Annotated in this window: 45 protein-coding genes and 2 pseudogenes (1 of these 47 running past the window's edge); 32 read left to right on the top strand and 15 right to left on the bottom strand. The window is 70.1% G+C overall.

Annotated elements, in window-relative coordinates:
* The 3 genes in view from AB5J53_RS42505 to AB5J53_RS42515 are tightly spaced (at most 19 nt apart) and all read left to right on the top strand, a layout consistent with a single transcriptional unit that may run on beyond the window.
* Positions 1 to 445: the 3' portion of an alpha-L-fucosidase gene (locus AB5J53_RS42505; protein WP_369250919.1), read on the top strand. The gene continues 1,925 nt to the left of window position 1, outside the view; the window shows 445 of its 2,370 coding nt (coding positions 1,926-2,370); the start codon falls outside the window, past its left edge; the stop codon is at positions 443 to 445.
* Entirely contained in the window at positions 438 to 2,291 is a 1,854-nt protein-coding gene (locus tag AB5J53_RS42510) for a family 20 glycosylhydrolase (RefSeq protein WP_369250920.1), read from the top strand. Before AB5J53_RS42505 ends, AB5J53_RS42510 begins: the two co-directional genes overlap by 8 nt.
* A 19-nt stretch (positions 2,292 to 2,310) precedes the next feature.
* On the top strand, positions 2,311 to 3,882 hold the full coding sequence (locus AB5J53_RS42515) for an alpha-L-fucosidase (protein ID WP_369250921.1): 1,572 nt from the start codon (positions 2,311 to 2,313) through the stop codon (positions 3,880 to 3,882).
* A gap of 113 nt (positions 3,883 to 3,995) precedes the next feature.
* Here AB5J53_RS42515 and AB5J53_RS42520 read toward each other — a convergent pair whose 3' ends face one another.
* Entirely contained in the window at positions 3,996 to 5,039 is a 1,044-nt protein-coding gene (locus AB5J53_RS42520; protein ID WP_369250922.1) for a LacI family DNA-binding transcriptional regulator, read from the bottom strand.
* 220 nt (positions 5,040 to 5,259) lie between these two features.
* Between AB5J53_RS42520 and AB5J53_RS42525 the strand changes: the two genes are divergently transcribed.
* The 11 genes from AB5J53_RS42525 to AB5J53_RS42575 all read left to right on the top strand — a co-directional run bounded on the left by AB5J53_RS42525 (position 5,260) and on the right by AB5J53_RS42575 (position 18,936).
* The gene (locus AB5J53_RS42525) at positions 5,260 to 6,549 is read left to right on the top strand and encodes an ABC transporter substrate-binding protein (protein ID WP_369250923.1); all 1,290 of its coding nucleotides are present in this window, start codon (positions 5,260 to 5,262) and stop codon (positions 6,547 to 6,549) included.
* Between the two features lie 6 nt (positions 6,550 to 6,555).
* Positions 6,556 to 7,506: a carbohydrate ABC transporter permease gene (locus tag AB5J53_RS42530; RefSeq protein WP_369250924.1), complete on the top strand. Its 951-nt coding sequence runs from the start codon at positions 6,556 to 6,558 to the stop codon at positions 7,504 to 7,506.
* Positions 7,503 to 8,408 (top strand): carbohydrate ABC transporter permease, encoded by a 906-nt coding sequence (locus tag AB5J53_RS42535; RefSeq protein ID WP_369250925.1) that lies wholly within the window; start codon positions 7,503 to 7,505, stop codon positions 8,406 to 8,408. The genes AB5J53_RS42530 and AB5J53_RS42535 overlap by 4 nt, the downstream gene beginning before the upstream one ends.
* A 35-nt stretch (positions 8,409 to 8,443) precedes the next feature.
* A complete protein-coding gene (locus AB5J53_RS42540; protein WP_369250926.1) occupies positions 8,444 to 9,676 on the top strand; it encodes a glycosyl hydrolase in 1,233 nt (410 codons plus the stop codon).
* 55 nt (positions 9,677 to 9,731) lie between these two features.
* Positions 9,732 to 11,732 (top strand): endo-beta-N-acetylglucosaminidase, encoded by a 2,001-nt coding sequence (locus AB5J53_RS42545; RefSeq protein WP_369250927.1) that lies wholly within the window; start codon positions 9,732 to 9,734, stop codon positions 11,730 to 11,732.
* Positions 11,733 to 11,761: 29 nt separating this feature from the next.
* Positions 11,762 to 14,779, top strand: a complete 3,018-nt coding sequence (locus AB5J53_RS42550; protein WP_369250928.1) for an alpha-mannosidase — start codon at positions 11,762 to 11,764, stop codon at positions 14,777 to 14,779.
* A 606-nt stretch (positions 14,780 to 15,385) separates the two neighbouring features.
* Positions 15,386 to 16,393, top strand: coding sequence for a DUF1259 domain-containing protein (locus AB5J53_RS42555; RefSeq protein ID WP_369250929.1), 1,008 nt, complete (start codon positions 15,386 to 15,388; stop codon positions 16,391 to 16,393).
* Positions 16,393 to 17,598, top strand: coding sequence for a cytochrome P450 (locus AB5J53_RS42560; RefSeq protein ID WP_369250930.1), 1,206 nt, complete (start codon positions 16,393 to 16,395; stop codon positions 17,596 to 17,598). Before AB5J53_RS42555 ends, AB5J53_RS42560 begins: the two co-directional genes overlap by 1 nt.
* Before the next feature lie 202 nt (positions 17,599 to 17,800).
* Positions 17,801 to 17,929 carry a hypothetical protein gene (locus tag AB5J53_RS42565; protein WP_369250931.1) on the top strand — a complete coding sequence of 43 codons (129 nt, stop codon included), beginning with the start codon at positions 17,801 to 17,803 and terminating at the stop codon, positions 17,927 to 17,929.
* 41 nt (positions 17,930 to 17,970) lie between these two features.
* Entirely contained in the window at positions 17,971 to 18,465 is a 495-nt protein-coding gene (locus tag AB5J53_RS42570; protein ID WP_369250932.1) for a hypothetical protein, read from the top strand.
* 258 nt (positions 18,466 to 18,723) lie between these two features.
* The gene (locus AB5J53_RS42575) at positions 18,724 to 18,936 is read left to right on the top strand and encodes a HEAT repeat domain-containing protein (protein WP_369252825.1); all 213 of its coding nucleotides are present in this window, start codon (positions 18,724 to 18,726) and stop codon (positions 18,934 to 18,936) included.
* A 147-nt stretch (positions 18,937 to 19,083) separates the two neighbouring features.
* On the opposite strand, the gene AB5J53_RS42580 is transcribed toward AB5J53_RS42575, so the two are convergent.
* Positions 19,084 to 19,785 (bottom strand): FadR/GntR family transcriptional regulator, encoded by a 702-nt coding sequence (locus tag AB5J53_RS42580; RefSeq protein ID WP_369250933.1) that lies wholly within the window; start codon positions 19,783 to 19,785, stop codon positions 19,084 to 19,086.
* Positions 19,786 to 19,980: 195 nt separating this feature from the next.
* Between AB5J53_RS42580 and AB5J53_RS42585 the strand changes: the two genes are divergently transcribed.
* From AB5J53_RS42585 to AB5J53_RS42620, 8 genes are read left to right on the top strand one after another with little or no spacing between them, the layout of a single operon-like run.
* Positions 19,981 to 21,057 carry a sugar ABC transporter substrate-binding protein gene (locus AB5J53_RS42585; protein WP_369250934.1) on the top strand — a complete coding sequence of 359 codons (1,077 nt, stop codon included), beginning with the start codon at positions 19,981 to 19,983 and terminating at the stop codon, positions 21,055 to 21,057.
* Complete coding sequence (locus AB5J53_RS42590) at positions 21,054 to 22,547, top strand: sugar ABC transporter ATP-binding protein (protein ID WP_369250935.1); 1,494 nt, start codon at positions 21,054 to 21,056, stop codon at positions 22,545 to 22,547. The genes AB5J53_RS42585 and AB5J53_RS42590 overlap by 4 nt, the downstream gene beginning before the upstream one ends.
* Entirely contained in the window at positions 22,540 to 23,568 is a 1,029-nt protein-coding gene (locus tag AB5J53_RS42595; protein ID WP_369250936.1) for an ABC transporter permease, read from the top strand. The genes AB5J53_RS42590 and AB5J53_RS42595 overlap by 8 nt, the downstream gene beginning before the upstream one ends.
* A gap of 36 nt (positions 23,569 to 23,604) precedes the next feature.
* Positions 23,605 to 24,960, top strand: coding sequence for an L-fuconate dehydratase (locus AB5J53_RS42600; RefSeq protein ID WP_369250937.1), 1,356 nt, complete (start codon positions 23,605 to 23,607; stop codon positions 24,958 to 24,960).
* Positions 24,957 to 25,730: an SDR family NAD(P)-dependent oxidoreductase gene (locus AB5J53_RS42605; protein WP_369250938.1), complete on the top strand. Its 774-nt coding sequence runs from the start codon at positions 24,957 to 24,959 to the stop codon at positions 25,728 to 25,730. The genes AB5J53_RS42600 and AB5J53_RS42605 overlap by 4 nt, the downstream gene beginning before the upstream one ends.
* Positions 25,727 to 26,713, top strand: a complete 987-nt coding sequence (locus AB5J53_RS42610; protein ID WP_369250939.1) for an aldo/keto reductase — start codon at positions 25,727 to 25,729, stop codon at positions 26,711 to 26,713. Before AB5J53_RS42605 ends, AB5J53_RS42610 begins: the two co-directional genes overlap by 4 nt.
* A complete protein-coding gene (locus tag AB5J53_RS42615; protein WP_369250940.1) occupies positions 26,710 to 27,024 on the top strand; it encodes an L-rhamnose mutarotase in 315 nt (104 codons plus the stop codon). The genes AB5J53_RS42610 and AB5J53_RS42615 overlap by 4 nt, the downstream gene beginning before the upstream one ends.
* On the top strand, positions 27,021 to 27,860 hold the full coding sequence (locus tag AB5J53_RS42620; protein WP_369250941.1) for an amidohydrolase: 840 nt from the start codon (positions 27,021 to 27,023) through the stop codon (positions 27,858 to 27,860). Before AB5J53_RS42615 ends, AB5J53_RS42620 begins: the two co-directional genes overlap by 4 nt.
* 323 nt (positions 27,861 to 28,183) lie before the next feature.
* On the opposite strand, the gene AB5J53_RS42625 is transcribed toward AB5J53_RS42620, so the two are convergent.
* On the bottom strand, positions 28,184 to 29,614 hold the full coding sequence (locus AB5J53_RS42625; protein WP_369250942.1) for a lipase maturation factor family protein: 1,431 nt from the start codon (positions 29,612 to 29,614) through the stop codon (positions 28,184 to 28,186).
* Between the two features lie 116 nt (positions 29,615 to 29,730).
* Here AB5J53_RS42625 and AB5J53_RS42630 point away from each other — a divergent pair, with 116 nt between their 5' ends.
* The 3 genes from AB5J53_RS42630 (at position 29,731) to AB5J53_RS42640 (ending at position 34,224) form a co-directional block, all read left to right on the top strand.
* Positions 29,731 to 31,143 carry a DUF6777 domain-containing protein gene (locus AB5J53_RS42630; RefSeq protein ID WP_369250943.1) on the top strand — a complete coding sequence of 471 codons (1,413 nt, stop codon included), beginning with the start codon at positions 29,731 to 29,733 and terminating at the stop codon, positions 31,141 to 31,143.
* A 77-nt stretch (positions 31,144 to 31,220) separates the two neighbouring features.
* Complete coding sequence (locus tag AB5J53_RS42635; protein WP_369250944.1) at positions 31,221 to 33,296, top strand: SpoIIE family protein phosphatase; 2,076 nt, start codon at positions 31,221 to 31,223, stop codon at positions 33,294 to 33,296.
* 67 nt (positions 33,297 to 33,363) lie between these two features.
* Positions 33,364 to 34,224: an Fpg/Nei family DNA glycosylase gene (locus AB5J53_RS42640; protein WP_369250945.1), complete on the top strand. Its 861-nt coding sequence runs from the start codon at positions 33,364 to 33,366 to the stop codon at positions 34,222 to 34,224.
* Positions 34,225 to 34,443: 219 nt separating this feature from the next.
* On the opposite strand, the gene AB5J53_RS42645 is transcribed toward AB5J53_RS42640, so the two are convergent.
* From AB5J53_RS42645 to AB5J53_RS42655, 3 genes are all read right to left on the bottom strand, one after another.
* Entirely contained in the window at positions 34,444 to 35,094 is a 651-nt protein-coding gene (locus AB5J53_RS42645) for a zf-HC2 domain-containing protein (RefSeq protein WP_369252827.1), read from the bottom strand.
* 189 nt (positions 35,095 to 35,283) lie between these two features.
* The gene (locus AB5J53_RS42650; RefSeq protein ID WP_369250946.1) at positions 35,284 to 35,799 is read right to left on the bottom strand and encodes a hypothetical protein; all 516 of its coding nucleotides are present in this window, start codon (positions 35,797 to 35,799) and stop codon (positions 35,284 to 35,286) included.
* Positions 35,800 to 35,937: 138 nt separating this feature from the next.
* Positions 35,938 to 36,486: a sigma-70 family RNA polymerase sigma factor gene (locus tag AB5J53_RS42655; protein WP_369250947.1), complete on the bottom strand. Its 549-nt coding sequence runs from the start codon at positions 36,484 to 36,486 to the stop codon at positions 35,938 to 35,940.
* A 275-nt stretch (positions 36,487 to 36,761) separates the two neighbouring features.
* On the opposite strand from AB5J53_RS42655, the gene AB5J53_RS42660 reads away from it, so the two are divergent.
* Complete coding sequence (locus AB5J53_RS42660; RefSeq protein ID WP_369250948.1) at positions 36,762 to 37,934, top strand: CapA family protein; 1,173 nt, start codon at positions 36,762 to 36,764, stop codon at positions 37,932 to 37,934.
* Here AB5J53_RS42660 and AB5J53_RS42665 read toward each other — a convergent pair.
* Entirely contained in the window at positions 37,921 to 39,351 is a 1,431-nt protein-coding gene (locus AB5J53_RS42665) for an amino acid permease (protein ID WP_369250949.1), read from the bottom strand. The genes AB5J53_RS42660 and AB5J53_RS42665 overlap by 14 nt on opposite strands.
* Positions 39,352 to 39,456: 105 nt before the next feature.
* A complete protein-coding gene (locus AB5J53_RS42670; protein ID WP_369250950.1) occupies positions 39,457 to 39,921 on the bottom strand; it encodes a universal stress protein in 465 nt (154 codons plus the stop codon).
* Positions 39,922 to 40,022: 101 nt separating this feature from the next.
* Here AB5J53_RS42670 and lysX point away from each other — a divergent pair, with 101 nt between their 5' ends.
* Positions 40,023 to 43,301 carry a bifunctional lysylphosphatidylglycerol synthetase/lysine--tRNA ligase LysX gene (gene lysX, locus AB5J53_RS42675; RefSeq protein WP_369250951.1) on the top strand — a complete coding sequence of 1,093 codons (3,279 nt, stop codon included), beginning with the start codon at positions 40,023 to 40,025 and terminating at the stop codon, positions 43,299 to 43,301.
* A gap of 80 nt (positions 43,302 to 43,381) precedes the next feature.
* The gene (locus tag AB5J53_RS42680; protein ID WP_369250952.1) at positions 43,382 to 44,224 is read left to right on the top strand and encodes a polysaccharide deacetylase family protein; all 843 of its coding nucleotides are present in this window, start codon (positions 43,382 to 43,384) and stop codon (positions 44,222 to 44,224) included.
* Positions 44,225 to 44,431: 207 nt separating this feature from the next.
* On the opposite strand, the pseudogene AB5J53_RS42685 reads toward AB5J53_RS42680, so the two are convergent.
* The 4 genes and pseudogenes from AB5J53_RS42685 to AB5J53_RS42700 all read right to left on the bottom strand — a co-directional run.
* Positions 44,432 to 44,724, bottom strand: a pseudogene (locus AB5J53_RS42685) (glycosyltransferase); the annotation flags it as partial.
* A gap of 6 nt (positions 44,725 to 44,730) precedes the next feature.
* On the bottom strand, positions 44,731 to 46,902 hold the full coding sequence (helR, locus tag AB5J53_RS42690; protein ID WP_369250953.1) for an RNA polymerase recycling motor ATPase HelR: 2,172 nt from the start codon (positions 46,900 to 46,902) through the stop codon (positions 44,731 to 44,733).
* Between the two features lie 189 nt (positions 46,903 to 47,091).
* Positions 47,092 to 48,330, bottom strand: coding sequence for a glycosyltransferase (locus AB5J53_RS42695; protein WP_369250954.1), 1,239 nt, complete (start codon positions 48,328 to 48,330; stop codon positions 47,092 to 47,094).
* 395 nt (positions 48,331 to 48,725) lie between these two features.
* Positions 48,726 to 49,388, bottom strand: a complete 663-nt coding sequence (locus AB5J53_RS42700) for a class F sortase (RefSeq protein WP_369250955.1) — start codon at positions 49,386 to 49,388, stop codon at positions 48,726 to 48,728.
* A gap of 797 nt (positions 49,389 to 50,185) precedes the next feature.
* Between AB5J53_RS42700 and AB5J53_RS42705 the strand changes: the two are divergent.
* Positions 50,186 to 50,587 (top strand): annotated as a pseudogene (locus AB5J53_RS42705) (hypothetical protein); the annotation flags it as partial.
* 118 nt (positions 50,588 to 50,705) lie between these two features.
* Here AB5J53_RS42705 and AB5J53_RS42710 read toward each other — a convergent pair.
* The 3 genes from AB5J53_RS42710 to AB5J53_RS42720 form a co-directional block, all read right to left on the bottom strand.
* Complete coding sequence (locus AB5J53_RS42710; protein ID WP_369250956.1) at positions 50,706 to 51,254, bottom strand: hypothetical protein; 549 nt, start codon at positions 51,252 to 51,254, stop codon at positions 50,706 to 50,708.
* 226 nt (positions 51,255 to 51,480) lie between these two features.
* A complete protein-coding gene (locus AB5J53_RS42715; RefSeq protein WP_369250957.1) occupies positions 51,481 to 52,245 on the bottom strand; it encodes a hypothetical protein in 765 nt (254 codons plus the stop codon).
* A 15-nt stretch (positions 52,246 to 52,260) separates the two neighbouring features.
* Positions 52,261 to 52,848 carry a hypothetical protein gene (locus tag AB5J53_RS42720; RefSeq protein ID WP_369250958.1) on the bottom strand — a complete coding sequence of 196 codons (588 nt, stop codon included), beginning with the start codon at positions 52,846 to 52,848 and terminating at the stop codon, positions 52,261 to 52,263.
* Positions 52,849 to 53,118: 270 nt separating this feature from the next.
* On the opposite strand from AB5J53_RS42720, the gene AB5J53_RS42725 reads away from it, so the two are divergent.
* The 3 genes from AB5J53_RS42725 to AB5J53_RS42735 all read left to right on the top strand — a co-directional run bounded on the left by AB5J53_RS42725 (position 53,119) and on the right by AB5J53_RS42735 (position 57,543).
* Positions 53,119 to 54,063 carry an SCO0930 family lipoprotein gene (locus tag AB5J53_RS42725; protein WP_369250959.1) on the top strand — a complete coding sequence of 315 codons (945 nt, stop codon included), beginning with the start codon at positions 53,119 to 53,121 and terminating at the stop codon, positions 54,061 to 54,063.
* Between the two features lie 535 nt (positions 54,064 to 54,598).
* The gene (locus AB5J53_RS42730; RefSeq protein WP_369250960.1) at positions 54,599 to 55,411 is read left to right on the top strand and encodes an SAM-dependent methyltransferase; all 813 of its coding nucleotides are present in this window, start codon (positions 54,599 to 54,601) and stop codon (positions 55,409 to 55,411) included.
* A complete protein-coding gene (locus tag AB5J53_RS42735) occupies positions 55,408 to 57,543 on the top strand; it encodes a putative bifunctional diguanylate cyclase/phosphodiesterase (protein WP_369250961.1) in 2,136 nt (711 codons plus the stop codon). The genes AB5J53_RS42730 and AB5J53_RS42735 overlap by 4 nt, the downstream gene beginning before the upstream one ends.
* Positions 57,544 to 57,671 lie beyond the last annotated feature (128 nt).

Raw genomic sequence — 57,671 nt, forward strand, 5'->3', positions numbered from 1 at the left:
GACCGCCGAGGAGGTCGTCCGCAGCCTGGTCGACATCGTGTCGAAGAACGGCAACTTCCTGCTGGACATCGGTCCGCGCGCCGACGGCACCATTCCGGAGATCATGCAGACCCGGCTGCGGGAGACCGGCCGGTGGCTGAAGACCAACGGCGAGGCGATCTACGACACGACCTACTGGTCGCGCATGGCCCAGCTCGGCGAGGACCTGCGGTTCACCGTCCGGCAGAACAAGGCCTTCTACATCCACTCGCTGACCACGCCCGGCGCCAAGCTGACCGTCGAGGCGCCGGTGCCGATCCGCAGCGGGGACAAGGTCACGATGCTGGGCCACGACCGGCCGCTGACCTGGACGGTGAGCAACGGCTCGCTGGTGATCGACGTACCGGAGGCGGCCCGCAAGGCCGGCCAGTACGTGTGGGTGTTCAAGGTGGAGTGGAATGTCTGACATGCGTGGCAGATGGTCCCGGCTGGTGGGTGTCGCGGCGGCTCTGCTGCTGTTCGCTGCGCCGCTCCCGGCGGCGGCACAGGCTCGGACACCCGCGCCCAGCACGGTCCCGGCCCTGTCCAACTGGGAGGCGGAGCAGGGAAGTTACCTCTTCGGCCGAGACTCCCGTATCGTCGCGCGGGACAAGACCGCGCTGGAGGTCGCCGGCACCCTCGCCGACGATCTGCGTGCGGCCGGGCACGGCACGGTTCCCGTCGTGCGCGGGGGTGCCCGCACCGGCGACGTGGTGATCGACGTCGATCCGTCGGCGGCGAAACTGGGCGCCGAGGGATACGAACTGAGCGCGGGCCGACGTCTGTTGGTGACGGGCGCCACCGGCACCGGCGCCTTCTACGGCACCCGCACCCTCCTCCAATTCCTCGCCCAGAGCGACCGCGTGCCCGCCGGACACACGGTCGACGTGCCCCAGTACAAGGAGCGCGGTGTCGGCGTCTGCGCCTGCTACATCCACATCTCGACGGCCTGGCTGGAGAACCTCGTACGCGACATGGCGTACCACAAGCTCAACCAGCTGCTGCTCGAACTCAAGGTGAAGAGCGACGCCCACCCCGAGGCCAACACCTGGGGCTACTACACCAAGGACGAGATACGACGACTCGTCGCCCTGGGCGAGAAGTACCACGTCGAGATCATCCCGGAGATCAACTCACCAGGGCATATGGACCCTTGGATCGAGAACCGGCCGGATCTGCAGCTGACCGACTCCGACGGCAACAAGCAGCCCGCCCGCCTCGACATCACCGAGCCGGAGGCCTTCGCCTACTACACGAGCCTCATCGACGAGTACGCGCAGGTGTTCAAGGCCGACTCCTGGCACATGGGTGCCGATGAATACATGCTCGGCTCAGACTTCGCCAAGTACCCCCAGATCCTCCAGTACGCCCAGGCGAGGTACGGGGCGAATGCCACGCCCCAGGACGCGTTCATCGACTTCGTCAACCGCGTCCACGCCCACGCGCAGAGCAAGGGCGAGAAGCTGCGCATCTGGAACGACGGTCTGACCGGCGCCAACACCGTACCGGTCGCGGTCGGCACCACCGTCGAGCACTGGCTGAACGTGACCACGAAACCCAGCCGACTCATCGCCCAGGGTCACCCGTTGATGAACGCGGCCTACTCCCTCTACCTCGTACGTGGCGGCTTCCACTCGGACACGAAGGCCCTGTACGACCAGAGTTGGGACCCGCGCAGCTTCGAGGGCGAGAAGCTCGCCTCGCGCGACGGCGTCACCGGGGCGAAGATCAGTCTCTGGCCCGACAACGGGCGCGGCGAGACCGAGAACGAGGTCGAGACCGCCCTGACCCCAGCGCTGCGGCACATCGCCCAGGCGACCTGGGGGTCGCCGCACCCCGACCCCACCTACGCGGACTTCACCGCCCGGGGCGCGGCCGTGGGACACGCACCCGGCCGGCGAGACCTGACCCGGGTGCCGGTGGACGACGGGACGTACACCTTCAGCAGCGGGAGCGTGAGCACCCGCTTCCAGGTGCGGCGGACTCCGGACGGCTACGTGACCTTGAAGTCCGTCGCGAGCGGCCGCTGCCTTGAGACCCGCAGCGGCAAGCTCACGCTCAACGTTCCGCTGGAGCCCGGTAGTTCCGTGACCGAGGAGGTCTGCGCGGCCTCGGACACCCTGCAGCGCTGGGAGTTGCAGCGCGCGGAGCGTGGCTACCGGCTCGTCAACGCGATCACCCGGATGGCGGTGCACGCGGCCGACGACGGTCGTCTCGTCCAGTATCCGCCCGACCAGCAGCGGCCCACCCTGTGGAAGTTGACCCCATCCTGACCGGAGGAGATCCACCCGCATGGCCCTCTCCAGACGCCTCTTCGTCACGGCGGCCGCCACCGTCGCCGCGTCCGTCAGTACGTCCACCGCGCTCGCCGCGTCCGACGGCCGCCCGCCGGCGCCGGCCGCATCCGGCCTCGCGGAGGAACCGGACTACCGCATCCCCGTCAGCCCCGACGACACCCAGGAGGAACTGGTCCGCAAGGCCTCCCGAGTCCGCCCCACCGCACGGCAGATTGCCTGGCAGCGCCTGGAGCGCACCGCCTTCCTGCACTTCGGCGTGAACACCTTCACCGGTCTGGAGTGGGGGACCGGTGACGAGGATCCCGACGTCTTCCAGCCCGTCGGCCTCGACACCGACCAGTGGGCGCGCGCCTTGCGCGACGGCGGTTTCAAGCTGGCGATCCTCACCGTCAAGCACCACGACGGTTTCGTGCTCTACCCGTCCCGCTACACCAACCACTCGGTGGCGGCGAGCAGTTGGAGTGGCGGGCAGGGAGACGTCCTGCGCTCGTTCGCCGACTCGATGCGCCGCTACGGCATCAAGGTCGGCGTCTACATCTCACCGGCCGACGAGAACCAGTACCTGCACGGCGTGTACGCCAACGGGAGCGCGCGCTCCGAGCGGACCATCCCCACGCCCGTCGAGGGGGACAACCGCACGGACCAGCGGTCCTTCACGCTGCAGGCCACCGATTACGGCGCCCGCATGCTCAATCAGCTCCACGAGGTGCTCACCGAGTACGGGCCCATCGACGAGGTGTGGTTCGACGGAGCCCAGGGCCGGATTCCCCCCGACAAGGTGGAGAAGTACGACTGGGACAGCTGGTACGCGCTGGTGCGGGCCCTGGCCCCGGACGCCTCGATCGCCGTGTCGGGGCCCGATGTGCGCTGGGTCGGCAACGAGGGCGGCCTGGCCCGTGAGGACGAGTGGAGTGTCGTACCCGTCAAGGAGAAGGACTACGGGCGGACGGACTACGCACTGGCCTACGACGCGCCCGACGAGGGGAGCCGCGACGCGCTGGTCGCTGCCCGCCCGGTGGCCGACTATCTGCAGTGGTGGCCGGCCGAGTGCGATGTGTCCATCCGGGACGGCTGGTTCTACCACCCCGACCAACAGCCCAAGAATGTCGAGCAGTTGACCGACATCTACTTCCGGTCGGTCGGTCGCAACTCGGTGCTGCTGCTCAACATTCCTCCGGACACCCAGGGGTTGCTGCCCGCCGCCGATGTGGCGCGGCTGCGGGAGTTCCGCGAACGCGTCGACCGGGAGCTACCGGAGGATCTCGCACACGGCCGTCTGGTCAGGGCCTCCTCGACCGTCTTCACCGTCGACCTCGGCACCGAACGGGAGGTGGACCGGATACGGCTCGCGGAGGACATCCGGCACGGACAGCAGGTCGAGGGCTTCGTCGTCGAGGCCTATAGCCGCGGCGCCTGGACACGGGTGGCCGAGACCGGCACGGTCGGGGCGAGCCGGATCCTGCTGCTGCCGGCGCCTGTGCGGGCGAGGCGGTGGCGGCTTCGGGTGACGCAGACCCGAAGCACGGCGCGGATCGCGGAGTTCGGGCTCTACCGCTCGCGGGTCTGACGCCCCAGGAGGAAAAACCGGGGCGGGCGGCGCCGGTAGGAAATACCGGGGCGGGCGGCGCCGAGCGCCGCCGTGGGGGTGGACGTCGGTTACGACGTCCACCCCCACTCTCGTTACGCCCCGCAGGGCCCCGTGCTGTCCCGCTCGATCAACCGCGGCACCGGCACCTGCACCGTCCGCGCCGGGCCGCCGTCCAGCAGTGCGATCAGCTCCCGCGCCGCCGTGCGGCCGAACTCCACGGTGTCGCGGGAGAGTGCGGACAGCCAGGGCTTGACCATGCGGCACAGGGCGGAGTCCTCCCAGGCCACGACGGACACATCGCCCGGCACGGAGAAGCCCAGCTCCGTCGCGGCGGCGACCCCGGCGACGGCCATCACGTCGTTGTCGTAGACCAGCGCGGTCGGCGGTGTGCCGCTCTCCAGGACGCGGCGCGTGACGGCTGCGCCCTCGGCGTCCGAGTAGTCGGTCGGCACCGAGCGCACCTCGGCCAGACCACGCCGCTCGGCCTCCGCGCGCAGGGTGCGGATCCGGCGCTCGGTGTGGGCGAGGCCCGGCAGGCCCGCGATGTGCACGATCCGGCGGTGGCCGAGCGCGTACAGCTCGTCCACGACCGCGGCCATCGCGCCGGCGTCGTCCGCCCAGACGACGGACAGGCCGGGATGCCGGGCGTCCGGCGTGCCGCCGGTGACCACGGCCGGCAGACCCAGTTCGTCCAGGAGATCCGGACGCGGATCGTCGACGCGCGGGTCCACGACCATCACCCCGTCCACGCGGTGCTCGGCCCACCAACGACGGTAGACCGCGCACTCGGCGTCCACGTCCTCGACCACCTGGAAGAGCAGGCCGAGGTGACGCTCCGCCAGCACTTCCTGGATGCCGGAGATCAGCTGGAGGAAGAACGAGTCCACGCCGAGCGTGTCGGCGGGGCGCGCGACGACCAGGCCGACCGTGGCCGCTCCCTCGCCGGACAGCTGGCGGGCCGCCGTACTGGGCCGCCAGCCCAGCTGCTCGGCGACCCGGCGGACCCGGTCGCGGGTGACCTCGGAGACCCCGGGCCGGTCGTTGAGCGCGAAGGAGACCGCGCTCTCGGAGACCCCGGCGCGCCGCGCGATGTCCTTCATCGTCGGCCGGCGTGCGGGAGACCGCTTGGCTGGCACGTTGGCTCCCCAATTCTCCGAGCTGAGCACTAATGCGCTTGAGTGGTAGAACCCTAAAGCGCATTAGTCATCGTCTGCAAGTCCCTTGTGTGCGGCTCTGACCTGCACTAATGCTGTGCGGATTCATTTAGCTGGAACGAATCCATTGACTTTCCGCGAGCGCGGCGGGCAAGGTCGCTGGCGCCACCACCCGCCGACGCCGCAAGGGAGCCGTGTCACCGTGCCCATACCCCGCAGAGCACTTGTCGCCGCCGCCGTCGCCCTCGTCCTGCCGCTGAGCGCCTGCGGCTCCGGTGACGACGGCGGCGGCTCGACGGACGCCTCCGGCAAGGTCGAGGGCGACATCACCTTCCAGACCTGGAACCTGAGGGCCAACTTCAAGCCGTACTTCGAGGGCGTGATCGCCGACTTCGAGAAGAAGTACCCCGGCACCCATGTGAAGTGGATCGACCAGCCCGCCGAGGGCTACGCCGACAAGATCAGCGCGGACGCGGCGGGCGGCACCCTGCCCGACGTCGTCAACGTCTCCCCGGACCTGGTCGCGCCGCTGGCCAAGGCGGGCCTCGCGCTCGACCTCGACAAGTCCGCCGCGAAGTACAAGAAGGAGTATCTGGACGGCGCCTGGGCCAGCCACCAGATCCCGGGCATGACAGGGACGTACGCCTTCCCCTGGTACCTCAACACCGGCCCGCTCTTCTACAACAAGTCGCTCTTCAAGAAGGCCGGACTCGACGCCTCCAAGCCGCCGACGACGTACGACGAACTCTTCACCGACGCCCTGCAGCTGGCCGAGAAGAGCAAGGGCAAGGTCGCGACACTCGCCAACGTGCCGACCATCGAGGACTTCGGCCGTTACGGCGTCGAGCTGATGAACAAGGCAGGCGACGGCTTCGCCTTCAACGACGCCAAGGGGGTCGAACTCCTCACCAAGTACAAGGAGTTGTACGACGCCAAGGCACTCGACCCGCAGGCACTGACCGCGACTCCGGAGTCCTCGGGCAAGAAGTTCCTCACCGAGGCCGTCGCCATGAACCCGGGCAGCGCCCTGGACCTCGGCAACTTCAAGAAGCAGGCGCCGAACCTGTACAAGAACATCGGCATCACGGACCAGATCACCAGCACCGGCAAGGTGAACATGTACGTGATGGGCGTGATGGTCAACTCGCGCACCAAGCACACGCCGGCCGCGGTCGCCTTCGCGCACTACGTCACCGACGCGCAGAACCAGATGTCGTTCGCCAAGAAGGTGGCGATCTTCCCGAGCACCGCAGGATCGCTCGACGACCCGTACTTCACCAAGGAGGACGGGACGGACGAGACGCGGGTGCGGATCGCGGCCGCCAAGTCCCTGAAGAACGCGGTGAATTACACACCGGTCCTGTTCAGCGAGCAGATGAAGACCGCGCTGCGCAACGAGGTCGCCAAGGCGCTGCAGGGCAAGGAGAGCCCCAAGGCGGCACTTGACAACGCTGTCAAGGCCTGCGACCGGCTGCTCCAGCAGCAGGGCTGAACCGACATGGCGAGTTCCTCCACCGCTGCCGCGGTGAAACGTCCGCCGGGGGTGCGGCGTCCGTCGGGGGCGCCGGGGCCCCTGCGGGTGCGGCGCCATCTGCCCACCAGCCCCTGGCTGTTCGCCGCTCCCGGGCTGGTGATCACCGGCGTCTTCATCCTGTATCCGTTCGTCTCCACGCTGGTCAACGCCTTCACCGACCGCCGGACGCTCATCCCCGGCAAGTTCGTGGGCCTGGCCAACTTCCGGGAGCTGCTGCACGACGAGATGTTCTGGATCGGGCTGCGCAACAGCACGCTGTACGTCCTCGGGGTCGTCCCCGCGCTCGTCCTGCTGCCGCTGCTGCTCGCCCTGTTGGTACAGAAGAACATCCCCGGGATCACCTTCTTCCGGTCCGCCTTCTACACCCCGGTCGTCGCGTCGATCGTCGTGGTCGGACTGATCTGGGTGTGGCTGCTGGACGAACGCGGTCTGGTGAACTCGCTGTTGGAGACGATCGGCGTCGGCCGCGTCGGCTTCCTCAGCGACCAGTGGCTGCTCCTGCTGAGCGCCATGGCCGTCACGGTGTGGCGGGGCCTCGGCTACTACATGATCATTTATCTGGCCGCACTCGCGAACGTGCCGCGCGAGCTGCACGAGGCCGCGATGGTGGACGGCGCGGGCGCGGTGCGTCGCTTCTTCACGGTCACCGTGCCCGCCGTCCGCTCCACGATGGTCCTGGTCGGAGCGCTCTCCTCGGTCTCCGCCTTCAAGGTGTTCTCCGAGGTCTACCTGATGGCGGGCCCGGACGGCGGTCCGGCGGGCGAGGACACCACCCTCGTGATGCTCGTCCAGCGCACCGGCACGGGCCTCACCGGCCGTGTCGGCTACGCCTCCGCCATCTCGGTGGTCGTCTTCGTCGTCACCGTCGTCCTGATGCTGCTGGTGCTGCGCGCGGACCGGAAGGAGGAGGCATGAGCGTCATCGACAAGGTACGTCCCGCTCAGGCGCCGGCAGCTGTTCGCGAGCCCCGTGTCAGGGACGAGCACGGCCGCCGCATCCGTGTCTGGGAACTCGCCCTGCGCTACCTGCTGTTGCTCGCCGTCCTCGCGCTGACCGTCGGCCCGTTCCTGTGGCAGCTGTCGACCTCCCTCAAAGGACCGCACGAGGACATCTTCAGCTCCCCGCCCAAGTTCCTGCCGAGCGAGCCAACACTCCACAATTACAGGCGAGTTGCGGAAACGATCCCCGTCTGGGACTACGCCTTCAACTCGTTGAAGGTCGCCACCGCCAACGTCATGACGAACTGCGTCGGTTCGGCGCTCGCCGGCTACGCCCTGGCCCGGCTGCGCTACCGCGGCCGGCGCCTGGCGACGCTCGTCTTCATTCTGGCGATGCTCGTGCCCGCCGAGAGCATCATCATCGCCCAGTTCACGACCATGCGGGAACTCGGTCTGAACAACACGCTGATCGGTGTCGTGCTGCCCGCCTGCATCAGCGCCATGAACGTGCTGCTGATGCGCAACGCCTTCCTCAACCTCCCGTACGAGATCGAGGAGGCCGCCTTCGTCGACGGAGCGAACTCCTGGCAGCGGTTCCTGCGGATCGCGCTGCCGTCGGTGAAGGGCACGCTCGCCGTGGTCGCGATCTTCGCCTTCATGGGCGCCTGGGACGACTTCCTGTGGCCGCTGATCGTGCTCAGCGACCCGTCGAAGTTCACCCTGACCATCGGACTCAACTATCTTCACGGCACCTTCGCCAACGACGAACGGCTCGTCGCCGCGGGCACGATCATCGCCGTGGCGCCGCTGATCGCCCTCTTCGCCTGTCTCCAGCGGTACTTCTTCCGCGGCGTGGGTGAGGGCGCCGTCAAGGGCTGACCCCCCTCCGTACCTCAGATTCGCAAGGACCCCGCATGCCTTCTGCCGTGCGCTTCGGCGTCAACTACACCCCGAGCGAGGGGTGGTTCCACCACTGGCTCGACTTCGACCTCGACGCCGTACGCGCCGATCTCGACTCGATCGCCGCGCTCGGCCTGGACCACATACGGGTCTTCCCGCTGTGGCCCTACTTCCAGCCCAACCGCACTCTGATCCGCCCGCGAGCCGTCGAGCAACTCGTCGCGCTCGCCGACGCCGCCGCCGAACGCGGCCTCGACGTCAACGTGGACGGCCTTCAAGGGCACTTGTCGAGCTTCGACTTCCTGCCCGCGTGGACGCAGACCTGGCACCGGCGGAACATCTTCACCGATCCGGAGGTGGTCGAGGGGGAGGCCGCGTACCTGCGCACCCTCGCGGCGGCTCTCGCCGACCGGCCGAACTTCATCGGCATGACCATCGGGAACGAGGTCAATCAATTCGCCGCCGGGCCGCACCCCGACCCGGACCGCATCACGCCGGACCAGGCGGGGGCGTGGCTTCGGCGTCTGCTCGCCGCCTGCGAGGAGGGCGCCCCCGGCAAGCCGCATCTGCACGCCTCGTACGACGCCGCCTGGTACCAGGACGACCAGCCGTTCACGCCCGAGCACTCGGCCCGGCTCGGCGCGGTCACCGCCGTGCACTCGTGGGTGTTCAACGGGACGGCGCAACGGCACGGCCGGACAGGCGTCGCCACCGAGCACCACGCCGCCTACCTCATCGAGCTGTCCAAGGCCTGGGCGGACGACCCGCGCCGTCCGGTCTGGCTCCAGGAGGTCGGCGCCCCCGCCCCCCTGATCCCGGCCGAGCACGCGGCCGCCTTCACGGAGGCGACCGTCGCGAACGCCCTCGACTGCCCCGACGTGTGGGGCGTGACCTGGTGGTGCTCGCACGACGTCAGCCGTGACCTCGCGGACTTTCCCGAACTCGAGTACAGCCTGGGCCTGTTGACCACAAATCGGCAGACGAAGCCCGCCGGAGAGGCGATCGCCCGGATCCTCAAGGAGGGCCGCCCACACGTGCCCGCCGCGCGCACCACCGCGCTGGTCGTCGACACCGCACCGGGCCGCTCGGTCTGTGCCCCCGGCGGCCCGGTCTTCGAGGCCTTCGCCGGGCTGACCGCCGACGGAGCCCGTCCCACCACCGTTCTCGCGAGCCGCGCCGACGACAAGGAACACCTCGCGGCCCGGGGCATCACCGAGGTCGTCACCCCTGATCAGGTCACGCGGTGACCGCAGGCACCACCGAAAGCACCGTAGTCCGTCCCCCAACGATACGGAGCACACAGTGAACCTCAGCAGACGCACCGTCCTGCTCGCCGGAGCCGGCGTCGCCGCGGGACTCGTCCCCGGCCTGTCGGGCACGGCGGCCGCGGCCGCCCGCGACCTGCAGCCGTACGCCTCCTACTGGTACCCCGACTCGCTGCCCTCGGGCACCCCGGGCACCGGCATCACCTGGCGCAGCCTGAAGTCCTGGCGCGCCGAGAGCGACCCGGACCTCGCGTTCAACGCGGCGTCGGTACCCCTCGCCGCGCGCTTCACGCCGACCCCCGCGAACACGACGGCCCGCTCCGGCCAGGCCCGCATCCAGTCCCTGGTCTCCTTCGGCCCCACGTCGAGCAACCCCTCGCAGGGCGCGGCCACGGCCGACTACTACGCCCTCACTCACTGGGCGTACGTCGACGAACTCGTCTTCTGGGGCGGCTCGTCCGGCGAGGGCCTGGTCCTCGCGCCGAACGCACCCATCGTGGACGCGGCCCACCGGCACGGCGTACCCGTCCTCGGCAATGTCTTCCTGCCGCCCGTCGCCTACGGCGGACAGCTCCAGTGGACCCGCGACCTGGTGCAGAAGGACTCCACGGGGCACTATCCGCTCGCCGCGCAACTCGTCGCCGTCGCGGCCGCGTACGGCTTCGACGGCTGGTTCATCAACGCCGAGACCGGTGGCGGAAACACCGCGCTCGCGACCGACATGCTCGGCTTCCTCAAGGAACTCAAGGCGCTCGGCACGGCCAAGGGGCAGCGCGTCACCTGGTACGACTCGATGACCGTGAACGGATCGGTGAGCTGGCAGGGAGCGCTGAACAACCAGAACAAGAGCTTCTTCCAGGCCGCCGACTCCATGTTCATCGACTTCCGCTGGTCCCAGGGCACTCTGGCGTCCTCCGGGACGACGGCTCAGCAACTCGGGCGCAGCCGATACGAGTTGTGGGCGGGCGTTGATGTGGAGGCCAACGGCACCGGCGCCTCCGTCAATTGGGACGCCATCGTGCCGACCACGAAGGCCCACGTCACTTCCATCGGCTTCTACCGGCCCGAGTGGACCCGCAACCACCTCCCCGCGAGCCGCACGCCGGGCGACTTCCATGCCGCCGACGACACGTTCTGGACCGGTGCCTCGCTCGACCCCGCCAAGCCGGACACGACGGCCAGTTGGCGCGCGCCCGCCGTCTCCGTGGCCGACCGATCGACGGTCACCGCCGTTCCGTTCGCGACGGTCTTCAACACGGGCCACGGACTGAAGTGGTACGAGAACGGCAAGGTCACCTCGGACGCCGCCTGGAACCACCTCGGCCTCCAGGACCGGCTGCCGTCCCGCCGCTGGGTCGTACGGACCACCGGCGGGCGCCCCTCCGTCACCTTCGACTTCGCCGACGCCTGGCGCGGCGGCAGCAGCCTCCTGGTCGACGGCACTCTCGCCGCGCCGACCACGCTGGACCTGTACGCGACGCGGCTGCCGCTCGGGGCGGACACGGTGGTGGAGCTGACGCATCGTGTCGACACCGGCGATGTGCGGGTCGAGCTCGCCGTCGCCACCGCCGAGCCGGGAACGGCCGGTGGGGCACCCCCGTACACGTACTTCCCGGTGAGCGCGAGTGGCGGTTGGGGGACCTCGACCGTGCGGCTGACGGGTCTGTCGGGCACAGTGCGCGCGCTGGGCGTCCGGCTGACCGCCACCACCGGGCCCGTGCGCTGGCGCCTCGGCGGGCTCGCCGTCCGCGACGCGGTGGTGAACCCGGCCGCGCCCACCGACCTGCGCGTCACCGACGCCGACGGAGGCAACCTGCGCTTCGCCTGGCAGGGCGCCCCCGGCGCCGTACGCCACTACGAGCTGTACCGGACGCTCCCCGACGGCACGCGCCGCTTCCTCGGCGGCACCTGCCAGCGCGCGTTCTACGTCGGTTCTCTCGCCCCCGAGCAGGGTGAGTCGGCCGCGCGGTTCGAACTGCGCGCGGTGGGGGAGCTGTTCACCGTCTCGACCCCCGCCACGACCACGCACACCTGGTAGCCCGCACCCTCACCCCACGGAGCACTCTCATGCATGACGACCGCACCCTGGTCGAAGCCCGCCTCAAGCGCGTCCTCGACGAGCGCATACGCCCCGCCGTGTACCCCGAGTCCGTACCGCTGGACGTGGCGGTGTGGCACGCGCCCGGCGAGCCCGTGCCGGTCGCTGAAGGGCTCGCGGCCGCACCGGATCCGATCGAGGTGGGCGCGCGCTGGGGTGCTCCGTGGGGGACCAGCTGGTTCCGGGTGACCGGGACCGTACCGGAGGCCTGGGCGGGTAAGACCGTCGAGGCGCTGCTGGACCTCGGCTTCGACGAGAACATGCCGGGCTTTCAGTGCGAGGGGCTCGTCTACCGGCCCGACGGCACTCCGGTGAAGGGCCTCAACCCGCGCAACCAGTGGGTGCGGATCGGAGCCCCGGTGGAGGGCGGCGAGGAGGTCCGGCTGCACATCGAGGCGGCCTCCAACCCGGTCATCCTGGACTACCACCCCTTCCTGTCCACGCAGTTGGGCGACAAGGAGACCGCCGGCAGCGAGCCGCGGTACCAGCTGGAGCGCATGGATCTCGCCGTCTTCGACGAGACCGTATGGCAGCTCGTCATCGATCTGGAGGTCCTCGGTGAGCTGATGGCCGAGCTGCCGGTGGAGTCGGCGCGGCGCTGGGACATCCTGCGGGCCGTGGAGCGGGCCCTGGACGCGGTGGACCTCCAGGACGTGGGCGGCACGGCGGCCGCGGCACGCGCGCGGCTGACGGACGTCCTGTCCACGCCCGCCGTCCCCTCCGCCCATCGCATCAGCGCCGTCGGGCACGCGCACATCGACTCGGCCTGGCTGTGGCCGCTGCGCGAGACCGTCCGCAAGGTGGCCCGCACCACCTCCAACATGACCGCGCTCCTGGAGGACGAGCCCGACTTCGTCTTCGCCATGTCCCAGGCCCAGCAGTGGGCCTGGGTGAAGGAGCACCGGCCCGAGGTGTGGGCGCGGGTGAAGAAGGCGGTGGCCGACGGGCGGTTCGTGCCCGCCGGTGGCATGTGGGTCGAGTCGGACACGAACATGCCGGGCTCGGAGGCGATGGCCCGTCAGTTCGTGCACGGCAAGCGGTTCTTCCTCGACGAGTTCGGCATCGAGAACGACGAGGCCTGGCTGCCGGACACCTTCGGCTTCGCCGCCGGGCTGCCCCAGATCATCAAGGCGGCGGGCTCCAAATGGCTGCTGACCCAGAAGATCTCGTGGTCGCAGACCAACAAGTTCCCGCACCACACCTTCCAGTGGGAGGGCATCGACGGCACCCGCATCTTCACGCACTTCCCGCCCGTCGACACCTACAACTGCTCCATGAAGGGCAGCGAAATCGCCCACGCCGCAAGCAACTTCAAGGACAAGGGCGTCGCCCGTCACTCCCTCGCGCCCACCGGCTGGGGTGACGGAGGCGGCGGCACCACGCGCGAGATGGTCGCCAAGGCGGCCCGGCTCCGCGACCTCGAAGGCTCCGCGACCGTGGTGTGGGAAACCCCCGAGAGGTTCTTCGAGAAGGCGGAAGCCGAGTACCCCAACGCCCCCGTGTGGGTCGGCGAGTTGTACCTGGAGCTGCACCGCGCCACGCTCACCAGCCAGGCGAAGACCAAGCAGGGCAACCGCCGCAGCGAACACCTCCTGCGCGAGGCCGAACTGTGGGCGTCGACCGCGACCGTACGGACCGGATTCCCCTATCCGTACAAGGAGCTGGACCGCATCTGGAAGACGGTGCTGCTCCACCAGTTCCACGACATCCTGCCCGGGTCGTCCATCGCCTGGGTGCACCGGGAGGCGCGCAGGACGTACGAGAAGGTCGCCGAGGAACTGGGCGGCATCATCGACGCGGCCCAGCGTGCGCTGGCCGGCGAGGGCCCGACGGCACTGCTCTTCAACTCCGCGCCGCACAGCCGGGAGGGCGTGCCGGCCGGCGGTGCCGGTACGTCCCTCGTCGAGGGCGAGACCGCGCTCGCCCCGCGCGTGAACGGCGGCTACGTCCTCGACAACGGCCTGCTGCGCATCGAGATCGACGCGCGGGGGCTGGTCGTCTCGGCGTACGACCTCGGCGCCGACCGCGAGACGATCGCACCCGGGCAGGCCGCCAACCTGCTGCAGATCCACCCCGACTTCCCGAACATGTGGGACGCCTGGGACGTCGACGAGTTCTACCGCAACACGGTCGTCGACCTGGTCGACGCGGATGAGGTCGTGCCTGGTGAGGACGGCGTGTCGGTCCGGATCGTACGGTCCTTCGGCGCGTCGCGGGTCACCCAGGTGCTGTCGCTCGCGCCGGGCGAGCGACGGCTCGGCATCGACACCGAGGTCGACTGGCACGAGACCGAGAAGTTCCTGAAGCTCGCCTTCCCGCTGGACGTGCACGCCGACCGGTACGCGTCCGAGACCCAGTTCGGGCACTTCTACCGGCCGACCCACACCAACACGTCATGGGAGGCGGCCAAGTTCGAGGCGTGCAACCACCGCTTCGTGCACATCGAGGAGCCCGGCTGGGGCGTCGCCCTGGTCAACGACTCGACGTACGGCCATGACGTCACCCGGGCCGTACGCGACACCGACTCCGGTACGACCACCACCGTGCGCGTCTCGCTGCTGCGCGCCCCGCGCTTCCCCGACCCCGAGACCGACCAGGGCGTCCACCGCTTCCGGCATGCACTGGTACCGGGCGCGGCGATCGGCGACGCCGTGCGTGAGGGCTGGCGGATCAATCTGCCGGAGCGGCGAGTATCCGGCTCCCGGGACGTCGCCCCGCTGGTGACCGTCGACCAGGACGCGGTCGTCGTGACGGCGGTCAAACTCGCCGACGACGGCAGCGGTGACGTGGTCGTCCGCTTCCACGAATCCCACGGCGGCCGCACCCGGGCCACGCTCACCCCGGGCTTCGAGGTCGCGGCCGTCACGGTGACCGACCTGCTGGAGCGGCCGCTCGCCGAGGCGGCGGCGCCGGGGCGGGACGGCGACCGGATCACCGTGCCCCTGCGCCCGTTCGAGCTGATGACGCTCAGGCTGAAGCGCACCTGAGACGCGGCATGGGCTGCGCGCCCGCGGCGGCATGAGCTGCCGCGGGCCCCGCTACGGCGGGTGGGACTGCGAGCCCTGGGCTTGAGTGGCTGTGGGTCCTGCTGGGGCGGGTGGGACTGTGAGCCCTGGGCTTGAGTGGCTGTGGGTCCTGCTGGGGCGGGTGGGACTGTGAGCCCTGGGCTTGAGTGGCTGTGGGTCCTGCTGGGGCGGGTGGGACTGTGAGCCCTGGGCCTTGAGCGGCTGTGGGTCCGTTACGGCGGGAGCAACTGCGAGCCCCAGGGCCTGTCTTCGGGATCGTCCCGGGTCGCGGGCCCTGGCACGCACCCCCAGAGGGGGACCTCCGCCGCGTTGTCGGCGGTTGCCGACGCTCCGCGTGGATGCCCTCCTCCGCCTTGCAGCGGCACGCACCAGACCCCGCTCGGGTCGGTTCACGGTCGCCGCCGCTCGGCGCCGGCCCGATCCGGAAGACAGGCCCCAGCCCGCGCCCGCCCGCCCGGCTCACCAGACCGTCCCAGCGCCCCCTTAGCCCACCTGGCCGCACGCGCCCGTGCATATCACGGGTCCGCGGCGCCTGCCGTGCTTCCATCGCGCCAGGAGGCATATGACATGGCTGATGACCGACAGCAGCACCCACAGCGGGACACCCACCCCCGACGATTCACCACCTCCCGGCGCCGCATGCTGGCCACCGCCGCGCTGGCGCCCGTAATGACCGGGGCGGTGGCCGGGGCCGCGAACGCGGCGGGCCGCAAGCAGGTCAAGCCGGTGATGACGAAACTGGCCGACTGGACGGACGTGGGCGCGGCCCTGGGCCGCCCCGGCGACATGAAGCGGTACATGTACCACACGGGCCTGCCCCGCCGGGACCTCGAGGTGTACTCGCGCGGCATCAGGATCAAGCCCGCGCTCGCCCTCGGCACACACGTGGCCTTCGTCCGCTACGACGACGGCAACTCACTCCTCATGGGCGACGCGGTGGTCACCGAGCGGGAACTCCAGCCGTTCAGCGATGCCCTGCAGGAGCACGGCATCTGGCAGACGGCGATCCACAAGCACCTGCTCGCCCACAAGCCCGACATCTGGTGGGTCCACGTGCACGCCCACGGCCCCGACCCAACGGCCGTGGCCCACGGCCTGCGTGCGGCGTTCGACTGCACGGCCACCCCGCCGCCGGATACGAACACCGCTTCCGTGAAGGAAACCCTCGACCTGGACACCGCCGCCATCGACGCCGCGATCGGCGTGAAGGGCCTGGTCGACGACGGTGTTTACAAGAACACCTTCGTCCGCGCCGAGACCATCATCGACGACGGCATGGTCCTCCCTCCGGGCCTCGGCGCCACCACGGTGGTCAACTTCCAACCGCTCGGCCGCGGCCGAGCCGCGGTCAACGGCGACTTCGTCATGATCGCCAAGGAGGTCCAGGACGTCCTCACCGCCATCCGGCGCGCCGGAGCCGACCTCGTCGAGGTCCACCACCACAACCTCACCGACGAACCCAGACTCTTCTTTGTCCACTACTGGGCCGTGGGCGACGCGATCAAGCTCGCCAAGGGCCTGCGTCCCGCCGTGGACGCCACCAATGTCGTGCCGATGCCGGGAGCAGGTGGCTGATGACCATGAACGACGAGACCCTCACCTGCCCCTTCGACTTCAGCCGGGCCCTGGAATTCGACCCCGAGCTCGCGGCCCTCATGGAACGCGAGTCCCTCACCCGCATCCGCCTTCCGTACGGCGAGTCCGACGTCTGGCTGGTCACCGACTTCGAATCGGTCCAGCAGGTGACCTGCGACCGCCGCTTCAGCCGGGCCGAGATCATGGGCCACGACTACCCCCGGCTGACGCCGGAGCCCATCGTCTCCCGTGAGTCCATCAACGTCATGGACCCGCCGCACAGCAGCCGCGTACGGAGCCTGGTCTCCCAGGCGTTCACGCAACAGCGGGTCGACGGGATGCGGGAACGGATCGTCCTGCTCGCGGACTCTTTGCTGGACGACATGGAGAAGGAGGGGCCGCCGGCCGACCTGGTTCGGCACCTTTCCGACCCGTTCCCCCAGCACACCATCCTGGATCTGCTCGGGATCCCCCGGGCCGAGTGGCCCCGGATGCACGAGTACGTCCACCGGCTCCTCGTCACCGGCCGCGGCAACAAGGAGGCGGCGGCCAAAGCGAAGGCCGACCTGACGGCCTACTTCCTCGACATGGTCGAGCAGCGCCGCCGCACCCCCGGCGACGACATCATCAGCGTGATGATCGCCGCCCGGGACGGCGAGGACCAGCTCACCGACAGGGAAATGGCCGTCATGGCCCTCACCCTGGTCCTCAGCGGCCAGGACACGGCGACCTGCCAGATCAGCGACATCGCGTATCTGCTGCTCACCCGCCCCGAGCTGGTCGACTACCTCCGGAAGGGCCCCGAGACCCTGACGGAGGGCATCCACGAGCTGCTGCGGTACATCCCGTTCCGCAAGGGGGTCGGGATTCCCCGAGTGGCGCTGGAGGACGTCGACTTGAACGGCGTGCGGATCCGGGCGGGCGAGTTCGTCCACGTGTCGTATCTGACCGCGAACCGCGATCCCGCCCGTTATCCGAAGCCGCACGACATCGATTTCGAGCGGCCGCGCGCGCCTCATATGACGTTCGGCTGGGGCGGCCACCGCTGCATCGCGGTGCCCTTGGCCATGGCGGAACTCGAGGTGGCCGTCGGCCGGTTGCTGGAGCGCTTTCCCGGGCTGCGGTTGGCTGTGCCGCCGGAAGAGGTGCGGTGGGACACGGAGACCATCCGGCGGTTCCCGATCGAGTTGCCGGTGACTTGGTGAGAGGTAGGAAGGTGGTCCAGGTGGTGGGGGGAGAGGGTTAGGTGAGGGCGGTGGGGCGGCGTTTGGAATCGCGGGTGTGGATGGCTGGGGGCACACCGCGACTTCGAGGCAAGCGCCGCCCTCACCGCTGCTTCAGCAGGACTTGAACCAGTCGAGGTTCTCGACGCTCACAGCTCCCCCGGCTTCTTCTCGATCAGCGTCCGTGACGGTCGACTTCACGCAGACGGCGAGGCATCCGACCCCGTCGATGAAACTGCGGCGCGAGGAGATCCTGCGGGACTTCGCGGAGGCGGTGGAGGGGCTGTACGCGCAGGAGGCGGTAGGCGCTTAACGGTTCGCGGGGGTGGGGGCCGGCCGGGGAGGATGCGGACCGTGAACGGCATCGAGTTCTTCCACTACCCCTCGGACGAGCACCCGTCCTCCCACCTCTGGGGCCTCCGCGTCGACGGCACCGACCTGCGCGCGCACGCGGCCTGGGCGACGCGCGAGCGGTGGCGTCCGGAGCTGGAGGACCAGTTCGAGGACCAGGAGAGGGAGTCGGCGGAGCTCATCTGGCGCCAGCACGACGGCCTGGGGGTGGTGGACTTCGAGGACCGCCCCGACCACTTCCTGAGTCCGGCTGCCGTTCCCCTCCTGGGCTGCTCGTGCGGCATCTGGGGCTGCTGGCCCCTCATGGCGCGGATCGCCGTGGCGCCTACGACGGTCACCTGGTCGTCCTTCCGTCAGCCTCACCGCGCACAGTGGGGCGAGCTGCCGATCGGCCTCTTCGTCTTCGAGCGGAAGGCGTACGAGGAGGCGCTGAGGTCACCGGCGGTGCTGACGGAGGACCCGCTGGGGCCGCCGCCGGCTCGCCTTGGAGTCGTCTGATGGCGATGTTCGTGCACCTGGCGTCCATGGCCGACACGCCGCGCGTCCGGCGGGCCGGTATCCGCGCGGTGAGTTACGGGCAGGGAGGCGCGCGGGGCGTGTACGGCTTCCCGGTGCTGCGGTCGTACACCCTCACTCACCAGTGGCTGCGAACGCCTGTCGCACCCCCTGGACGGTCCCCCGCCTCCGCCCAGGGCGCTGCTCGCCCGGCTCGAGGCGGCCGGCGACCCCGGGGACCCGGCCGCACTGCGTGCGGCGCTGCACTGGTTCGGGAAGCGCAGAGGCGGCCCGCTCACCGAACTGGGCCGCCTGTCCGCCCACCCCGACCCCTCGGTGCGGGAGGAGCTGGTGTGGGCGCTCGCGGGCTGGTCCACCCCGGGGGTCGCCGAGTTGCTGGACCACCTCGCCGACGATCCGGACTTCGACGTGCGGGAGGCGGTGGAGGCGGGCGTGGAGAGCTGGGAGGAGTGAGGGTCCGCTCCGCAAAGTGATCCGAAGGAATCGCCTCAGGCCTTGAGCGGCTTCGGTCCTGCTGTGGCCGGAGTGCCTGCGGCCTCTGCGACTGGAGCTGAGTCCGCGACCACTCCGGTCCTATTGTGGCCGGAGTGCCTGCGCCCCCTACGCCTTGAGCTGGGTCCGCAGCCACTCCTCCACCTCACCCACATGCGAGGCCGCCGCCGCCCGCGCCGCCTCCGGGTCGTGGGCGACCAGTGCCCGGTGGATCGCCGCGTGCTCGCGTCGTGTGCGCTCGAAGGCGCCTTCCTCCTGGTAGCCGCGCCAGACGCGGGCGCGGAAGGTGCGCGAGGAGAGGCCCTCCAGGATGGCCGCCATGGTGTCGTTGCCCGCGGCGGCGGCGATCTCGCGGTGGAAGGCCAGGTCGTGCGCGAGGATCTGTTCCGGATCGTCCGTCGCGTTCATCGCTGTCAGATGCTTCTCCACCTCGGCGAGCTGGTCGGGCGTGATCCGCGCGGCGGCCAGCGCGGTCGCCGTCGACTCCAGGATCCGGCGCAGCTCCAGCAGTTCGACCAGGCGCTGGCCGCGCGAGAGATCGGCCACGACACCAAAGGTCTCAAGGAGGTCGCCGGCCTCCAGCTGTGTCACGTAGATGCCTGATCCGTGTCGAGCCTCCAGCACACCGAGGACTGTGAGCGCGCGGATGGCCTCGCGCATCGAACTGCGCGAGATGCCCAGCTGGGTCGCCAGATCACGCTCGGTCGGCAGCCGCTGCCCCGGCTCCAGGCGGCCCTCGCGGATCAACGCCTTGATCCGCTCGATGGCGCGCTGCGTCACGGTGCCCTTCTGCGGGGCCGGCTCGTCCACGCCACTTCCTCCTGTTTGTCGGGTGCGCCGCAGTCTAACGACCGGAGTGGTCGGACCACTATGGCTTGGAAGTAGGAAAATTTGGCGTCGGAGGGTGTTGTGAGGGGGAAGTGGTCTGATAAATATTCGTCCCGGTCGGTAGAGGGACCTCCGGCCACGCGTCCTGCTCGATCACGCTCAATGAGGAGCCGTCAGATGGCCGGCAGAACAGTGCGGAACAGGCGAATCTCGTCGCGAGCGGTGCGTGCGGCGGCTGCGGCCGCCTGCGCGACCCTCGTGCTCGCGGCATGCGGCAGCACCAAGGACACCGTGGCCTCGGGCGGCGGGGGAGGCGGCGGTACCGGCAAGGTCGGGGTGATCCTGCCCCTGCTGACCTCGCCGTTCTGGCAGTCGTACAACGACTACGTACCGAAGATGGCGAAGTCCGAGGGCGTGGACGCGCTCAAGACCGTCAACTCCAACAGTGACCCGTCGCAGCAGATCACCGACATCAACAACCAGCTCAACCAGGGCGTGAAGGGCCTCGTCGTGGCCCCCCTGGACAGCGCCGCGATCGCCGCGGGCCTCGACCAGGCCGAGCGCAAGGGCGTGCCCGTGGTCGCCGTCGACGTGGCGCCCGAGAAGGGCAAGGTCGCCATGGTCGTACGGGCCAACAACGTCGCGTACGGCGAGAAGGCCTGCGAGTACCTCGGCAAGCAGATCAGCTCCGGCAAGGTCGTGCAGATCATGGGCGACCTGGCCTCCGTCAACGGCCGTGAGCGCTCTGAGGCCTTCCGCTCCTGTGTGAAGAAGAACTACCCGAAGCTGAAGGTCCTGGAGATCCCCGCCAAGTGGGAGTCCGACACGGCGGCCTCCAAGCTGGACACCCTCCTGAACGCGAACCCCGACATCAAGGGCATCTACATGCAGGCGGGCGGCGTCTACCTCGCGCCCACCCTGCAGACCCTCAAGTCCAAGGGGATGCTCAAGAAGACCGGCCAGGCGGGCCACATCACGATCGTCTCGAACGACGGCATCCCGCAGGAGTTCGACGCCATCCGCAAGGGTGAGATCGACGCCACCGTCTCGCAGCCCGCCGACGCCTACGCCCGGTACGGCATGTACTACATCAAGGCCGCGATGCAGGGGAAGACGTTCAAGCCGGGCCCGACCGACCACGACTCCGAGATCGTCAAGCTGCCCAGCGGCATCCTGGAGGACCAGCTGCCCGCGCCGCTGGTGACGAAGGACAACGTGGACGACTCCAAGCTTTGGGGCAACACGGTCAAATGAGTACACCACTGGTGGAGGCGCGGGGGGTGGCCAAGCGGTACGGCCCCACCGTCGCCCTCCAAGACGGCCGACTCACCGTCCTGCCGGGCGAGTCGCACGCCCTCGTCGGCCGCAACGGCGCGGGCAAGTCCACCCTCGTCACCATCCTCACCGGCCTGCAGGCCCCCGACGAGGGCACGGTCCGCTTCGACGGCGAGCCCGCGCCCGCGCTCGCCGACCGCGACGCCTGGCGTCGCAAAGTTGCCTGCGTCTACCAGAAGCCCACCGTCGTACCGGAGTTGACGGTCGCCGAGAACCTCTTCATCAACCGGCAGCCGGTGGGCCGGGGCGGCTTCATCAGCTGGCGCCGGTTGAAGTCCCAGGCGGCCGAGGTCCTGGAGACCTGGGACGTGCGGGTGGACCCGGACGCGCGGACCGCCAACCTCAAGGTCGAGGATCGTCAAATGGTCGAGATCGCCCGGGCGTTGAGCTTCGGCGCCCGCTTCATCGTCCTCGACGAGCCGACCGCGCAGCTCGACAACCGTGAGATCGAGCGGCTCTTCACGCGGATGCGCGCACTCCAGGAGTCCGGCGTCACCTTCCTGTTCATCTCGCACCACCTCCAGGAGGTGTACGAGGTGTGCCAGACGGTGACGGTCCTGCGCGACGCTCGCTGGATCACCACCGCTCCGGTCGCCGAACTCCCGCGCCCGGCGCTGGTGGAGGCCATGGCGGGGGAGTCGATCGCCGAGCACACGGCCACGCGCGCGTCCGTGGCCGCGGACGCGCCGGTGATGCTCGACGTCGAGGGGCTGACCTCGGACGCGTACGACGGTATCGACCTCACCGTCCGCCGCGGCGAGGTCGTCGGTCTCGCCGGCTCCAGCGGCAGCGGCAAGATCGAGCTGGCCGAGTCGTTCGCGGGACTGCACACGCCGACCGGCGGCACCGCCCGACTCGACGGCGAGCGGCTCCCGTTCGGCGACGTACAGGCCGCGCTCAAAGCGGGCGTCGGCTGTGTCCCGCGCGACCGGCACGATCAGGGTCTCGTCGCCGCGATGAGCATCGGCGACAACACCACCATGAGCGTCCTGAACCGGCTCGGCAGCTACGGGTTCATCGGCACCGACCGCAAGCGCGGCTTCGCCACCGAGTTGATCGAACGCCTCGACATCCACACCGAGGGCCCCGAGCAGCCGGTCTCCGATCTGTCCGGAGGCAATGCGCAGAAGGTCGTCATGGCGCGCGCCCTCGCCTCGGACCCGCGCCTTCTCGTCCTCATCAACCCCACCGCGGGCGTCGACGTGAAGTCCAAGGAGTCCCTGCTCTCCCGCATGGACAGCGCCCGCGAGGACGGCACCGCCGTGCTCGTCGTCTCCGACGAACTCGACGACCTGCGCCGCTGCGACCGGGTTCTCGTCCTCTTCCACGGCCGCGTCGTCGCCGAGCACCCGGCGGGCTGGCACGACCACGAGCTGATCGCCTCCATCGAAGGAGTGGACCATGGCTGACACGAAGGCCCCGCCGGGTCAGGCCGCCCTGCGGCCGTCCAGGGGCGGCAGGACGAAGGCGGTACGCCTGCAGCAGGCGCGTGAACTCGCTCTGCTACCGGCGCTGGTATTGCTGATCGTGCTCGGCGCGGTGCTCAACGACTCGTTTTTCACCGAGGCCACGTTCATCTCCATCCTCGGCTCGTCCGCCGCCCTCGCGATGGTGGTTCTGGCCGAGTCATTGGTGCTCATCACCGGCAAGTTCGATCTCTCACTGGAGTCCGTGGTCGGCATCGCGCCGGCCGTCGGAGCGCTCCTCGTCCTGCCGACGTCCCAGTCCGGATGGGGCCTTGGACTTCCCGTCCCACTTGCGTTGCTGGCCATCCTCCTGGTGGGTGCCGGCATCGGTACCTTCAACGGCTTGCTCGTGGTGAAGCTCAAGTTGAACGCCTTCATCGTCACGCTTGCCATGCTGATCATCCTGCGCGGCCTCCTGGTCGGTGCCACCAAGGGCAAGACGCTCTTCGGCATGCCTGACGCGTTCTTCTCGCTCGCCACCACCACGTTCCTGCACGTTCCCATGTCGGCGTGGCTGGCCGCGGTGTCCTTCGCCGTCGCGGGATTCCTGCTCAAATACCACCGTGTGGGGCGATCCTTGTACGCCATCGGCGGCAACCTGGAGGCGGCACGCGCGGCAGGCATCCGGGTGGACCGGATTCGGCTGGGTGTCTACGTCGTCGCAGGCGTGCTCGCGTCGATCGGCGGCGTCATGTACACGGGTTACGTCGGTGCGATCGGTGCCAACCAGGGCGAGAACATGATCTTCACCGTGTTTGCCGCCGCTGTCATCGGAGGCATCAGCCTCGACGGAGGCCGAGGCACCATGTTCGGGGCTCTCACCGGAGTTCTGCTGCTCGCCGTGGTCAAGACCATGCTCACCATGGCCCAGGTGCCGTCGTTCTGGATCGACGCCATCTACGGCGGAATCATCCTGGTCGCCCTCCTGATCGCCCGCGTGACCACGGGCCGCGCCCAGGACTGACTGTCGTCGCCTCTGTTACCGACCGAAAGGCCTCCCGTGTCCCCAACTGCCGCTCGCATCACCGCGGTCGACACCTACGACATCCGTTTCCCCACCTCGCGCGAGCTCGACGGCTCCGACGCGATGAACCCGGACCCCGACTACTCGGCGGCGTACGTCGTGCTGCGCACCGACGCCGCCGACTTCCCCGAGGGGCACGGCTTCACCTTCACCATCGGGCGGGGCAATGATGTCCAGGTCGCCGCGATCGACGCGCTGCGGGGGCATGTGATCGGACGGTCCGTCGACGAGCTGTGCGCCGACCCCGGTTCCCTCGGCCGCGACCTGATCGGTGACAGCCAGCTGCGCTGGCTCGGACCCGAGAAGGGCGTGATGCACATGGCGATCGGCGCCGTAGTCAACGCCGTATGGGATCTGGCCGCCAAACGCGCGCACAAGCCGCTGTGGCAGCTGCTCGCCGACGCCGAGCCGGAATGGCTGGTACGCCAGGTCGACTTCCGCTACATCACGGACGCGCTGACGCCGCAAGAGGCGTTGGACCTGCTGCGGCGGGGCAAGCAGGGGGCCACCGAACGCGCCGCGACTCTGGGGGCACAGGGCTTCCCGGCGTACACCACCTCGCCCGGCTGGCTCGGCTACAGCGACGAGAAACTCACCCGGCTCGCCGCCGAGGCCGTCGCCGACGGCTTCACACAGATCAAGCTGAAGGTGGGCGCGGACCTGGCGGACGACGTACGCCGCTGCCGTGTCGCCCGCTCCGTGGTCGGCCCGGACATCCGCATCGCCATCGACGCCAACCAGCGCTGGAACGTCGACGAGGCGATCACCTGGACCAAGGCGCTCGCCGAGTTCCAGCCCTACTGGATCGAGGAGCCGACGAGCCCCGACGACGTCCTCGGCCACGCCACCGTCCGCAGGGCCGTCGCCCCGGTCAAGGTCGCCACCGGCGAGCACGTGCAGAACCGCATCATCTTCAAGCAGCTGCTCCAGGCCGGCGCCATCGACGTCCTGCAGATCGACGCGGCCCGCGTCGGCGGCGTCAACGAGAACCTCGCCATCCTGCTCCTCGCGGCCAAGTTCGGCGTGCCCGTCTGCCCGCACGCCGGAGGCGTCGGGCTGTGCGAACTCGTCCAGCACCTCTCGATGTTCGACTTCGTGGCGCTGTCCGGAACCACCGACGACCGGGTCATCGAATACGTCGACCACCTGCACGACCACTTCCGCGACCCGGTGGTGATCCGCGAGGGTCACTACATGGCACCCTCCACGCCGGGCTTCTCGTCGACCATGCGGCCCGAGTCCATCGCGGAGTTCACCTACCCCGGCGGTACCTTCTGGGCCGCCGATCTCGCCCAGCAGGCTCTCACCGACCAGAAGGGGGAAGCGGCATGACGGACGCTCAGGGCGCTCAGGACTTCGAGGGACTCAAGGCGCTGGTGACCGGCGGCGCCTCCGGCATCGGCCGGGCCACCGCCGACCTCCTCGCCGCGCGCGGCGCGCAGGTCGCCGTCCTCGACCTCGACCCTTCCTCGGTCGAGAAGCCGCTGCTCGGCTACCGTGCCGACGTCACCGACGACGCGTCCGTACGCTCGGCGGTGGCCGCGGCGGTCGCGGACCTCGGCGGCCTCGACGTACTGATCAACAACGCGGGCATCGGCGCCCAGGGCACCGTCGAGGACAACGACGACGAGCAGTGGCACCGGGTCCTGGACGTCAACGTCCTCGGCATGGTCCGTACGGCCCGCGCCGCCCTGCCCCGGCTGCGCGAGTCCGCGCACGCGGCCATCGTGAACACCTGCTCCATCGCCGCCACCGCGGGCCTGCCCCAGCGCGCCCTGTACTCGGCTTCCAAGGGCGCAGTCCTCTCGCTCACCCTGGCCATGGCCGCCGACCACGTCCGAGAGGGCATCCGCGTGAACTGCGTGAACCCCGGAACGGTCGACACGCCCTGGGTCGGCCGCCTGCTCGACGCGGCGCCCGACCCGGTCGCCGAACGCGCCGCGCTGGAGGCCCGCCAGCCCACCGGCCGCCTCGTCTCGGCAGCCGAAGTCGCGGGTGCCATCGCCTACTTGGCGAGCCCGCTGTCCGCAGCGACCACCGGCACCGCGCTCGCCGTCGACGGCGGCATGCAGGGTCTGCGCCTGCGCCCGGTGGGCCAGTGAGCACGCTCGGCAGCAGCGGCGTCGAGGTCAGCGAGCTGTCCTTCGGCGCCGCGGGCATCGGCAACCTGTTCACCGCGGTCACCGACGAGCAGGCGTACGAGGCGGTCGAGGCGGCCTGGGCGGGAGGCATCCGCTACTTCGACACCGCGCCGCACTACGGCATCGGGCTCTCCGAGCGGCGCCTCGGGGCGGCCCTGCGTGAGCGGCCCCGCGCCGAGTACACCGTCTCCACCAAGGTGGGCCGCCTCCTGGAGCCCACGGACGCGGGCGGCGACGATCTGGCCGACGGCTTCGCCGTGCCCGCCACGCACCGCCGCGTCTGGGACTTCAGCGCGGACGGCGTACGACGCAGCCTGGACGCCAGCCTCGAGAGGCTCGGCCTCGACCGGGTGGACGTCGTCTACCTGCACGACCCGGACGACCACGCCGAGCAGGCCTTCCGCGAGGGCTACCCCGCCCTGGAGAAGCTCCGCTCGGAAGGCGTGGTCGGCGCGATCGGCGCCGGCATGAACCAGGCCGAGATGCTCACCCGCTTCGTCCGCGAGACGGACGTCGACGTGGTGCTGTGCGCGGGCCGCTACACACTGCTCGACCACCGGGCGCTGACCGAGCTGTTGCCCGACGCCCAGGAGCGCGGTACGTCCGTCGTGATCGGCGGTGCCTTCAACTCCGGTCTGCTGGCCGACCCGCGGCCGGGAGCGACGTTCAACTACAGCGCCGCGCCAGCCGAGTTGCTCGAACGGGCCCTGCGCCTGAAGGCTGTCGCCGAGCGGCACGGCACCACGCTGCGCGCCGCCGCCCTGACCTTCCCGGCCGCCCACCCGGCCGTCGCGAGCGTGCTGGTCGGTGCCCGCTCGGCGGACGAAGTCCGCGACTGTGTACGGCAGTTCGCGAAGCCGGTGCCCTTGGAGTTCTGGGTGGAACTGCTCGCGGAAGGACTGCTGCCCGCCGCTGCCCCCGTACCCGTACAGGAGCCGTCATGAGAGTCGCGCTGCACACCAAGGTCCGCGCGGACCGTGTCGCCGAATACGAGGCCGCGCACCGCGAGGTCCCGGCCGAGCTGACCGCCGCGATCCGCGCGGCCGGAGCCACCTCCTGGACGATCTGGCGCAGCGGGACCGATCTCTTCCACGTCCTGGAGTGCGAGGACTACGGGCGGATGCTCGCCGAACTGGAGAAACTGCCGGTCAACATCGCCTGGCAGGCCCGCATGGCCGAACTCCTCGACGTCGTCCACGACTACTCCGACGAGGGCGCGGACGCCGGTCTGCCGGTCGTGTGGGAGCTGCCGTGAGCGTGGACGCGCACCACCATGTGTGGGACCTCTCCGTCCGCGACCAGGACTGGATCACGGGACCCGAACTCCAGCCCCTGCGACGGAACTTCACCCTCGCGGATCTCGAGCCGCGGGCGCGGGACGCCGGGTTCGACCGCACGGTCCTGGTGCAGACGATCACCGTCCCGCAGGAGACCCCCGAGTTCCTCGCCCTCGCGGCGGAGAGCGAGCTGGTGGCGGGGGTGGTGGGATGGAGCGACCTGACCCGCCCGGACGTGGCCGACGAGCTGGCACGGCTGCGGGAGCTGCCGGGCGGCGCGTACCTCAAGGGCATCCGACACCAGGTCCAGGGCGAGCCCGACCCCGAATGGCTGCTGCGCCCGGACGTACGCCGGGGGCTTGCCGCCGTGGCCGAAGCGGGGCTCGTCTACGACCTGGTCGTCGTACCGCACCAGCTCCCGGCCTGCGCCAAGGCCGCCGCCGCCCTGCCCGAACTCACCTTCGTCCTGGACCACTTGGGCAAGCCGCCGATCGCGTCGGGCGACCTCGAACCATGGGCGTCGGACATCCGAGCGCTCGCCGCACTTCCCAACACCGTGTGCAAACTCTCGGGCATGGTCACCGAGGCCGACCCCGCAGCCTGGACGACCGACACACTGCGCCCGTACGCCGACACGGTTCTGGAGGCCTTCGGCCCCGGCCGCCTGATGTTCGGCTCCGACTGGCCGGTCTGCACGCTGGCGGCGACGTACGGCAAAGTCGTCCGCACCGCCGGGGAGTTGACGGCCGGTCTCGGTGACGCCGAGAGGGAGGCCGTCTTCGCCGGCACCGCCACCCGCGTCTACGGCATCTGACCCTCGCCCCCTGCGGCCCCTGCCGTGCCGCACACGGCGAGGGCGGCGGCGCGCCGTGCGGCGACGTGTGCACCGGGTCACGTCGCACGCCTCCGGGCGCGGCTGCCGGCCCAGGCGCTCGACGACAGCGGACACGACCGCGGTGGACTGGACCGGGCCTGCGGAGTCCTCGGCGTCGCTCGGCCCGCACCCTGCTCCTGCCCTGGTACCTGTCCACCAGTCTCGACCCGGGCCGGCGGACCGGAGACGTTCCCGTCACTGCCGCCCTGGCCGGCCGGCTGGTCGACCCGCACCGGGCGGTACGTGGACCTCCGGGGAGCCGTCTAGTACGGAATACGACGCTCGGCCTCCGTCTCCAGCCGCGTCGGCGGCAGGAAGTCGCGTACGTATGTGCGGTGCCAGCACGCGCCCGTCTCCCGCAGTTCGCGCCAGGTCGTGTACCGGTAGCGGAAGAGGCGCGCGCGGATGTAGTGCGGCGGGGCGTCGGGAGGGAACGGGGAGCGGCGCAGCAGTCGCAGCGTGTCACGGTCGTTCTCCAGGAGCCGCTCCACCAGACCCGTGAACCACGAACCGGCGTACGCCGGGGAGAGTGCGATGAACCACATCAGCCAGTCGAGCCGCAGATGGTACGGGGCGAACTGGCGTGGCCAGTACCGTGGATCGCCCGGCTTGCCCTTGAACTCGTACTCCCGCCACTCCGATTCCTCGTAGGGCATGGCGTCCGCCGTGCCCTCGAGGATCACCTCGTAGCGCACCCGGCTGACACTGCCGAATGCCCCGTAGGTGTTGACCAGGTGGAGCGGGTCGAAGGAGCGGTTCATGACCTGGCGCCGGGAGAGCAGATTGCGCGCCGGGCGGTAGCTGAGGGCCAGCAGGCCCGCGGCCACGGCGAGGACCACGACCTCGTACCAGAGCGGTGGGCCGGCCACGTGCGGGGGAGTGGTGGGGAACTCGACCGCCGACAGGGCCACCACGATGGTGATCCAGTTCAGCCAGGAGAAGTTGCCGGACAGGACCAGCCACAGCTGAGTGAGGATCATCAGCGAGGCGGCGGCCGTCGCGATCGGCTGCGGGGTGAACAGCAGGATCGGGACCACGAGTTGGGTGACGTGGTTGGCGGCCACCTCGACCCGGTGGAACGGCTTCGGGAGATGGTGGAAGAACCAGCTCAGCGGGCCCGGCATCGGCTGTGTCTCGTGGTGGTAGTGCAGGCAGGTCAGCTTCCGCCAGCACGCGTCGCCCCGCATCTTGATCATCCCGGCGCCGAACTCGACGCGGAACAGCACCCAGCGCAGCAGGAAGAGGACGACGATCGGCGGGGCCACCTCGTCGTTGCCGAGGAAGACCGCGAGGAAGCCCACCTCCAGGAGCAGGGACTCCCAGCCGAACGAGTACCACGTCTGGCCGACGTTGACGATCGACAGATACAGCGCCCACGGAACGGTCCACAGCAACATCCCGCCCCAGAGCGGCAGTTGCGAGTCGAGGCCCGCGATCAGCGCCACGGACACCGCGCAGCCCGTCCAGGACCAGGCCGCGTAGAAGCGGTCCGAGTAGTGCCAGTGGAACACGCTCGGCGCGTCACGGAACGGCACGAGCGCCACGAAGCGGGGGACCGGCAGCATCCCGCGCTCCCCGGTCAGCGCGCGGAACTGCAGAGCCGCGCCCAGGAACGCGACGAGGTACACGACGGCCAGCGCCCGTTGGAAGACCAACCGGCTCAGCCAGTACTCGGGTGCGATGAACCACTCCACGGCGAGTGCTCCTCTCCCTCCCATTGTGACGCTGGGTGACCGCCTCCGCTTGCGTAAGCCAACTGGGCGACGCAGACAATGGTGGACGAATTGCCCGGGATGAACGGGAGAACGTGGTGCACAGACCCACCGGAACAGTGGTGCGCATACCCACCAGAACCTTCGTCACGGCCTGCGTGCTGTGGGCGGCGCTCCTCGTCGCCGGGTGCGGCGGCGACAACCAGAAGAGCCAGGTGGCGTCCGGCGGATCGGGCGGTGAGGTATTCCTCCAGCCCGTCGCGGCGCAGGGGCCCGATCCCTTCACCGACTCCACGGCGACCACGCCACACGTCACCCGAATGCCGCAACCGAAGTCCACTGGGAACGGCTCCGTCGCGCAGGGCGTGCGCTCCATCTCGGGCTCCACGCCGGGTCTCTACGGCGGTACCCGGAACGTCGGCAGCTGCGACGTCGAGAAGCAGATCGGGTTTCTGACCGCGGACCGGAGCAAGGCCCGTGCCTTCGCTGAGGCCTCGGGGATCTCCGAGGCAGCCGTCCCGGGCTTCCTGCGCGGTCTGACCTCGGTCGAGCTGCGCGCCGACACGCGGGTCACCGACCACGGCTTCAGCGACGGACGGGCGACCAGCTTCCAGTCGGTGCTCCAGGCGGGCACCGCCGTCCTCGTCGACAACCGGGGCGTGCCCCGCGTCCGCTGCGCCTGCGGCAACCCGCTGAACCAGCCCGCCGCCCTCCGGGGCAACCCGGTCACTCAGGGCCGGCCCTGGTCCGGATATCAGCCCGCCCAGGTCGTCGTGGTGACCCCGGCGCCCACCGTGATCAACAACATCACGATCATCAGCATCGTCGACAACACCTGGATCGAGCGCAGGATCGGTGACGACGGCCACCACGACCACGCCGTACCACCGTCCGACGACTGGACGCGGCCCCGGAACCCGGGCGAGGGGGAACCCAGCGCCTCCCCGACCAAGAAGAGCCCGCGGCCCCACGCATCGGAGCCCGACTGCGTCACGCCCGCGGAGACGGTGACCGTCACACCGGGAGCGACCGAGACAGCTCCCACAGGGACGTCGACCGTCACGCCGGGAGCGACCGAGACCGCGCCGGGCGGGACCGGCGACTCCGAGGCCCCGCTGTTCGACGCGGCGAGGCTCAGGCCCTCGGCCGACGCGTCGGGGGATCCGGCGGCAGAGCGCTCGCAGTGCCCCACGGACACCGCCACGGCGTCGCCGACGACGGCGCCCGAGAGCACACCGGCCCCCTCGGACGGGACCCCGTCGGGCAAGCCTCCCTCGGACGAGAGCACCGGTCCGGAGACGCGCTCTGCCGCACCTGACCGGTCCGCGTCCGAGGAGCCCGCGTCGCCCCTCGACCCGTCGAGCGAGTCGAGCGGTACAGGGAGCGAGGACATCGGTCCCGACACCGTCCCGGACAGCCCCGACGTGCCCGACGGCGGTGGTCTGATCCCGGACGAGTCGCCTGGCGTGGACAGCATCTTCGACGCCCCGACCGACGTCTTCGACAGCTGAGCGCCCGCTCGGAGGGGAGCCCGGAGACGAGCTCCCCAGAAGTCGAATAATCAGGCGAATCCTGGCAAGGTGGCCCCATGGTTGATCGGGGAGCGAGCGCCCTGGCACTCCCGGACGACTGGCCCGCCCACCCGGATCCGATCCTGGCGCTCAACCGCATGGGCAGTTTCGACTGGGACCTGGACTCCGGTCTGTTCCACATGGACGCCCAGGCCCACGAGATATTCGATGTGCGCCCCGACGAGTACGACGGCTACCCCGAGAGCCTGGCCGTGCGGGTGCCACGGGCAGAGGGCCACCGCCTCGACACCATCGTGTCCCAGGCCCTCAAGGACGGCAGCGAGAACTACGGCGCCTACTTCCGCGTCCGTCGCCGCGACGGTTCCATGCGCTGGACCCACACCCAGGGCTACATCCGCCGCGACGGGACCGGCAAACCGCACCGGATCATCGGCATCGTCCGCGACGCCACGGAGGAGCTGAGCGAGAGCGCGGCGCGCCGCGAACAGGCCGCCCAGGACGAGGCCCGGCGCCAGCAGACGAACGTCGTCCAGATCACCACGGCGGCGCTCGCGCACGCCCGCACCGTCCAGGACGTCATCGAGGTCCTGGAAGACACCCACGGCCTCACCCACCTCGGGGCGACGAGCCTGGTCATGGGCCTGGTGGAGGCCGGCCGCATCCGCCTGGTCGCCACGGGCCCCGAGGACAGCTACGTGCCCGGCACCCGGGTCACGCGCCTCGACGCGAAGTACCCGATGAACGAGGTCGTACGGAACCTCGCGCCGCACTTCATCGAGTCGCCGGAGGAGTTCGCGGCGTCGTATCCCCTGCTGTGGCCCAACATCACCGACCTGAACATCACCTCGGCCGCGTATCTGCCGCTCATCGTGCAGGCCAGACCCATCGGCGCGATAGGTCTGCTCTACAACGACCGGCGCGGCTTCTCGGCGGAGGAGCGCAACGTCCTCGTGGCGCTCGGCAGCAGCATCGCGCAGAGCCTCCAGCGCGCCATGTTCTACGAGCAGGAGAAGGACCTCGCCCAGGGCCTCCAGCAGGCCATGCTGCCGCGCTCCATCCCCAGCGTCCCCGGCGCCGACATCGCCGTCCGCTATCGCTCCGCCTCGCTCGGCCGCGACATCGGCGGCGACTGGTACGACGTGATACCACTGCCCGGCGGCCGGGTCGGCGCCGTCATCGGTGACGTCCAGGGTCACGACACGCACGCCGCGGCCGTCATGGGCCAGCTGCGCATCGTCCTGCGCGCCTACGCCGCCGAGGGCCACACCCCCGCCACCGTGATGGCCCGCGCCTCGGTCTTCCTCGACGAACTCGACACCGACCGCTTCGCGACCTGCCTGTACGCGGAGGCCGACCTGTCCACCGGAGTGGTCCAGCTGGTCCGCGCGGGCCATATCGACCCGCTGATCCGGCAGACCGACGGAACCTGTCGCCGACTCGCGGTCGAGGGAGGTCTGCCGCTCGGGCTGTCCGCGGAGTTCGGCCGCCTCGAATACCCGGTCGACACCGTCGAGCTGGACCCGGGCCAGACGCTGCTGCTGTACACCGACGGGCTCGTCGAACAGCCCGGTATCGACCTCGACGAGGGCATGCACACCCTCAAGGGGCTCATCCGCTCGGGCCCCGAGGACGTCCGCGACCTCGCCGCCGCGCTCATCGACGTGGCCGAGGAGCGCGGCGGCGACGACGACGTGGCGCTGCTGCTCCTGCGCCGCCAGGGTCTCACCACCCAGCAGGCCGGCGGACGTCTCCAACAGCACGTCGCCCCGGGCGACCCCGAGGCGCTCACCGAGGCCCGCCACATGATCCGCGCCGCGGTTCGTGCCTGGGGCGCCGGCGAGCGCGCCGACGAGGTCGAGCTCGTCGCCGACGAACTGATCACCAACGCCCTGATGCACACCGAGGGCTCCGCCATCGTCACCCTGCGGGTCCTCGCCGGCTCCGACCGCAGGCTGCGCGCCGAGGTCGAGGACTCCTCCAGCGCCCTGCCGCGCCGCCGCGAGGCAGGCGAGTCCGGCGTGTCGGGCCGCGGCCTCCTCCTCGTCGACCGGTTGACCGACGTCTGGGGCGTGGAGGCCCGCGGCGGCGGCAAGTGCGTGTGGTGCGAGTTCATCGTCCCGGCACGGGTCTGACCAGCGGTGCACCGGAGGCTGTCGGGTTTCGGGTGGTGTTGTCGGTGCCGGGTGGCACCCTGGATCCATGCCGGAACTGCCCGAGGTCGAAGCGCTCAAGGACTTCCTGGCCGACCATCTCGTCGGACGCGAGGTCGTGCGCGTGCTGCCCGTCGCCATCAGTGTCCTGAAGACCTACGACCCGCCCGTCACCGCCTTCGAGGGGCGCGAGGTCACGGCCGTGCACCGGCACGGCAAGTTCCTCGACATCGAGGCGGAGGGCCTGCACTTCGTGACGCACCTGGCCCGCGCGGGCTGGCTGCAATGGAAGGACACGCTGCCGGACGGCCCGGCCCGCCCCGGCAAGGGCCCGCTCGCGCTGCGTGTCGCGCTGGAGACCGGAGAGGGCTTCGACCTCACCGAGGCGGGCACCCAGAAGCGGCTCGCCGTGTATGTCGCATGGGACCCGGCGGAGATCCCCGGCGTGGCCCGCCTCGGCCCCGACCCGCTCGCCGACGACTTCGACGAGGTGCGGTTCGCCAAGCTGCTGCAGGGCGAGCGGCGCCGGCTGAAGGGCGCGCTGCGCGACCAGAGCCTGATCGCGGGAGTGGGGAACGCGTACAGCGACGAGATCCTGCACGCCGCCAAGATGTCGCCTTTCAAGCTCGCCTCCTCGCTGACACCCGAGGAGACACGACGCCTGTACGAGGCGCTGCGCTCCACGCTCACCGAGGCGGTCGAGCGCTCCCACGGGCTGGCCGCCGGGCGCCTGAAGGCGGAGAAGAAGAGCGGATTGCGGGTGCACGGCAGGACGGGCGAGCCCTGCCCGGTGTGCGGCGACACCATCCGCGAGGTCTCCTTCAGCGACTCCGCGCTGCAGTACTGCCCGACCTGCCAGACGGGCGGCAAGCCGCTGGCGGACCGCCGGTTGTCCCGGCTGCTCAAGTAGGCGGTGCTCACAGAGTCGTGCTCACGGCCGTACTCAAGGAGCGAAAGAGCGGTTGATCAGCGGGACTTGAGCGCTCGGCGGGCCTCGACCGCTCGGCGGGACCGCGGTGCTCAGTGGGACCGCGGTGCTCAGTGGGACCGCGGTGCTCAGTGGGACCGCGGTGCTCAGTCGGACCGCGGTGCTCAGTCGGAACCACCGTGTTCGGCGGAGCCGCTGTGCTCAGTGGGACTTGAGCGTCACCAGGTGTTTGCCGTCCATCGTGCGCACCTCGAACCGGCTGATCTCCTCGGTCTGGAGCGCCGCGCCGCCCTCCATGCTGGTGGCCTCGCCGTTGTGCGGCGCCACCATCCAGCTCGTCACCGTCTGCTCCGAGCCGTCGTTGCCCACGGCGATGAGCTGACAGGGCCGAGGGCCCCCGGCGTCCTTGACCTCGACCTCGACCTGACTGCCCCAGACCCGGTCCTGGGTCGTGACCTGGGCCCACACCCCGGTCTCGGTGTCCGTCGCGGCGACCTGTGTCGACTGTGGATCGTGCGCGGTGACGATCGCGATCGCGGGCCCGCCCGCGGCGAAAACCACGGAGGCCGCCACCGCGTACAGCCAGCGCCTGCGCCCGGCTCGGTGCCGCGTCGCCACCTCATTGAGCAGTCGGTCGCGAAGCCGGGGCCCGGGGGCTGCGAACGGGTGTACGGAGCGCGGTGTGGCCCGTCGGTACAGCATCAACTGCCGCGCGGCGGGACGGAACTCACTCACGTGCGCCGTGCAGCTGGGGCACTCCATGAGGTGATCCTCGAAGCGGAAGGCGTCCGCCTCGTCCAGCACGCCGAGCGCGTAGGCGCCGACGTCACGATGCCGTTCCAGGGACCTCATACCGAATACCGAATCCTTGTGGCGATGGTGCGGGGTGGGGGTGGTGTTGCTGTTGCCCACCGGTACGCACCAGACCGTCGAATCACTCAAGACCCGTCCGGAATAGCGGCCAAGACATTCGGAGCGAGAGGGCCCGCGGATTGGTGCGAGCGCAAAAAAGTTGCTCGGAAGTGTGGTCGGACGTGGCGGTCAGAACAGGTGGATCGCCAGATGCCCCAGCGGCAGCCCCAGCCGCCAGGCCGGCGTCCACACCTTCGGACCGTCGTCCTCGCCCGGAACCGGGCCGCCGCCGGGCACCGCGTCCAGGTCGGGAGCGAGCAGCTCGGTCTCCTCCAGCCAGCGCCAGGCAGCCGACGCCAGCGCCAGGTCCGGAGCGGGAGCGCCGGATGCGGCAGCCTCGGCCACGAGCCGTGCCATGTGCTCCCGCACCCAGTCCTGCCACGGCTGGTCGTACGCCGTCAGCGAAAGCCACGTCTCCAGCTGAGTGACGACCCGGATCCCGGAGAGCTCACCGTCGCTGTCGGAGAGGAAGATGGTCAGCGCCAGCGCGTCGCGCCCGGCGCGGAACTCGAAGGACGTGGGCGGCATCAGGTCGCCGGTCCGCAGCAGTTCGTCGGCGATGTACTCGGCGTACAACCACGCCATGGGGACGGTGAGTTCGCCACCGCCGGTGCCGTCCGTGCTCTCTTGACCTCTGTGCAGCATCCCTTCCTGCCTTCCTCCGGTTGGCGTGCGCGTCGCCCGACCCCGGGCCCCCAGTCCGGAACACGGATGAGGCAAGCTGAGTGCTCAACCATGGTCCTCAGCAAGGCGCTTTACGGAGGTTTGACTCGGCCTTCGGTTTCACCGCAGGTCGGCCGCGTATCCCGGAAGAACCCGGCGCAGGGCGCGCAGCGCGTAGTACGCGCGAGACTTCACCGTACCGGGCGGAATTCCGAGCGCCGCGGCGGCCTCCGCCACACTCGCCCCTTGGAAGTACACCTGCACCAGGACTTCACGGTGCTCCGGAGTGAGTGTCTTCACAGCCTCCCGCACATCGAGCATCGCCGCGGACCGTTCGGCGTGATCGGCACAGACACGCGCACTCTCCAGCACCGCGTCGCCGACCTCCGCCGGGCGCGCCTGACGGGCCCGCCGCGCGTCGATCGCGAGCCGCCGCCCGACGGTGAGCAGCCAGGGGCGTACGGAGTCGAAGTCGTCGGCACGCAGCGCCTCGGGGTGCTGCCAGGCGCGTACGAACGTCTCCTGCACCAAGTCCTCGGCGCGCTGCCGATCGCCGTCGGACAGGCGCAGCAGCAGCGCGAAGAGGGGTCGGCCGTGCTCGCGCTGCAGCGCGGCCAGCTCGTGCTCGGCGGTCGTCCCGTGCGTGATGGTGGTGGTTCCGGCCGTCATGGCGTGTATGCCAGCGGGTGCCGCTCCGCGGGGACAGGGGCGGGGCGCGGGTCTGCGGTGGGCGGTCGAAGCCGTCGGTGAACGGTGCGATGAACGGTCCATCGGGGTGGGGTCCTCTGTCGCCGGGGCTCCGCCCCCGCACCCCCGTTCGCCCTGACGGCTCGTCCTCGAACGCCGGACGGGCTAAAGGTGTCGTTGCTCCTTGACTCTGGGCGCCCCTTGTATGTGGATTCCTACTCATTAATGGGAAAATTGGACCGTATTGGGGCCCGCTGATGACCACACGCAGGCGACAGACCACCACGGCCCTCGCGGCCGTACTCATCGCGGCCACCGCGGGCTGCCGGGCCCAGGGGCCGTCGGCGGCAGCGCCCAGCGGACCCGGTGGACAGCCCGCCGCCTCCGCCCCTTCCGCCGCACCCGGCTTCACCCTCGTCGCCTCGGGCGACGTGCTGCCGCACGGCACGATCATCGAGCGGGCGAAGACCTATGCGGGAGGCAACGGGTACGACTTCCGGCCGATGTTCGCGGCGGTCGAACCCGTCGTGGCCGGCGCCGACCTGGCGATCTGTCACATGGACACCGTGTACGGCGCGGACGGCGACTACACCGGGTACCCGAACTTCAGCTCCCCGCCGCAGGTGGCCGAGGGTCTCGCCGCGACGGGCTACGACGCCTGCTCCACCGCCTCGAACCACGCCCTGGACGACGGCGCCGCCGGCATTCAGCGCACCCTGGACACGCTGGACCGCGCGGGCGTACGGCACGCGGGGTCGGCGCGCACGGCGGACGAGGCGAACGGCGTCACCATGCTGCGCGCGGGCGCCGCCAAGGTCGCGCATCTCGCGTACACCAACGGCACCAACGGTTTTCCGCTTCCGCAGGAGCAGCCCTGGGCCGTCAACCTGATCGACCCTGACAGGATCGTCGCGGACGCCCGCGCCGCCCGGGCGGCGGGCGCCGACGTGGTCGTCGTCTCCCTGCACTGGGGCACCGAGTGGCAGGACGTGCCGGACGAGCAGCAGGTGCGGCTGAGCACGCAGCTGACCGCCTCCAAGACGAACGGGCGGCCCGACGTCGACCTGATCCTCGGCACCCACGCGCACGTCCCGCAGGCGTACGAGAAGGTGAACGGCACCTGGGTCGTCTATGGCCTTGGCGATCAGATCGCCGACGGGACGGTCGACCAGCAGGGCGTCCAGGACCCACGCGCCAACGAGAGCACCATCGGGCGGTTCACCTTCGCCCCGCCCGCCCACCGGGGCGGGCGCTGGGAGGTGACGAAGGCCGAGTTCCTCCCGCAGGCCTTCGACCTCGGCGCCGGTCGCGTGGTCAACCTCAACGCCGCCCTGGACCAGGGGGCCTCGGTCGGCGTCGTACGCGACTGGATCCGGGGCGTCGTCCTGAGCCGGGGCGCGGCCCAGGACGGGCTCCTCATGGGGAAGTAGCCGTGGTGTCCTTGGCCAGCTCCGAGCGCTTGTACGAGTACCCGAAGTAGATGACGCAACCGACCACGAACCACACCGCGAACCGCACCCACGTCTGCCACTGCAGGAACGTGATCAGCCAGATGGAGAAGACCACGCCCAGGGCGGGCACGAACGGCATCCACGGGGTGCGGAAGGTACGCGGAAGGTCCGGCTGCCGGTAGCGCAGCACGATCACCGCCGCGCACACCACCACGAACGCCAGCAGGATGCCGATGTTGGTGAGTTCGGCCGCCTGACCGATCGGGATGAACCCGGCGATGGCGGCCGACGCGAACCCGACGATCCACGTCACACGCGTCGGCACATGACGCGTCGGGTGCGTCTTCGCGAACCAGCTGGGGAGGAGCCCGTCCCGGCTCATGCTGAACCAGACACGGGTGACGCCCAGCATGAACGTGAACATGACCGTAAGGATGCCGATGATCGCTCCCACCGCGATGACATCCGCGAGACCGCTCAGGCCCACCGACTTGAACGCGGTGGAGAAGCCGCTCTCCTTGTCGATGTCCTTGTAGTTCTGCATGCCCGTCAGGACCAGACAGGCGGCCACGTACAGCACCATCGAGATCGCCAGGGAGTAGAGGATCGCCTTCGGCATGTGGCGCTGGGCGTCCTTCGACTCCTCGGCGGCCGTCGACATGGCGTCGTACCCGAAGACCGCGAAGAAGACGGTCGCCGCGCCGGTGAACGCGCCACTGATCCCGTACGGGAAGAACGGGTGGTAGTTGTCGGTGTTGATGTGGAAGACGCCCACGCCGATCACCATCAGCACCACCAGGACCTTCAGCACCACCACGACCGTCTCGAAGCGGGCCGCGTTCTTGATGCCCATGTTCAGCAGCCACGCGATGAGCACGCACAGGATCGCGGCGAACAGATCGACCCGGTGCCCGGAGCCGGTCCCGGGCGCGCCCAGCATCCAGTCGGGCAGGTTCGCGCCCATCTCCTCGACCAGGAAGCTGAAGTACCCGGAGATGCCGATCGCGACCACCGCCACGATCGCCGTGTACTCCAGGAGCAGGTCCCAGCCGATGAACCAGCCCGCGAACTCGCCGAGCACCGCGTAGCCGTACGTGTAGGCCGAGCCGGCTTTCGGGATGAGGCCCGCGAACTCCGCGTACGACAGCGCGGCCGCGGCGCTCGCGACGCCCGCGATGAGGAACGACACGACGACGGCGGGCCCGGCCGTGCCGTTCGCGACCGTGCCGGCGAGGGTGAAGATGCCCGCACCGATGATGCCGCCGACACCGATGGCGGTCAGCTGCCACAGACCGAGCGTCCGGTCGAGTTTCGGGCCCACCCCGATTTCGGTCTCTTCGATGTGTTCGATGGGTTTGCGGCGGAGAATGCCTTCACCCATTCGGAGCCCGGCCATGAGCCTCACCTCTTCGCAGACGGCAATCGGCTGACGGCGGATCATGATGGCCCAGCGGCGGCCGCGGCGAAAGATGCCACGCGAGCCGCGGGCGGCCCAAAAGACCTACGGCACGACCGTGACCGGCCAGCGCCCCGCCTTCACCAGCCGGATCGCCACCGACCCGATGATCCGGTGTCCCGCCTGCTCGGAGGCGCCGACCACCACGGCGTCCGCCTTGAGCTCGTCCGCGGCAGTCACCAGGCCGTTGTAGGGGTCGCCGCGGAAGGTGTGGAACTCCCAGCGCACGTCGAATATCCCCTTGACCCGCTCGGCCGCGTCCCGGATCTGCGCGACGAGGCCCTCGGCGATCTCGTCGGTCGTCTCGGCGACCGGCACCCCGAGCGCCGCCCCCGCCGCCATCACGGGCTGGACGTACACGACGGCGAGCAGCGCGTGCTGCCGTCGGGCCAGGCCACCGGCATATGACGCAGCGCGCAGCGAGGAGTCGGAGCCGTCCAACCCGACGACGATGACCTTGGGACCGTCCGTACCCCGCTCGAACCGATGCGAGTGCTGCTGTTCCGTCACGGCTGTGAGGCTACCGGAAACCGCAGGTCCCGCCCCCGTGGGGGGAGACGGTGATCTCGCTCGACGGGCGGGCACGCGCCGCGCTTCCTACAGTCGAAACCATGAGTGCCACCGTGGAGGCCCGCGCACCGAAGGACACCACAGGCCCGATACGGCCGTCCCGGAGCGGCGTCCTCAGCAAGGTGCCCGAGGGCTTCGCGGCGTTCTTCGGCGCGCTCGGAGTGCTCTGCGTCCTGCTGGCCTTCATCGAGCCCCTGCGACGGCTGCTGCGCCCCGTCGTGCGCTTCCTGGACCTGCTGACCGTCCCGGTCAGCGCCAACCTCGCGTACGCCGTGTTCCTCTTCCTGCTCGCCGGCGCGACCGCCGCCCGCAAGAAGGTCGCCTGGTGGCTGGTTGTCGTCTACCTCGGTCTCCTCATCCTCGGTGACGTCCTCGGCGTCGCGCTGGGTCTGTACGCCGAGTCGATCCCCTCCCTCGTCGTCTGCGCGCTCGCGCTGGTGCTGCTGATCGTGGCCCGCAAGGAGTTCTACGCGGCCCACCGGCGCGGCGCCGTGTGGCGGGCGCTGGCCGTGCTCCTGGCCGGTCTCGGCGTGTCGATCCTGGTCGGCTGGGGGCTGGTCGCGCTCTTCCCCGGCACGCTGCCGGAGGGCCAGCGGCTGCTCTGGGCGGCCAACCGGGTCTGCGGCGGTCTGGTCTCCGGGCGCTCCTTCGACGGGCGCCCGCCGCGCGCCCTGTCCTTCGTCCTCGGCCTGTTCGGCGCCCTCGCCCTGCTCAACGCCGCCGCCACGCTCTTCCGCTCCCAGCGCCTGGAGTCGGCCCTGCACGGCGACGAGGAGCCGCGCATCCGCGCCCTCCTCCGGGCGTACGGCGCCGAGGACTCCCTCGGCTACTTCGCGACCCGCCGAGACAAGGCCGTCGTCTTCTCGCGCAGCGGCAAGGCCGCCGTCACCTACCGCGTCGAGGCCGGTGTCTGCCTGGCCAGCGGGGACCCCGTCGGCGACCGAGAGGCCTGGCCGCACGCCATCGGCGTATGGCTGGACGTGGCCCGCCGCTACGCCTGGGCGCCCGCCGTGATGGGCGCCTCCGAGGACGGTGCGAAGGCGTTCGCGCGCGCCGGGCTCGGCGCGCTCCAGCTCGGTGACGAGGCGATCCTTTACGTCGCGGACTTCGACCTGGACGGCCGCGACATGCGTGTCACACGCCAGGCCGTCAACCGGGTGAAACGCACCGGCGCCACGTGCCGCGTACGCCGCCACTCCACCCTCACCGACCAGGAGATGGAGGAGATCGTCAACAGAGCCGACGCCTGGCGCGACACCGAGACCGAGCGCGGCTTCTCGATGGCCCTCGACCGGCTCGGCGACCCCTGGGACGGCGACTGTCTCCTCGTCGAGGCGATGGGAAGCGACGGCAAGCTGCTCGCACTGCTCTCCTTCGTGCCTTGGGGCCGCGACGGCATCTCGCTGGACCTGATGCGCCGCGACCGCAGCGCACCCAACGGGGTCATGGAGTTCATGGTCGCGGAGCTGTGCGCGGTCGCCGGGAAGTTCGGCGTGCGGCGCATCTCGCTCAACTTCGCGGTGTTCCGCTCGGTCTTCGAGGAGGGCGCCCGCATCGGCGCCGGGCCGGTGCTCAGGCTCTGGCGCCGACTGCTGCTGTTCTTCTCCCGGTGGTGGCAGCTGGAGGCGCTGTACCGGTCCAACGCCAAGTACCACCCCGAGTGGTACCCGCGCTTCATCTGTTACGGCGAGACCGGCTCCCTCGCCCGCATCGGCCTCGCGTCCGGCATCGCCGAGGGCTTCGTCTCCGTGCCCTCGCTGCGCAAGCTCTGGGGCAAGGGTCACGCGAAGAGCGGCCCCGAACCCGCCGGCACCGAAGGCCTGCCGTCGCTGTCGGACCTCGGCCTCGACGGAGGGGACGAGGCCGGTGTCGGCGCTCCCACCGCGGGCCTGCCCGAACAGGTCCGCATCCGGCACCGCAAACTCGACCGGCTGCGGGCCGACGGCACCGATCCCTACCCGGTGGGCATCCCCCCGCGCACCCACGCCCTCGCCGACGTCCGCGAGGGCGCGCGCGTGACCGTCGCGGGGCGCGTCATCCTCGTACGCGACTTCGGCGGCATCCTCTTCGCCGTGCTGCGCGACTGGTCCGGCGACCTCCAACTGGCCCTCACCTGCAGGGAGTCCGGGGCCGCGCTCGACCGGTTCCGGCAGGACGTCGACATCGGCGACCACATCAGCGCCGACGGTCTCGCGGGCGTCAGCGACAAGGGCGAGCGCACCGTCTTCGTCACCTCCTGGCAGCTCACCGGCAAGTGCCTGCGCCCGCTGCCCGACAAACACCGCGGCCTCGCCGACCCCGAGACGAAGGTGCGCCGCCGCTATCTCGACCTGGTGTCCAGCCCCGACGCCCGCCAGGTCGTACGCGCCCGCTCCACCGCCGTGCAGGCGCTGCGCCAGGGCCTCCTGGACCGCGGCTATCTGGAGGTCGAGACCCCGATGCTCCAGCAGATCCACGGCGGCGCCAACGCCCGGCCCTTCACCACCCACATCAACGCCTACGACCTGAACCTCTACCTGCGCATCGCACCCGAGCTCTACCTCAAGCGGCTGTGCGTCGGCGGCCTGGAGAAGGTCTTCGAGATGGGCCGCACCTTCCGCAACGAGGGCGTCTCCTACAAGCACAACCCCGAGTTCACGATGCTGGAGGCCTATCAGGCCTTCGCCGACTACGACGTGATGCTCGACCTCACCCGCGAACTGATCCAGGGCGCCGCGACCGCCGCCTTCGGAGCGCCGATCGCCCGCAAGGACCGCACCGAGTACGACATCTCGGGGCCCTGGCCCGTCAAAACGGTGTACGGCGCGATCTCGGAGGCCCTGGGGGAGGAGGTCGACGCCGACACCGAGCTGGAGACGCTGCTGCGGCTGTGCGACCGCGCAGGCGTGCCGTACACGGCGGACGACGGTCGCGGCGAGGTCGTACTGGAAATGTACGAACGACTGGTCGAGGAGAAGACCCAGCTGCCCACGTTCTACAAGGACTTCCCGACCGACGTCTCCCCACTGACCCGGCAGCACCGCACCGACCCGCGGCTCGCCGAGCGCTGGGACCTCGTCGCCTTCGGCACGGAACTGGGCACCGCCTACTCGGAGTTGACCGACCCGGTCGAGCAGCGCCGTCGGCTGACCGCGCAGTCGCTGCTCGCCGCCGGCGGAGATCCCGAGGCGATGGAGCTCGACGAGGACTTCCTCGACGCCCTGGAGTACGCGATGCCGCCCACCGGAGGCCTCGGCATCGGCGTCGACCGGCTGATCATGTTCCTCACCGGGTTGACGATCCGTGAGACATTGCCGTTCCCCCTGGTGCGCCGCCGCTGAAATGGTCCGAGCGGGTGCTTTCGTGGGTGCGCACCGTGTTGCTCAGCTTCGCCGCCGTTCCACGGGGTGACTGATGAGTCATGCAAAAGGATCAGCTGCTCACCCGGCGCCGGGCGTTGATCGCCGGCGCCGCCGTTCTGGGCGCGGCCGGGGCGGGCATGGCCCGCGTCCTGACCGATGAACCGGCAGCCAAGCCGGTGCGGAGTCTCCCTCCGGTCTCGGGCCCCGAGGCGCGCCGCGCCCTCAAGCCCTCCGCCTATCGCCTCGAGCCGATGGCCGGATACGGTCCCCCGCGCCACACGCCCGCACGGACCGTGGTCAGGCACCAGCCGTTCCTGCGCATGTCGGGGCGTGGCCACACCATGGTGCTGACCTTCGACGACGGCCCCGACCCGCGCTACACGCCTGCCATCCTGCGCACCCTGCGCAAATACGACGTGCGCGCGATGTTCTTCGTGTGCGGGGAGATGGCCGTCGACAACAAGGACCTGCTCGGCGAGATGGCCGACGACGGACACATCGTCGGCAACCACACCTGGACCCACCCCCTGCTGACGCAGCTCTCGCGCTCGGCGATCCACTCCGAGATCGAGCGCACCTGCGAGGTCATCGACGACGCCTACGGCGAGCCGCCCGTCTGGTTCCGCGCGCCGTATGGTGCCTGGAACCGGGCGACCTTCCAGATCGGCGCCGAACTGGGCATGGAACCGCTGGCCTGGACGGTCGACTCACTCGACTGGACGACCCCGGGCACCAAGACCATCGTCCACCGGGTCGAGAGCGGCGCCGCCCCGGGTGTCGTGGTCCTCTCGCACGACGCGGGCGGCGACCGCTCGCAGAGCGTCCGGGCGTTGCGCAACTATCTGCCGAAACTGCTGGATTCCGGCTACCACATCACCGTGCCGCGCCGGAGATTCACATAGAGCCCATCACACGATCACGGTTGGGCTCGTTCGAGGCGACGCCGGCGGATGAGGGTGCAGGCGAGGGAGATGAGGGCGTCGTGGCGTTCGGTGCGGCGGCGCCGGGCACTTTCCCCGGCTCGACGATCCCGCGTGGTTCACGCGGGCACTGGCGGCCTTGCTCGGCTGACCGCCTCGAGCAGCGGCTTCGCGGCCACCGGGTTCCGCCGTCGTCGTGGTGCCGCGCCGCCGTGGTGCACGACGGCGGCCACCCGGCCGAACAGCGCCTGGTGGTTGACCTCGCCGACGGCGAAGCAGTCGTCCCGGTCGTCGATCAGGGCCGGGTCCGCCCAGCCGCGCCCGACGAGTACGCGGCGGCCCTGCGCGCGGATCGCCACGATGGCCACCTGGGCGATGTCCTTCGAGTCGCGCATGGGCATGCTGCCGAAACCCACGTACACCGGCGGTGTGCCGGCGTCCAGGAACGCCACCAGCTCGGCCGGGAGCGGGCGTTCGTCCGGCCGACGTCAGGAGCTCGTGAGGATGACGAGTTGCTGGGTCGCTCGGGTCATCGCGACATAGCGGTCGACCGCTCCTTGGATGCCCTTGCCGAACGCCTCTGGGTCGATGAGGACGACCAGGTCGAACTCGAGCCCCTTCGACAGCTCCGGGGTCAGCGACCGGACGCGGGACGTCGCCCGGAATGTGGGATCACCGATGACGCAGGCGATCCCATCGGCATGTGCGGCGAGCCAGGTGCCGAGGATCGAGCTCAGATCCGAAGCAGATCCGTGTACGACGGGGACGTCGCCGCCGCGGATGGAGGTCGGCACGTTGGCGTCCGGGAGCACGGCCCGGATGACCGGCTCGGCTTCCGCCATGATTTCTTCCGGCGTCCGGTAGTTGATGCTCAGGGAGGCCAGGTTGATCCGGTCGAGTCCGATCCGCTCGAGCCGTTCCCGCCACGACTCCGTGAACCCGTGCCTGGCCTGGGCACGATCCCCGACGATGGTGAAGCTCCGTGACGGGCACCGGAGCAGCAACATCTGCCACTCCGCGTCGGTCAGTTCCTGAGCCTCGTCCACGACGATGTGCGCGAACGGGCCGGCGAGCAGATCCGGTTCGACGGTGGGCAGTTCGGACTCGTCGACCAGGCTGACCTGGGCATCCTCGCCGCGCAACATCGTCACCAGGCCTTCGCCGTCGTCACCGTCGGCGCCGGAGTCGGCCGCGGCCTCGATCAGGTTGTCGACGACCTGCGCCATGCGCTCGCGCTGGGCGGCGAGGGTGGCCTCGTGCCGGCGCTTGCGCCGCGCCGTCTCCGGGTCGCCGAGCCGTTGCCGGGCCGCGTCCAGGAGCGGCAGGTCGGACACCGTCCAGGCCTGGGGGTCCTCCTTGCGCTGCAGCTTGCGGACCTCGTCGGGGCTGAGCCACGGAGCGCACTTGCGCAGGTAGGCGGGGACCGACCACAGGTCTGCGACGAGGTCGGCCGCCTCGACCAGCGGCCACGCGTGGTTGAAGGCCGCCAGCAACTCCCTGTTCTGCCGCAGCGACCTCCGGAGCAGGGCGGGCGAGGCCTCCTCGTCGTGCTTGTCCACCAGGATCGTGAGCAGCTCCTCCCAGACCTGGTCGCGCGCCTCGTTGTGCGGGGTACCGGGTTCCGCCCCTTCGAACGCCTCGGCCCAGTCGTCGGCGCTCAGCCAGACGTCGGACCAGTGGGTCTCGACGGTCATCCCCTTGGTGGGCGGCTCCTCGTAGATGCCGACGGCCGCCTCGATCGCCTTGACCATGTCCGCGGACGACTTCAGCCGGGCCACGTCCGGGTCGGTCTCCATCGTTGCCGCTGCTCCCTCGGAGACGAGGTCCCGCAGGGTGCAGGTCTGCACGCCCTCCTCGCCGAGGCTGGGGAGGACGTCGGCGACGTAGGCCAGGTAGGGCCGGTGGGGACCGACGAACAGCACGCCGCCGCGACGGTGAGCGAGGCGAGGGTCGGAGTAGAGGAGGTAGGCGGAGCGGTGCAGCGCGACGACGGTCTTTCCCGTGCCCGGACCGCCGTCGACGACGAGAGCGCCGCGGGATCCCGCCCGGATGATGGCGTCCTGGTCGGCCTGGATGGTGCCGAGCACGTCTCGCATCCTCGCCGACCGGTTGCTGCCCAGGCTGGCGATGAAGGCGGACTGGTCGTCGAGCGCGGCGTGCCGTTCAAGCCCGTCAGCGGTGAACACCTCGTCCCAGTAGTCGCTGATCCGGCCGCGGGTCCAGCGATACCTGCGGCGGCTCGCCAGACCCATCGGATTGGCGTGGGTGGCTCCGAAGAACGGCTCGGCCGCGGGGGAGCGCCAGTCGACCAGCAGCCGACGGCCCACGCTGTCCGTAAGGCCAAGTCGTCCGACGTACACGGGCTCGGGGTTGTCCGCGCCGACCATGTGTCCGAGGCACAGGTCCAGACCGAAGCGACGCAGTGCGCGCAGGCGAGCGGTCAGCCGGTGGATCTCCGTGTCGCGGTCCATCGCCTGCCGGCCGATGCCGCCGGGCGACCTGCGCTCGGCATCGAGGCGGTCGGACAGCTCGGCGATCGACTGCTCGAGGCACTCCGCGATGGCCGCGAAGTGCTGCTCATCGCCGGCGATCAGCGTCGGGTCGGCCTTGGGGGAAAGGCGGTCGGGAAGGTCAAATGCCCTGGTAGTCAGGGGGCTCACGCAATTAGCTCCGATCTGAGGTCGCTTGCGACCATTGCGCGCGGCAAGGCGTCCGGACCGGCGTGACGAACGTGGTGGCCATGACGAGCAACGCTCCGTCTGACGTGGACCCCGTGGTCGTTGTCGGTTCAGGTCGCCAGGGCTTGCAGGTTCTCGGTTCCGGGTCCTGGCTCGACGATCCCGCGTGGTTCACGCGGGCACTGGCGGCCTTTCTCGGCTGACCGCGTCGAGCAGCAGCTTCGCGGCCACCGTCGCCCCGTCGGTCCGGATCGTTCCGGCGACGGCGGTCGCTCGTGCGCGGGTCTCGGGGGTCAGGGCCGCCTTGAGCGCGGCCGACAGGGACTCGAAGGTCGGAGTCGGACCGTCGTGTGCCGCGCCGATGCCCAACGCGGCCACCCGGCCGGCCCAGTACGGCTGGTCCACGATCTGGGGTACCACCACCTGGGGCGCGCCTGCCCGGGCGGCCGTCGTCGTCGTGCCCGCGCCGCCGTGGTGCACGACGGCGGCCACCCGGCCGAACAGTGCCTGCTGGTTGACCTCGCCGATGACGAAGCAGTCGTCCCGGTCGTCGGTCAGGCCAAGGTCGGCCCAGCCCTGGGCGACGACTGCGCGGCGGCCCTGCGCGCGGACCGCCTCGATGGCCACCTGGGCGACACCCTTCGAGTCGCGCATGGGCATGCTGCCGAAGCCCACGTACACCGGTGGTGCGCCGGCGTCCAGGAACTCCATCAGCTCGGCCGGCAGCGGGCGTTCGTCCGGCAGGATCCACGCGCCGGTCTGTACGACGTCGAGGTCCGACGGCTCCCGCCACGGCCCAAGGACCGGGTCCGCCGCCAGCCAAGGCCGGTCGGTGAAGACGTGGTTGCGGACGTCGTCCACCGGTGGCCGACCGATCGACACCCGGTGAGCGTTGAGCCCTGGGCCGAACAGCGCGTTGTAGCTCAGGGCGTTCAGGTCCCACAGCGCCCGGTTGTCGGTCATGTCCGGTGGGAACGGCCGGCCCGGCAGCGGGTGCGGCGCGTGGTGCGGCGACGGCAGCATGGTCGGGAAGTAGCTCACGTACACGAAGTGGATGCCCAGCTTCTCGGCCACCGACTGCGCCCCGGCCACGGCCGGGACCAGGCCGGTCGCCACCACCGCGTCACACCCCTCGGCCGCCGCGGCGACCGCCTCGTACTGCGCGGCGACCAGCGCGGCGGCGCGCTGGGGCAGGCCCTCCGGCAGCGGCGTCGTCCCGGTCACCAGCGTGCGCACCGGCTCGGCGGCCGGCACCAGCTCCACGCCGACACCGGCCAGCAGTTTCGCGAACTCCTTGTCCGGCGGCGCGCACACCCGCACCTCCGCGCCGAGTGCCCGCAGCTGCACCGCGAGTCCCGCCATCGGCTGGACATCGCCGCGCGATCCATACGTCGACAACAACACGCGCACTGAGTGACTCCCAATTTCCGCAGATTCCGGCCTCGGCCGGTGATTCTGCGGCACGACAGGGGCCTTGCGGCAAGCCCCCCAGTGCGCTATAAGTTGAGAGTGGCAAGGAGTGGGTGACCTCCTTGCCTTTCCTTTTGCCGTCCGCCGTGGACGGACAACCTCCTCGCGAAGCGGCGCCGCGCCGCGTACGGCGGTGGCGTCGTCCCAGGAGCATCTCCCATGGGCCTGCGGATGCAGCCGCGGAACGAGAAGCTCGCGGAGAAGCGAACCTCCACGGCCTGGGCCGGCGACGCCTCGAACGAGCCCAACCATGATCGTGTGATGAGCTCATAGGTCCGTGGGCGGAACTTCGAAAGTTCCGCCCACGGACTTTCGCCCAGCCAGTCGGGGAACGCTCAGCGCACCTCGGCCAGGCGGGCGAATACGACGACGTTTCCGTCGTAGCCGTGCTGCTTGGAGAAACCGCCTCCGCAGGTGAGGACCCGCAATTCGGGAGTTCCCTTGCTGCCGTACACGCGATCACCGGGGAAGTTGTTCTTCGCGAAGACCTCGATGCCGTAGACCTCGAACGACGCGGTCTTCCCGTCCCTGCGCAGGACGTCGATCCGGCTTCCCTTCTTGAGCGCTCCCAGTCCGTAGAAGACGGCAGGGCCCCGCGTGTTGTCCACATGGCCCACGATCACGGCCGTGCCCTTTTCGCCGGGCGAGACCGCGCCGGTGAACCAGCCCGCGAGATTCGGGTTGTCAGGGGGCGGCGCGGCGACCCAGCCGTCGATGTCCAGACCCACCGGCATGATCGGTGCATCGACCTGGATCGCCGGGATCCTGACCCGGTCCGCCAACGAGTACGGCAGCGCGGTCGGCGCGCTCGAGAAGGTACCGCCAGGGGTGCGGCTGTCCGCTGCCGCCGCCGAAGCAGGCTGCGGAGGGCCCACGTCGAACTCACCGGAACCATTCCGGATGAGTGCCAGGCCGGTCAGCAGAACAAGCGCTATCACGCCCCATGGGGCGCGCTTCTTCTGCCGCTCCTCCTCTTCGGCCAGCTCGGACGCAAACATTCGCAATCCCCTCTCGACGCGGCCGTCGCCGTGTCACTCGCGCATATGAGAAAGCTAAGTGCAACATGCCCGACGGGCGACGGGGCGAGGGCGAACGGGTGGCGGCGTCCATCTGTCGTGAGCCATCCGAGTTGCCACGGGCAGGTTTTTTCTGACGGTCCGTGACCTGCGGCAATATCCGATTGTGTGGAATTCTCTCGGCGTGTCTTCTCACCAGGACGGACCATTCTCGAAATGCGGCCCTGTGCAGGGCATCTGAGGGTCTGTCTGGGAGGCGCTTTCTCGCCGATCGACCGGGGACGGTTCCCGGGGCGTCTTCCGCGGAGGATCACATGCGAAACTCACGTGCCCTGGCGGCCGCGGCCACCGTGGTCGCCGTCGTCGGGTTCGCCGCCCCCGCGGCCGTCGCGGACGGTATGGGCGGGGCGGGCGGTCAGAGCGACAACAATGTGGTTGGCCCGGGCGGCGCCGTGATTGTGCCGGGCAACATCGGGGCTGTGCCGGGCAACATCGGGGTTGGGCCCGGCAACATCGGGGTTGGGCCGGGCAACAACAACGGATTTGGTCAGGGCAACAACAACGGGTTCCGGCCGGGCAACGAACATGGGGGTGGGCAGGGCAACAACAACGGATTCGGCCAGGGCAACAACAACGGATTCGGCCAGGGCAACAACAACGGGTTCGGGCCGGGCAACAACAACGGGTTCGGGCCGGGCAACAACAATGGGTTCGGCAACGACAACGGGTTCGGGCCGGGCAACGACAACGGGTTCGGGCCGGGCAACGACCACCGGGGTCCGAGGAACATCGTCGCCACGCCCAACGTCATCGCCGCCGGCGGCCGGCTGACGGTGACGGTCGAGGGGTGCCGCAACGGCGGCACGATGACCTCGCCCGCGTTCCGGCGCACGAGCCTCTCGCGGGTCGCGGGCAACAACGACACGGCGAGCGGAACGGCGACCATCGACCGTGACGCGCGCCCCGGCTGGTACGACATCACGGTCGACTGCGTCGGGGTGGGCGCCCTGACCCGCCCCAACGCCTTCACGGTCATCGGCGGTGTCCGCGGTGGTCTCGGCGGCAGCAGCTCCACGGGCGCCACGCCCACCGACATGGCGATCGGCGGTGGTCTGGTGGCCTCGGCCATCATCGGCGGCGGAGTGTTCTGGATCCGCCGCAGATCCGAGAAGAGGATCTGAGCGCCCCTTCGGAGACCGGCCCACCCCTTCAAGGACCGGAGCTCCCCCCTCGGAAACCGCACGGGACCCTTCGCCCCGGACCCTCCGCAGGCCCGGGGCGAAGGTCTGCGTAGCTCCGTCAGGAGTCATCGGCCGCGGCGCGGCGGCGCGACATGTACCACGCCGTACCGACGGAGCCTGCGACGAGCGTGGCTCCCAGGCCGATCTCCTTGAGGTCGAAGCCGCCGACACTGCCGCCGGCACCGGCCCTGACACCCCGTTCCGCGGGGACCGCGACAGGCGTCGGGTCGCCTGGAGGACCGGTGGCGATGGTGAGCTCCGTGTGACCGCTCACCCCGTCGCAGCTGAACGTCACCTCGTACACGGCACCCGGTTTTGCGTCCCGGTCCACCGTGGCCGTGGCCGAGGACTGACCCGGCCGAATGGTGACGGTGTCGAAGACGCCGGAGGAGACCGTGGCGCTGCCCTTGCACCCCCCGTCCTTGTTCAGCAGCAGCGTGACCCGGCCGCCCGCGGAGATGGTCGACGGCTGGACGCTGAAACCGAACGGGGTGATGTTGTGGTCGTCCCCGTCCCCGTCCCCGTCATCGGCGACGGCGACGGGTGCGGAGAAGGTCAGGGCCGTGACGCTCAGCAGTGCGGCCGCAGCGACGCGTATCGCGTGCATGGTGAGCCTCCGGGTCCCCGAGGAGCCTTGCTGCGGACCTTTTCCGCTGTGCGTCGGAAATGCGCCTCGACGATCGAAACGCTAGGAAAGGGCGCGCGCCGGCGCGATCCCAGTCGCGCAAATGGGGCAACCGCGTGGGCCGTACGGGGGGCGGTGTCGATGCAGATGGGGGACGGGCGCGGCGTGGCGCCCGGCCCCCGGCTGCGGAGCGTCTAGTGAGGGTCCGTCACCCGGGAAGGTGCGGGAACAGTGCGGTGAACGGTTCCGCCGAGGCGGTGATCCCCCGGCTGTAGGGCGCGTCGAAGTCCCAGATCAGGAAGAGCAGGAAGGCGATCAGGGCGGAGAACAGCCCGGCGAGGATCAGCTCGCGGGTGGTGCGCCGGATCTGCAGCGCGAAGACCATCCCGACGGTGACCACGGCGCCGGTGATGAGCCCGAACCACACCACGCCCGGCATCGTCGCCCCCGTCGAGTCGGCGCGGGCGCTGCGCGCGGCGTCCGCCGCCGTCACCTGGTCGACGAGCGGCTGGTACGCCTGCGCCTCGAAGTCCGTCTTCGGCTGGTAGTCCGTGACGTCCTGGCGGATGCGGTCGAAGAGCCGGCCGCCCTGAGCGGTCACATGGCCGTCGTCGGCCATGGTCTTCCACTCGGTCGTGACGACGTGGCCGACATACGCGTTGACGTCCCCGCGGATGCGGTCGCGCACATCGGGCGGGTAGACGCGGACCCGCTCCGAGATTTCGTGCAGTGCCTGGGCCTCCGCCTGCACATGGTCCTGTGCGCCGCCGCGGGCCTCCCAGACACCGGCGATGGCCAGGCCCAGAACGATGGCGTAGACCACGCCGATCATCATCGTCATGTACTCGATCACGTCCGGGGTCTCGGACGGATCCTCGTCCTCTCGGGCCCTGCGATGGCGTACGAGGGCCACGATGAGGACGACGACACACGCGGCAGCCATCGCGAGGGCGAGAACAAGCCAATCCGACAAGGGTGCCTCCAGGGGTCAGCGCGGGCGCAGCGCCGCGACGGCGAACACCGCGGGCGCGGTGATGAGCAGGGTGAGCGAGACCAGCGACGGGCCGCTGCGGGGTGCGTGCTTGTGCGGCGGGGAGTGGTACGCCGGATAACTCACCGGGGTCGGCGACAGCTTGGGACGCTTCTTCGGGGGCTTGGGGTGCGCACTCGGCGTCGGTGGTGGCGTGGGGGTGGGCCGCGGCGCCACGGGCCGTGGTGTCGGCGCCGGCGGAGGAGGGGGCGGGGGAGGCGGTGGTTCGGGTCTCGGCGCGTGAGTGGGCGTGGGGGTCGGCGTCGGCTTCGGGGTGGGCGTCGGCGTAGGGGTCGGTGTGGGTGTCGGTGACGGGCAGGGCGGTGGTGGTGTGGGGCACCAGGCGGTGTCCCCGGCGACCGCCATCGCACCGCTCCCCGCGACGGCCACCGCCGTGGTCCCGTCGCCGTCCGGGCCGGTGGAGGCGTACGCGCACGCGTCGGCCGCGGCCGTTCCGCTCGGCGCGCCGGTGAGAATCCAGGTGAGCGCGAGCAGCGCCAACACCCGTATGACGAGGGCGGATCGGGTCCGTTTGGGTCCATGCACGACGAAGATCATGGGTCGTACGGCGGCCGCGTACGCCGGAGTGCCGGGGATTGCCCCCGAAGGGGGGACTTGCGCCTTCCGGCGGTTTGACGGACCGCGTGGGACGCGCCCATGGGTGCGCACACATGCGCGAACCTCGCGGCTCGCGTCACAGGGTTCGGAAAGAAATTTGTGAGCCGATTGAACACTCCCACCGCTCCCGCCCGTACCTAGGGCCATGCGCGGCGCAGCAGGGCGCTGCAACACCAATGCGAACAGCGGGAGTTACCAATGAAGACCTCCTGGCGGAGCGCCTCACTCGTAGCGGCAGCTGCGGCCGTGCTGGCGCTCACGACGGCGTGCGGTCAGGAACAGGGCACCCAGTCGACGGGGAGCCAGAACGTGGGAGCCACCGCGGCCGCCGGTGATTATGGATCGAGCACCAGCCCCGGCAATGGCTACGGTGCCGATTCCGGGACCCAGCAGAGCGCCGCGGCCCAGGCGGAATCCGCAGGTCAGCTCGCTGTTACCGAAAGCACGAAGCTGGGCAAGGTGCTGACCGACAGCGCCGGGTTCACCCTCTACCGCTTCGACAAGGACACGGCCGAACCGCCGAAGTCGAGCTGTGACGGAGACTGCGCGAAGGCCTGGCCGCCCGTGCCCGCAGAGGGCGCCGAGGCCGCCACCGGCGTGGACAAGACGCTTCTTGGCGAGGTCACCCGATCGGACGGCACGAAGCAGCTGACCATTGCCGGCTGGCCGATGTACCGGTATGCGAAGGACACGAAGGCCGGGGACACCAACGGCCAGGGTGTGGGCGGTACTTGGTTCGCGTCGGCCCCCAATGGCAAGAAGGCGACCCTGGCCGACCTGCCCGGCCTGTCGGTCCGCAAGGACCCGAAGCTCGGCGACATCGTCGTCGACAAGAACGGCATGACCGTCTACCGCTTCATGAAGGACCAGGCCTGGCCCGTCTCGAAGTCGGCCTGCACCGGCGCCTGCCTGGAGAAGTGGCCGGCGGTCTCGCCGGTCTCGGCGGACGACACCAAGGGTGTCAAGAAGAAGGGCCTCATGGGCTTCACCCGCCCGGACGGCGTCAAGCAGATGACGGTCAACTGCTGGCCCATTTACACCTTCTCCGGTGACACGGCTCCCGGGGACACCAACGGTCAGGGCGTGGGCGGCACGTGGTACGCCGTTTCGCCCGACGGAAAGCCGGTCGGCGCGTCGGAGTAGAGGATCACCTCCCCAGGGTTGATTCGCCTCGCCAGACAGCAACGGAAACGCGGAAGGGAGGGGACGCAGACAGGCAAGTGAGCCGGACGAACGGAACAACGCGCGCGACCCCGGGTCCGCCCCCTCCGCACCGCACGGAGGGGGCGGGCCGTTTGGCGTGCCCGGACGTGAAAGGCCCTGGCGGGCCACGACTGTTGAGCAATGAAAGATCTTGGCCGTTCCACGATGCCGATCGGTGAAAGATCTTGGCGTGCTACGACTGTTGAGCTGTGAATGACCTTGGCGACTCTGCGGATACCGTGACCACTCTTCGTAACTCTTCGGAGCTTTTTGGAATGCTTCGCAGCGATTTCGCAGGGGCGGTGAGTGGCGTGCTCGAGCGGCGTTCGCGGGGCGCCAATTCGGCACTTGCCGGAGGCAGTGACCGGGAACGGACGGTCAATTTCCGTTTTGGCTCGCTCCTTTGGCGGGCGATCAGTAGCCTCAGCTCGAACACCGGATCGCCTACGCCGTCGACTACGCCTTGGAGAGATAGATGGAGCGTCCCGCCTGGGCCCCCCGGAACATTGACATCTCGGTGCCGAGCGTGTCCCGTATGTATGACTACTACCTGGGCGGTTCGCACAACTTCGAGGTCGACCGGGAAGCGGCACGCAAGGCGATGGAGTTCATGCCGGGACTTCCCAAGATCATGCAGGCGAACCGGGCGTTCATGCGCCGCGCCGTGCGCTTCGCGGCCGACGAGGGCATCTCCCAGTTCCTGGACATCGGTTCAGGCATCCCGACCTTCGGAAATGTCCACGAGGTCGCCCAGGCGGCCAGACCCGGCGCGCACGTCGTGTACGTCGACCACGACCCGGTGGCCGTCGCGCACAGTCAGGCCGTCCTGCGGGGCAACGAGGGCGCGGACGTCGTGGCCGCCGATCTCCTCAAGCCCCAGGAGATCCTGGCAAGCCCTCAGGTTCAGCATCTGATCGACCTGAACCGGCCGATCGCCCTCCTTCTCGTTGCCATACTTCACTTCGTGGAGGACGCGGACGACCCGTACGCAGCGGTGGCGGAACTGCGCGACGCGCTCGCGCCGGGCAGCCTGCTCGTCGTCACGCATGCCTCCTATGAGGGAATTCCGCTCCCTCCGGAGCGGGCCGAGGGCGCGGTGGACGTCTACAAGAACATCCGCAACCCGCTGATCATGCGCTCGCGCGAGGACATCGCGCGGTTCTTCGAGGGGTACGACATGGTGGAACCCGGACTGGTGCCGATGCCGAACTGGCGGCCCGACACGGCACTCGAGGACGAGGATCCTTATTCCTTCTCCGGGTTCGCCGGCGTGGGGCGCACGGCGTGACCGCCGAGCCGGACGGGCCGGAGGACAGACTGCGCCGGTTCGCGACGATCTGGAGCCGGGCCGTCTTCCCGGTCACCTCGACGTCGCTGACCCGACCCGAGTTCGAGCAACAACTGGTGCCGCTCGCCCGGCGGTTGAGCGACGCGCTGCGGGCCAGGACCTTCGACGCGTCCGAGGGCCAGGCGGTCGGCGCCGCACTCGTCGCCGCGCATTGCACCGACCCGGAGGCGCTGAGCCGCGCCCTCGACTGCGTGGACGCGTATCTGGTGCTCTACTGCGGTGAGGACGGGCCCCAGGAGGCGCTGCGGACCCGGTCGGCACGGCTGCAGCACGCCATGGCCGCCGGATTCGCGCAGGCGCTGCGCGAGCGGACGCTCGCCGAGCAAGAGGCCATCTCCCAGGCGGCGTTGAACGCGCGCAGCGCGGTGGCCGAGGCGCTGCACGCCAGCGAGGCCCGCTTCCGCGCGGTGTTCGAGGGCGCGGCCATAGGGATCGGCATCGCCGACCTCGAAGGCAACATACTGCAGGTCAACGGGGCCCTGCTGCGCATGTTCGGCGGCTCCGAGCAGTCGATGCGCGGCCGCAGGGTCCCCGAGTGGACGCACCCCGAGGACGCTCCCCAAGTGTGGCGCCTGTATGAGGAGTTGGTACGCGGCGAGCGCGAGCACTACCACGTCGAAAAAGCCTTCTACCGTCCCGACGGCACCGCCCTGTGGACCAATCTGACGGTCTCGCTCCTGCGGGACGCGGATGGCGAACCCCAGTACCAGCTGGCGCTGATGGAGGACACCACCGAGCGGCGGCTGCTCAATCTGCGGCTGCGCTACGAGGCCACGCACGACGCGCTCACCGGACTGCCCAACCGGACCCTGTTCTTCGAGCGCCTGGAGAAGGCGCTGTCCGCGGGTGAGGGCCAGCGCTTCGGCCTGTGCTACCTCGACCTCGACGGCTTCAAGACCATCAACGACAGCCTCGGGCACGCCGCCGGCGACCGACTGCTCGTCGAGGTCGCCGACCGGCTGCAGTCCTGCGCGACCGCCCCCGGCGAGATGGTCGCCCGGCTCGGCGGCGACGAGTTCGTGGCGCTCACGACGGGCCCCGACACCGAGCGCGAGGTCGACGCGCTCGCCGACCGGATCATGAACGCCCTCGTGACCCCTGTCCGTATCGACGGCCGTGAACTGACGGTCCGCGGCAGCATCGGCATCGTCGAGGGCCCGGCGGGTGAGCGCGGCCCGGCAGAGGTGCTGCGCAGCGCCGACATCACCATGTACCGGGCCAAGTCCGCGGGCGGCAACCGCTTCGAGCTCGCCGACCCCGAGGCCGACGCTCGCGCCATCACCCGGCACGGACTCACCACCGCGCTGCCCGCCGCCCTGGACCGCGGCGAGTTCTTCATCGAGTACCAGCCGCTGGTGCACCTCGGCGACGGCAGCGTGCGCGGCGCCGAGGCGCTGGTGCGCTGGCTGCACCCGCAGCACGGCGTGCTGGGCCCCGACCGTTTCATCCCGCTCGCCGAGCACACCGGGCTGATCGTTCCGCTCGGCCGCTGGGTTCTGGAGCAGTCCGTGCGCCAGGCCCGCGCTTGGCAGGAACGACACGCCAACGCGGGCCCGCTGCGGATCAACGTCAATCTGTCGCCGTGCCAGCTGACCCATCCCGGCCTGGTCCAGGACACGGTCGACATCCTGGAGCGCGAGGGGCTCGACGCCGACGCGCTTTGCCTGGAGGTCACCGAGTCCGCGCTGATCGGCGCCGACGACGACCTCCTCAAGCCGCTGCGGCGCCTGGCCGAAATGGGCGTGGACATCGCCCTCGACGACTTCGGCACTGGCTACTCCAACCTCGCCAACCTGCGCCGACTGCCGGTCAGCATCCTCAAGCTGGACCGATCCTTCACCCAGGGCATGCAGCAGTTCCCCGCGGACCCGGTCGACCTGAAGATCGTCGAGGGCATCGTCTCCCTCGCCCACAGCCTCGACCTCGCGGTCACCGTCGAGGGCGTGGAAACGGGCGCCCAGGCCGAGCAGTTGCGGATACTGGGCTGCGACACGGCCCAGGGCTGGTACTACGCCCGCCCGGGCCCGCCGGAGCGGCTGCACGAACTGGCGCTGGTGGACGCGACCGGCTGACGACGCGCGGTACGCGGGCCCGGACGACTGGTACGGGCCCGCGACACCTCGGCAGCAACTGCCACGCACTCCCACGGCGTTGTTGTCGTCGGCCCCCCCTTGAGGCTCCTGTGAACGGCGGTAGTACT

It is taken from the genome of Streptomyces sp. R41, assembly GCF_041053055.1.
GTDB lineage: Bacteria > Actinomycetota > Actinomycetes > Streptomycetales > Streptomycetaceae > Streptomyces.

Coding starts and splice junctions, on each gene's coding strand:
- AB5J53_RS42655 (WP_369250947.1), bottom strand. CDS start 36,486: ATGACGGCCGGAACCACCACCATCACGCACGGGACGACCGCCGAGCAC.
- AB5J53_RS42515 (WP_369250921.1), top strand. CDS start 2,311: ATGGCCCTCTCCAGACGCCTCTTCGTCACGGCGGCCGCCACCGTCGCC.
- AB5J53_RS42560 (WP_369250930.1), top strand. CDS start 16,393: ATGACCATGAACGACGAGACCCTCACCTGCCCCTTCGACTTCAGCCGG.
- AB5J53_RS42700 (WP_369250955.1), bottom strand. CDS start 49,388: ATGTTTGCGTCCGAGCTGGCCGAAGAGGAGGAGCGGCAGAAGAAGCGC.
- AB5J53_RS42595 (WP_369250936.1), top strand. CDS start 22,540: ATGGCTGACACGAAGGCCCCGCCGGGTCAGGCCGCCCTGCGGCCGTCC.
- AB5J53_RS42550 (WP_369250928.1), top strand. CDS start 11,762: ATGCATGACGACCGCACCCTGGTCGAAGCCCGCCTCAAGCGCGTCCTC.
- lysX (WP_369250951.1), top strand. CDS start 40,023: ATGAGTGCCACCGTGGAGGCCCGCGCACCGAAGGACACCACAGGCCCG.
- AB5J53_RS42585 (WP_369250934.1), top strand. CDS start 19,981: ATGGCCGGCAGAACAGTGCGGAACAGGCGAATCTCGTCGCGAGCGGTG.
- AB5J53_RS42615 (WP_369250940.1), top strand. CDS start 26,710: ATGAGAGTCGCGCTGCACACCAAGGTCCGCGCGGACCGTGTCGCCGAA.
- AB5J53_RS42540 (WP_369250926.1), top strand. CDS start 8,444: ATGCCTTCTGCCGTGCGCTTCGGCGTCAACTACACCCCGAGCGAGGGG.
- AB5J53_RS42640 (WP_369250945.1), top strand. CDS start 33,364: ATGCCGGAACTGCCCGAGGTCGAAGCGCTCAAGGACTTCCTGGCCGAC.
- AB5J53_RS42605 (WP_369250938.1), top strand. CDS start 24,957: ATGACGGACGCTCAGGGCGCTCAGGACTTCGAGGGACTCAAGGCGCTG.
- AB5J53_RS42510 (WP_369250920.1), top strand. CDS start 438: ATGTCTGACATGCGTGGCAGATGGTCCCGGCTGGTGGGTGTCGCGGCG.
- AB5J53_RS42590 (WP_369250935.1), top strand. CDS start 21,054: ATGAGTACACCACTGGTGGAGGCGCGGGGGGTGGCCAAGCGGTACGGC.
- AB5J53_RS42725 (WP_369250959.1), top strand. CDS start 53,119: ATGAAGACCTCCTGGCGGAGCGCCTCACTCGTAGCGGCAGCTGCGGCC.
- AB5J53_RS42665 (WP_369250949.1), bottom strand. CDS start 39,351: ATGGCCGGGCTCCGAATGGGTGAAGGCATTCTCCGCCGCAAACCCATC.
- AB5J53_RS42635 (WP_369250944.1), top strand. CDS start 31,221: ATGGTTGATCGGGGAGCGAGCGCCCTGGCACTCCCGGACGACTGGCCC.
- AB5J53_RS42710 (WP_369250956.1), bottom strand. CDS start 51,254: ATGCACGCGATACGCGTCGCTGCGGCCGCACTGCTGAGCGTCACGGCC.
- AB5J53_RS42730 (WP_369250960.1), top strand. CDS start 54,599: ATGGAGCGTCCCGCCTGGGCCCCCCGGAACATTGACATCTCGGTGCCG.
- AB5J53_RS42660 (WP_369250948.1), top strand. CDS start 36,762: ATGACCACACGCAGGCGACAGACCACCACGGCCCTCGCGGCCGTACTC.
- AB5J53_RS42650 (WP_369250946.1), bottom strand. CDS start 35,799: ATGCTGCACAGAGGTCAAGAGAGCACGGACGGCACCGGCGGTGGCGAA.
- AB5J53_RS42645 (WP_369252827.1), bottom strand. CDS start 35,094: ATGAGGTCCCTGGAACGGCATCGTGACGTCGGCGCCTACGCGCTCGGC.
- AB5J53_RS42680 (WP_369250952.1), top strand. CDS start 43,382: ATGCAAAAGGATCAGCTGCTCACCCGGCGCCGGGCGTTGATCGCCGGC.
- AB5J53_RS42535 (WP_369250925.1), top strand. CDS start 7,503: ATGAGCGTCATCGACAAGGTACGTCCCGCTCAGGCGCCGGCAGCTGTT.
- AB5J53_RS42530 (WP_369250924.1), top strand. CDS start 6,556: ATGGCGAGTTCCTCCACCGCTGCCGCGGTGAAACGTCCGCCGGGGGTG.
- AB5J53_RS42555 (WP_369250929.1), top strand. CDS start 15,386: ATGGCTGATGACCGACAGCAGCACCCACAGCGGGACACCCACCCCCGA.